Below are 55558 nucleotides of genomic sequence, written 5' to 3'. Positions count from 1 at the left end.
CCTCCCGCGACTTCGTCGCCGAGTTCGCCTTCATCACCGCGATGATCGGCGTGAACCTCTCCCGGATCGCGGAGGAGGTCATCATCTGGAACACGAAGGAGTTCTCCTTCGTGACCCTGCACGACGCGTTCTCCACGGGCTCGTCGATCATGCCCCAGAAGAAGAACCCCGACATCGCGGAGCTGGCCCGGGGCAAGTCCGGCCGCCTGATCGGCAACCTGACCGGCCTGATGGCCACCCTCAAGGCCCTCCCGCTCGCCTACAACCGCGACCTCCAGGAGGACAAGGAGCCGGTCTTCGACTCCTGCGACCAGCTGGAGGTCCTGCTCCCCGCTTTCACCGGCATGATGGCCACCCTCACCGTCCACCGCGAGCGCATGGAGGAACTGGCCCCGGCCGGCTTCTCCCTCGCCACCGACATCGCCGAGTGGCTGGTCAAGCAGGGCGTGCCCTTCCGCGTCGCCCACGAGGTGGCCGGCGAGTGCGTCAAGGCGGCGGAGGCCGAGGGCAAGGAACTCAACGAGCTGACGGACGAGCAGTTCGCGAAGATCTCCGCCCACCTGACCCCGGAGGTCCGGACGGTCCTCAACGTCCCGGGCGCCCTCGCCTCCCGCAACGGCAGGGGCGGCACGGCCCCGAGCGCGGTGGCGGTCCAGCTGACCGAGGTCAAGGCGGACGTGGCGGCACAGCACGCGTGGGCGACGGCCAGGACGGTTTAGCCCCGCACGGCGCAGTCGGAAGGGCCCGGACACACCGTCCGGGCCCTTCTCGCTGCGCCCGTCCGTCCCCCGACTGGCCGCCGGCCTCGCCGGGATCGGCGGGCCGTGCGCGGCGGGGCGGGCCAAGGGGGCGCCCCTGCTCAGCCGCCGCCGACGCCGGTCGAAGGCACATCCGCCTGCTCCTGTTCGAATTGACACCGGGCTACCGGGGCCTCGTACTGAACCAGGAGACGCTTTTGGTCATAAGTGTCTTTCTGGTGCACTCCACCACCCCCATCCCACCCCCACATGGAGCCGCCATGACGGCGCAGCCACAGCAAGCGACCATGCCGACGGTCCTGGTGTTCGAGGACGACCCCGGCGGAGACCCGCTGCACATCAACATGCCCGTACCGCATCCCGTCCCCCAGCTGGACACCCAGCCCTTTCCGACGGCCATCGCGGAGACCGCGCCCCAGCCGAACGGCGCCGGGCCCGGTACCGAGGCATTCCGCTACTGGGTGGCGGCAGACTCGCTGAGCCGGGCCGGCCAGACCTGGGGGCCGCTGGTCCCGACCGGGACGAAGTGGCATCCGCAGGTCGGACGCGCCCTCACGGCGCACCTCAACGCGGGGGACGACCTGAACGCCTTCTACGACCGCAAGGGCCTGTGGTTCTTCCGCAGCACGGTGGCGGGCGTCAACGTCGCCGCGTGCGAGAGCAACGAGGTCGTCCAGCACGAGACGGGGCACGCGGTCCTCGACGCCCTGCGCCCCCAGCTGTTCAACATGGCGAGCGCGGAGACGGCCGCCCTGCACGAGGCGTTCGGCGACATCAGCGCCCTGCTGGGCTCCCTCCAGCTGGAGTCGCTGCGGATCGCGGTACTCGCCGAGACGCAGAGCAACCTCGAACTGTCCTCGCGGATCTCCCGGATGGCCGAGCAACTGGGCTGGGCGATCCGGCAGGGCCACCCGACCGCGGTGGACCCGGACTGCCTGCGCAACCTGGCGAACAGCTTCTTCTACCGCGACCCGGTGCTGCTGTCGCCCAACGAGCCTGCGAGCAGGCTCTCCAGCGAGCCGCACTCGTTCTCCCGGGTGTTCAGCGGCGCGTTCCTGAAGATCGTCGCCGGGATCTTCCGGCAGCAGGACCTCCAGGACCAGGCCGGTCTGGGCAGGGCGGCCGAGATCGCGGGGCAGCTGCTGGTGGACGCCGTCGTGGCCGCACCGGTGGTGTCCGCCTACTACGCGCAGGTCGCGGGTCACATGATCGCCGCGGACCACCGCCGCAACGGCGGGATGTACGGCCAGTCCCTGCGCTCGGCATTCATCCGGCACGGCATCCTCTCCCTGGAGTCCGCCGCGTCCATCACCGAGCCGGAGGTGGCCCGCCGGGGCGCCGGAATCGCCGAGGCGACGCCGGGCGGTGGCGACGACGAGGGGCTGACGCCCGTCACGGTCCAGGGGACGACGTACGGCCTCACCCAGCCGCTCGCCCTCTCCGCCCCGGCGCAGGAGCGACGCTTCGGCATCGCGGGCTCCGACCCCGCCGGCGGCTCGGTGCGGCCCTCCGACCCCGACCGCGTCGCGACCTCGTACCTCGAGGACCTCTTCCGCCGCGGCCGCGTCCACGTGCCCGAAGAGCACCGCTCCGCCACGTCGTTCGCCGACGACAGCCCCTACCGGCTCAAGACGCACGAGATCGCGCGGAGCACGACCAGCGAGGGGCTGAGCCTGGTCCGGCGCTGCTTCGACTGAGCGGCCGGTCCGGGAGATCACCGGAAGAAGCGCAGGCGACGGACGGTGAGCCGTCCGTCGTCCTCGCGCTTGATCACGTGTGTCGTCCTGGACGTCGGCTCCTCGCCCTCGAAGACCGCCTCGCCGCGGGCCAACAGGTCGTCGGCGAACTTCTCGGCGCCCGCCAGTTCCTCCACCGGCCCCTGCACGGCCACCGTGAAACCGGCGCGTTCGAGCGCTTCGCCGCCCAGCGCGGTCACCATGGCGACCACGAGCCGCTGGGAGACCGCCTGCACGGGAACGGCCTCGGTCCCGTCCATGGCCGCGGTCAACGCGGGCGGTTCCTGGCCGTCCGGCAACCCGATCCGCGCCCGGAACACGGGACGGTCCTCCATCGCGGCCGGGGTGAACACCGGATGCGGCGCGGTACGCATCCCCGCCTCCCGGGCGAACGCCCGCTCCCGGGCGTCCTCACCCACGAAGACGCATGCGTCGGCCGGCGCTCCCCCCGCGCTCGCGACCGCCCGGTCGAAGATCCCGCGACTGTCCTTCGCGCCCCAGTGCACGAGGGCCTGGTCGGTGAAACGGCCGGGGAACGCCTCCGCCAGCGCGTCCGCCACCCGCGCCGCGGCGCCGTCGCCCGGCCCGGGGTTGGAGATGATGCCCTTGCGCACCTCGTCGAGGGCGTCGAGCACGGCGCCGACCCGCGGCAGGGGCCGCAGCCGCAGCGAGCCGTCGGGGTCCACGTGGGGATCCGCGAGGGTCTCCCCGATGTCGAAGAAGATCACAGACATGGGGAGTGCCTCCCCAGGGCGAACGCTTTCGAGTCGGGACCACGGGGGTGAAAGCTCCGCGGGCGTGACATGGGAGGACCGCTCCCGGCGCGGGCTGAACCGCGCGGGGCTGGGTAGATTGACTTTCCTGACGTGAGATCCCCTACGCCGATCGTGCCGGAGCCCCCATGCCGTTCAGCCGCCTGGCCACCGCGACCACGCCCACCGCGCACATCGGACTCGGCCTCGCCGCCGTCGGACGCCCCGGCTACATCAACCTCGGCCGCGAGGACGACTTCGGCGAGGACCGCAGTGTCGAAGCGCTCCGCGCCCGGACCCACGAACTCCTTGACGCCGCCTACGCCCAGGGCGTCCGCTACTTCGACGTGGCCCGCTCCTACGGCCGCAGCGAGGAGTTCCTGGCCGCCTGGCTGGCCGCCCGCCCCGAGGTCACCGACGTCGTCGTCGGCAGCAAGTGGGGCTACACCTACACGGCCGGCTGGTCGGCGGACGCCGAGACGCACGAGGTCAAGGACCACAGCCTGGGGACCTACGACCGCCAGCGCGCCGAGACCGCCGAGCTGCTCGGCGACCGGCTCGACCTCTACCAGATCCACTCGGTGACCCCGGACAGCCCCGCCCTCACCGACAAGGAACTGCACGCCCGCCTCGCCGAAGCGGCGGCCACCGGCCTCACCATCGGCTTCTCCACCAGCGGCCCCGCCCAGGCCGACGCGATCCGCGCCGCCCTCGCCGTGACGGCCGACGGCGAGCCCCTCTTCCGCACCGTCCAGTCGACGTACAACGCCCTGGAGACCTCGGCGGGCCCGGCCCTCGCCGAGGCGCACGACGCCGGACTCACGGTGATCGTGAAGGAGGGCATGGCCAACGGCCGGCTGGCCGCCCCGCACGCCCCCGACACCCTGCGGGCCGTGGCCGAGGAGACCGGCCTGGGCTGCGACGCCGTCGCCCTCGCGGTGGTACTCCGCCAGCCGTGGGCCGGGGTCGTCCTCTCCGGCGCGGCGACGGTCGGCCAGCTCGCCTCCAACCTGCACGCGGCCGTGGTCGACCTCGACGCGGACCAGCTGACCCGCCTCGCCACCCTGGCCGAGGAGCCGCGCGCCTACTGGGAGCGCCGCGGCAGCCTGCCCTGGCACTGACAGAACCTGCCCTGACCAGTCCCATGTGAGTCACACATGCCCCTCGTGAGACAAAGGTGTCTCACCTGGGTTACTCTTGTCTCATGGCCCTCGACCGCGACCACGTCCTGCGCAGCGCAGCCGCCCTGTTGACCCGCAAAGCCACCGCGACCATGGACGAGGTCGCCAAGGCCGCCGGGATCAGCCGGGCCACCCTGCACCGGCACTTCGCGGGGCGCGACGCGCTCGTCCGCGCGCTGGAGGCGCTCGGCATCGAGGAGTGCGAGGCGGCCCTGGACGCGGCCCGCCTGGACGAGGGCCCGGCGACCGACGCCGTACACCGTCTGGTCCGCGAGATCGAACCGGCCGCCGGCCTGCTCGCCTTCCTCTACACCGAGAACCAGCTGTTCGAGGGCGACGCGCAGAACCAGGGCTGGACGCGGATCGACGACCGCATCGCGGCCCTCTTCAGGCGCGGCCAGCGGACCGGCGAGTTCCGTATCGACCTCACGCCCGCCTGGCTCACCGAGGCGCTGTACGGCCTGCTGGCCTCCGCCGCCTGGGCGGTCTCCGAAGGCCGCGTCGCCCCCAAGGACTTCACCCACATGATCGTCGAGCTGTTGCTCGGCGGCGCACGACGGAGAGAGGAATCATGACCGGCACCGTGCAGCCGGCGCGCGTCGCGGAGACGGAGGAGAAGCGGCCGGGCCGCTGGCTCGCCCTCTCCGCCCTCGTGCTCGCCGTGCTGCTGGTGGCCGTGGACGCGACCGTCCTCGGCCTGGCGACCCCCTACATCAGCGAAGACCTCGACCCCTCCGGCACCCAGCTGCTCTGGATCGGTGACGTCTACTCGTTCGTCATCGCCGGACTGCTGGTCTCGATGGGCAGCCTCGGCGACCGCATCGGCCGCAAGCGGATCCTGCTCGTCGGCGCCACGGCGTTCGGCGCGATATCCGTCCTGAACGCGTACGCGACCACCCCCGGGCTGCTGATCGCGGCCCGCGCCCTGCTGGGCGTCGCGGGCGCGACCCTGATGCCGGCCACCCTCGCCCTGATCCGCAACCTCTTCCAGGACCCGCGCGAGCGCAGCCTCGCCGTCGGCATCTGGGGTGCGGCGGCCTCGGCGGGCACCGCCGTCGGCCCGATCGTGGGCGGCTTCCTGCTGGAACACTTCTGGTGGGGGTCGGTCTTCCTGATCAACCTGCCGGTGATGGTCGTCCTGGTCCTCGTCGGCCTCAGGACGCTCCCGGAATCCCGCAATCCGGCCCCGGGCCCCTGGGACCTGATCAGCGTCGTCCTGTCACTGGTCGGCATGATCGCCGTCGTGTACGCGGTGAAGGAGGCCGCGACCCACGGCCTCACCGGCGTGACCGCGGCCGCCGCCCTGCTCGGCGTCATGGCCCTCTACGGCTTCGTCCACCGCCAGCTCACCATGCCCAAGCCCCTGCTGGACATGCGGCTGTTCCGCAACCGCGGCTTCAGCGGCGCCGTCCTGGCCGACCTGCTGACCGTGCTCGGCATGTCCGGCCTCGTGTTCTTCCTCTCCCAGTACCTGCAACTGGTCCAGGGCAGGCACCCGTTCGAGGCGGGCCTCGCGGAACTCCCGGCCGCGGTCGGCGCGGTGGCGGCGGGCCTGGCGGCCGGCCGGGCGGCCCGCCGTCACTCGGTACGGGCGGTGGTCTCCGGCGGCCTGGCGGCCGTGGGCGTGGCCCTCGCGGCCCTGACCACCCTCTCGCAGTCCACCGGCTACCCGGTGCTCGGCGCCGCCCTCCTGGTGGTCGGCGTCGGCGCGGGCTTCTCCTTCACGGTCACGGCGGACGTCATCCTCTCCAGCGTCCCCAAGGACCAGGCCGGTGCCGCCTCGGCGGTCTCCGAGACGGCGTACGAACTGGGCGCGGCGCTGGGCATCGCCCTGCTCGGCTCGATCGTGATGGGCGTCTACCGCGGCTTCACGGCCCCGCCGGGCACCCCGGCCGCCGTCCACGAGTCGCTGGGCGCGGCGCTGGAGGCATCGAAGACCATGCCCGCACCCACGGCGACCGACATGCTGACAGCGGCCCGCGACTCCTTCACCCACGGCCTCCACCTGGCCTCGGGCGCAGGCGCCGCCGTCCTCCTGGCAACGGCGGTGGCGGCCTGGTTCCTGCTACGAAATCAACGGCTGGAGAGCGCCCCGTAAGGGGCGCGGGGAACTGCGCGAGAAACCACGACGCACCCGCGCCCAAAATGCCACCGAACCCCTCCCACCTCACTTCTTCTTGTAACCGAGCACCGTCATCATCCCGCTCTCCGAGTGGTACTGGTTGTGGCAGTGCAGCATCCACAACCCGGGGTTGTCGGCATCGAAGTCGAGCACCAGCTTGCGGTGCGGCAACACGATCGTCGTGTCCTTGCGCGCCCCCGCCGAGCTGATCCCGGTGACCGAGAACGTGTGCCCGTGCAGATGCATCGGGTGCCACATGTCGGTCGCGTTGACGAGCGTCAGCCGCACCCGCTCACCCGACCGCACCTCGTGCCGCTGCCGCACGTCGTACTGCGTGTGGTCGAACCCCCAGTCGTACCGCTGCATCGTGCCGGTGATCCTGATGAGCAGGTCGCGGTCGGGGACCCGGTCGTCCATGGCGACGGACTCGGCCGGCAGCAGGCGGCGAGCCGGCACGATCTCGCGGTCCAGCTCGTTCGGGCGGACATCCGGCGCCGGAAGGTTTCTCCCCTTGTCGGTGCGGAGGATCGCCATCGCCTTGCCCTTCTTGCCCTCGGCGAGTGCGACGAGCGGGAAGACGCCGTCCTTGGCGGTGACGAGGACGTCGTACCGCTCGGCCATGCCGATGAGCAGCGCGTCGGTCCGCTTGTGCTGCACGGGGTAGCCGTCGGTGTGGGTCACGGTCATCTCGTGGCCGCCGAGCGCGACCCGGAAGGCCGTCTCGGAGCCCGCGTTGATGATGCGGATCCGGACCCGGTCGCCGGGGCGGCAGCGGAAGACCGAGGGGTCGGTGCGCAGGCGGCCGTTGGCCAGGTAGTGCGGGTAGGCGACGTTGCCGCCCTCGCCGTGGAGCAGCTCGCTGTGGGAGTTGCGCAGGATCCGGTCGGGGCCCGTCGGCTTCTTCGACTTGCCCTTGGCCGAGGGTGTGGACGTGGGTCTGGACGGGGACGCGGAGGCGTGCGCCGACCCGTGGGGGCTCGGGCTCGTGTGGCCGGGGCCCATGCCCATCCCCATGTTCATCGCCATCGACCCGCCCGGCTTGAGCTGGTCGAGCACCTGCTCGGGGTTGGAGCCGTCGATGTCGTCGACCCAGTCGTCCAGGACGACGATCCACTCCTGGTCGTAGGCGAGCGGCTCCTTCGGGTCGTCGACGATGAACGGCGCGTACAGGGCCCGGTCGGGCTGCATGCCGACGTGCGAGTGGAGCAGATACGTGCCCGGGTGCGCGGCGACGAACCGGTAGACGAAGTCCGTGCCCGGCTGGATGGGCGGCTGGGTCAGGTCCGGGACACCGTCCATGTCGCAGCGCAGGCGCACCCCGTGGGCGTGCAGCGTGGTCTTGTCGGCCAGCTGGTTGGAGAGGGTCAGGCTGAGGACGTCACCGGCGGTGACGCGCACCAGCGGCCCCGGGACCGACTCGTTGTACGCCCAGCTGTGGACCGACCGCCCGCCCAGGTCCAGCATGCTCCTGGCGGCCGTGAACCTGATCATGCGGACGGGGCCGGACCCGCGCTTCCGCTCGGCCGCCAGCACCTCCGGGTCCGACGGATTGACGTACCCCTTGGGCCCCTGCGGGACGAACGCCGAAGTGCCGGCCGTGTGTTGCGGGCCGGAACGGGGTTCGGAGCCCGAGTCGGTACATGCCGCGAGGAGTCCCGCGCCGGCGGCAGCGAACGGAGCACGGAGCAGGGTACGCCGAGAAGGTTTCTGCATGTCTGAATAAGACATGCTGTGTGCTCATATGGCCGGTAAATGCAGACGAATGACCGAAGTGTCGGGGCAGATTCCACCGGCAGGCGGACGCCGGACGGGTGTCAGGCAGATGGCAGACAGAAGGGCACGGACCACCGGTCCGTGCCCTTGCGCCGAAAGAGTGTCAGCCCGCCTCCGCCGTCAGGCGGCCTTCGCCTTCGTGGCGTACATGTCCACGTACTCCTGCCCGGACAGCCGCATCACCTCGGCCATCACCGAGTCGGTCACGGCCCGCAGCACGTAGCGGTCCCGGTCCATCCCCTCGTACCGGGAGAACTCCATGGCCTCGCCGAACCGGACGGTGACCTTGCCGGGCCGCGGGATGCCCGCGCCGCCCGGCTGCAGCTTGTCCGTGCCGATCATCGCGAAGGGGACCACCGGCGCGCCGGTCATCAGCGTCAGCCGCGCGATGCCGGTACGGCCCCGGTAGAGCCGGCCGTCGGGGGAGCGGGTGCCCTCCGGGTAGATCCCGAAGATCCGGCCCTCGTCCAGGACCCGCTTGCCGGTCATCAGCGCGGCGACGCCGCCGCTCGCGCCGTCCCGGTCCACCGGGATCATGCCGACACCCGTGAAGAACCAAGCCATCAGCCGGCCCTTGAGGCCCTTCCCGGTGACGTACTCGTCCTTGCCGATGAAGAACACCTGCCGCTTGCTCACGAGCGGCAGGATCATCGAGTCGATGAACGTGAGGTGGTTGCCGGCGAGGATGACCGGCCCGTCCCCCGGGATGCGCTCCACGCCCTCGACCTGGGGGCGGAACATCAGGCGCATGATCGGTCCGAGCACTGCCTTGATGAGCGCGAAGCGGGACAACGGGTCCTCCGATGTCGAGGGGCGGTATGAGTCTGTGCAGGTGAGGACATTACTCGCGGCGCCGCCGGAAGCGCACATCGGGTGCGGCCGGTTCACCGAGGTCTTACGTAGTGTTGACGCTGGTTTACCTGCGGTGACGTCCCGGAGTCGGCTCGTAACGAGCCTGCGACGATGTGACGGATGTCGCCGACGCCCCGTCATGACTCGCCGTCCATCAGCCATACGGCGTCACCCGACCGTTGGGTCGGCGGTCTCCCTTCGGTCACATGTGCAGTCCTACGATCAGCCGGCATCGAAGGGCGAGGGTCAGGAGGGCGCTCATGAACACGGACGACTCGAACGAGCGGACGCAGGTGAACGGCACGACCGGACGGCGGGCCCTGCTCGGCGCCGCGGTGCTCGGCGCCGGTGGCGCGGTCCTCGGCCTGCCCGGCGCGGCCAGAGCGGCCGAGGCCAGGCAGGCCGCGCACGGCAACGGCGGCCTGAAGAGCCTGCCGAAGCCGACGATCATCGGCCACCGTGGCTCCAGCGGCTACCGCCCGGAGCACACCTTCGGCTCCTACAACCTCGCCCTCGACCTCGGGGCCGACGTCGTCGAGGCCGGCGACCTCGTCCCCACCAAGGACGGCCACCTGGTCTGCCGCCACGAGCCGGAGATCGGCGGCACCACGAACGTCGCCGACCACCCCGAGTTCGCCGACCGCAAGACCACCAAGACGCTGGACGGCGTCCCCACCACCGGCTGGTTCACCGAGGACTTCACGCTCGCCGAGCTGAAGACGCTGCGGGCGATCGAGCGCATCCCGGCCAACCGCCCGCACAACACGATCTACAACGGCCGCTGGGAGATCCCCACCTTCGAGGAAGTCCTCAAGTGGCAGGACGAGCAGAGCCGCAAGCGCGGCAAGCAGGTCTGGATCTATCCCGAGACCAAGCACCCCACCTACTTCCGCCGCCTCGGCCTCGGCCTCGAGGAGCGCGTCGCCAAGCTGCTGCGCAAGTACGGCAAGGACAAGCGGAACTCGCCGGTCATCCTGCAGTCCTTCGAGCCGACCAGCATCCAGCGACTGAACACGCTGGTCGACAACCCGCTCGTGGTCCTGCTCTCCGGCGCGACCACCCGGCCGTACGACTTCGTCGCGACGGGCGACCCGCGCACCGTCGCCGACCTGATCACGCCCAAGGGGCTGCGTGAGATCGCCGGCTACGCGCAGGGCATCGGCCCGACCCTGGACCTGATCATCCCGAAGGACGCGAACGGCAACTTCACCACGCCGAGCACGCTGGTCGCGGACGCGCACAAGGTCGGTCTGATCCTGCACCCGTACACGATGCGCAACGAGAACCCCTTCCTGCCGCCGGCCTACCGCATCGGCAGCGACGCGGACGCGTACGGCAACGTCTTCCCGGCCTTCCAGAAGTACTTCGAGACCGGCATCGACGGCGTCTTCACCGACAACGCCGACACCGCCCTGCTGGCCCGCGCCGACTTCGTCAACGGCTGAGCCCCCGCGCCCCGTTCGGGGTGTCTCCCGGCCGCCCCGGCAACCTGTGCCGGGGCGGCCGCGTCGTTCCGCATGTGACGAACGACCTGGTCGCCGCCCTGCGCCCGCTGCTCACCGCCGAGGCCGCCGCCGAGGCACAGGCCTGCGGCAGCGACCCCCGCGACCTGGAGCAGACGGTCTGGCTCCGCCTCCTGGAGCGGCTGGAGACCCACGGCCCACCCCGGGCCCCGGAGGACTGGCTGCGCCGGGCCGTGCGCGCCGAGTCCCGCCGCACCCGGCGCACCGCCCGCCGGGAACACCCCTACTCCACCGACCCCGCCGACCCCGGGGTCCCCACCCCCGAACAACGTGTCCTCACCACCGCCCGGCACCGCGCCCTGCGCGAGGCGGTCGCCCGCCTCCCCGGCCGCTGCCCCCGCCTCCTGCAGGCACTGCTCTCCCCGAAGGACCTGACATACCGGGAAATCGCGGGGGAGTTGGGTATCTCACAGGGCAGTCTCGGCCCGGAACGCTCCAGATGTCTGGGTTGTCTGCGCCGATTGTTGACGCCGGAGGTTGCGCCCCGCGAAGCGCGGGGATAGGAGTGAGAACGACAGGCGATCAGGTGAGCGGGAGGCGTGCGCACATGGGCATGAGCGTGACCATCTCGGTGGCGACCGAGCAGGATGCAGAGCAGATCTTCAGGCTCCAGTACCTGTGCTTCCAGAGTGAAGCGGCGCTGTACGGCAACTACCGCATCGACCCGCTCGTCCAGAGCCTCGACTCGGTCCGCCAGGAACTCGCCACCGACTGCGTCTTCGTCGCCCGCCTCGGCGAGGAGGTCGTCGGCTCGGTCCGCGGTTCGGTCACCGAGGACGGCGCCGCCGCCATCGGCAAGCTCTGCGTCCACCCCCGCCTCCAGGGCCACGGCATCGGCGCCCGCCTGCTCCGCGCGGCCGAGGAGGCCCTCGCCGAACAGCGCGGCGCCAAGAGGTTCCGCCTCTTCACCGGCCACCGCAGTGAGGGCAACCTCCGCCTGTACCGCCGGGTCGGCTACGAAACGGTAGGCACGTCAAAGGGCGCAGACGGCGTCCCGATGATCGTCCTGGAAAAGCCGGCGAGCACATACGCGACAACGGCGTGACTTTGCAGCCCCCTTGGCTGGAGCGCCCCCTTCTGGGGGCGCGGGCCTTCCTCAGACCCCTGCCTCCTGGGCGCCCTTCCGCAACCAGTACAACGCGGAAAGCGGCAACAGCACGGGAATGAACACGTACCCCATCCCGTAGTCCGACCACACGGTCGCATCCGGGAACGCGGAAGAGTCGACGAGTGTCCACGTACCCACGATCAACACCCCCGCGAGCTCGGCGGCGCAGCACACCTGCGCCACCCTGCGCGCAGTCTCGCCGCCCCGCACCAGCGTGTACGTGATGAACGCGTACACGACCCCGGCAACGGCGGACAACGAGTACGCGAGCGGCGCCCGGTCGAACTCGGTCGCGATCTGGTAAGCAGATCGCGACACCGCCCCGACGACCATCACACCGTAGAACCACACCAGCAGCGTCCCCGGCCCGCTGGTCAGCCGCTTCGGCCTCTCTTCCACGGCCGTCACCTCACCCTCCCCAGATGTCATAGAGCCGCACCTCCAGCACGGCCAGCACCACACCGCCCGCGGCGACCGTCACGGAACCCCACCGCGTCCGCTCGGCGAGCGACATGAACCCCGCGGCCGGCACGCACGCGAACGCGCCCAGCAGATAGGCGATGAAGATCGTCGTCCCCTGGTCCGGCTTCTCGCCCCGCGCCAGCAGGACGATCCCGGCGATCAGCTGGATCACCGCCAGCACCGTCACCACGGCCATCCCGATGAAGTGCCAGTCCTTCGTCGGCTGGTCCCGGTACGCCGCCCAGCCGCACCACGCGGCGAGCAGCAGCGCGGCGACTCCGGTCACCAGCAGCAGGGCATTGAGCATGCGGTGACCTTATTACGGCCGAATCGGCCCGATGCCGTCGCCCCTGTCGTACACCGTAGGGTCTAGACCATGACGATCCACGCACAAGCCCTGCTTTTCGACAACGACGGCACCCTGGTCTCCTCCCTCGAATCGGTCGAGCGCTGCTGGACCCGCTGGGCGGCGGAGTACGGCGTCACCGAGGAGTTCGCCCGAGTCGAGCTGCACGGACGGCCCGCCGCGGACATCGTCGCCGACCTGCTCCCGCCGGCCCTCGTACCGGAAGCCGTCGCCCGCGTCGAACAGCTGGAGGTGGAGGACGTCCCCAACGGCGGCGTCCACCTGCTCCCCGGCACCGCCGCCCTCCTCGACTCCCTGCCCGCCGACCGCTGGGCCGTCGTCACCTCCGCCACCCGCCGCCTGGCCGAGGCCCGCCTGGAAGCGGTCGGGATCCGGCCGAAGACGCTGGTCTGCGCCGACGACATCACCCGTGGCAAGCCCGATCCCGAGCCCTACCTCCTCGCCGCCCGGCACCTCGGTGTCGACCCGGCGCACTGCGTGGTCTTCGAGGACGCCCCCGCCGGACTCCAGGCGGGCCGCGCGGCCGGCATGACCACCGTGGCGTTGGCCACAACCCACCAGGCGCACGAGCTGACCGCGGACCTCGTGGTGAAGGACCTCTCGGCCCTGTCCGCGCTGGTCGCCGAGGACGGCGTCGAGATATCGCCCCGCGGCTGAAAGGTGTCCGCCGCTGTCCAGCATGCGGACGGCGGCGGCCTGTCAGGACCGTAGGTCTGGTTTACTGATCGCATGACCACGACGAGCGACCGCACTCCTGCGACCGAGGCGACCATGACGCCCGGTGCTCGTTGTATGTGTCGAATGTGCGCCTTCTAGAGGGCCCCCGCACCACCCCAGAGCCTCGCGCCCCGAAGCGAGCTGCCGTGGCCTGTCCGTACGCCCTGAGTCGTATGTGACCCGGCTGCCCCGCGCACGTTCTTCCTCCCGTACCAGGGCACACCCACGCCCGCGTACTCAACAGTGATGGAATCCCAGTGATCACCACATCGGGCCTGACCAAGGTCTATCGCACCCGCGGCCGAGAGGTCACCGCCCTCGACGGCGTCGACCTGCACGTCCGCGAGGGCGAGGTGTACGGCGTCATCGGCCAGTCCGGCGCCGGCAAGTCCTCGCTCATCCGCTGCGTCAACCTGCTGGAACGCCCCACCACCGGCACCGTGACGGTCGACGGGCAGGACCTCACCGCCCTCGCCGGACGCGGTCCCCGGGCCGGCCGGGAGCTGCGGCAGGCGCGCAGCCGGATCGGCATGGTCTTCCAGCACTTCAACCTGCTGTCCTCCCGGACCGTCCAGGACAACGTCGAGCTGCCGCTGGAAATCCTCGGAAAGTCGGGGAAGGAACGTTCCCGCAAGGCACTTGGGCTGCTCGACCTCGTCGGGCTCGCCGACAAGGCGAAGGCCTACCCGGCCCAGCTCTCCGGCGGCCAGAAGCAGCGCGTCGGCATCGCCCGCGCCCTGGCCGGCGACCCCAAGGTGCTGCTCTCCGACGAGGCCACCAGTGCGCTGGACCCGGAGACCACCCGCTCCATCCTCCAGCTGCTGCGCGACCTGAACCGGCAGCTCGGCCTGACCGTCCTGCTCATCACGCACGAGATGGACGTCGTGAAGACCATCTGCGACTCGGCCGCGCTGATGGAACGCGGCCGCATCGTCGAGCACGGGACCGTCAGCGAACTGCTCGCGACCCCCGGCTCCGAGCTGGCCGCCGCGCTCTTCCCGGTCGGCGGCGACGCATCCGCCGACGACCGCACCGTCCTGGACGTCACCTTCCACGGTGAGGCCGCCACCCAGCCGGTCATCTCCCAGCTCTCCCGCACCTACAACATCGACATATCGATCCTCGGCGCCGCCATCGACACCGTCGGCGGCCTCCAGATCGGCCGGATGCGCATCGAACTCCCCGGCCGCTACGAGGACAACGTGGTGCCCATCGGTTTCCTGCGCGAGCAGGGCCTGCGGATCGACGTACTGGGCCAGGAGCCCGCACTGGTGAAGGACGGTGCCAAGTGACCTGGTCCGAGATGCAGCCGCTGCTGTCCCAGGCGTGTTGGGACACGCTCTACATGGTCGGCTGGTCCACGCTGATCGCCGTCGTCGGCGGCCTCCCGCTCGGCGTCCTGCTCGTCCTCACCGACCGGGGCGGCCTGCTCCAGAACGTGCTGGCCAACAAGGTCATCGGGCAGATCGTGAACGTCGCCCGCTCGATGCCGTTCATCATCCTCATGGTCGCCCTGATGAACTTCACGCGCTGGATCACCGGGACGACCATCGGCCGCGAGGCCGCCATCGTGCCGCTCGCGATCGGCGCCATCCCCTTCTTCGCCCGCCTCGTCGAGACGGCTGTCCGCGAAGTGGACGGCGGGCTCGTGGAGGCCGTGCAGTCGATGGGCGGCAACACCTGGACCGTCGTACGGAAGGTCCTCGTACCCGAGTCGCTGCCCTCGCTCATCTCCTCCACCACGACCACGATCGTCGCGCTCATCGGCTACTCCGCCATGGCCGGCACGGTCGGCGCCGGCGGACTCGGCGACATCGCCATCCGCTACGGCTACCAGCGGTTCGAGACCGAGCTGATGTGGATCACGGTCGCCATCCTCGCCGTCGTCATCTCCGTCATCCAGTTCGCCGGCGACTACGCGGCCCGCTCGCTGCACCGCCGGGGCGGCCGGTCGGGCCCGGTGCCGAAGCTCCGGCTGCTCAAGGCGTCCACCGCGACGAGCAAGACCGTCTGAGCCCACCCCTGTTTTCCCCGCACCACCCTCCGCGGGGTCGCTCCACCCTTAAGGAAAGGCACTTTTCGTGCGTAACACCGCCAAGCTCACCACCGCCGTCCTCGCCGCCGGAGCCCTCACCTTCGGGCTCACCGCCTGCGGCTCGGACAAGGACTCCGCCTCCGGCTCCGCCGACTACAGCGGACCGCTGGTCGTCGCCGCGAGCCCGACCCCGCACGCCGAGATCCTCGACTACATCAAGGACAACCTGGCGAAGAAGGCCGGACTCGACCTGGAGGTCAAGGAGTTCACCGACTACATCACGCCGAACACGGCGACCGAGGACGGCTCGGTGGACGCCAACTACTTCCAGAACAAGCCGTACCTCGACGACTTCAACAAGAAGCGCGGCACCCACATCGTGCCCGTCGTCACGGTGCACCTGGAGCCGCTCGGCCTCTACTCCCACAAGGTCAAGAGCGTCGACGCGCTGAAGAGCGGTGCGACCGTCGCCGTCCCCAACGACTCCGTGAACGAGGCGCGCGCCCTCAAGCTGCTCGCCGCCAACGGGCTCATCACCCTCAAGGACGGCGCCGGCAGCGAGGCGACCCCGCAGGACATCGCCAAGAACCCGAAGAACCTCCAGTTCAAGGAGGTCGAGGCGGCCCAGACCGCGCGCTCCCTGGACGACGTGGACGCCGCGGTCATCAACGGCAACTACGCCATCTCGGCCGGCATCAAGCCCGCCAAGGACGCCCTCGTCCTGGAGTCCGCGAAGAACAGCCCGTACGGCAACTTCCTCGCGGTGAAGAAGGGCAACGAGAAGGACCCGCGGGTGAAGAAGCTCGCCAAGCTCCTCACCTCGCCCGAGGTGAAGAAGTTCATCGAGGACAAGTACCAGGGCTCGGTCATCCCGTCCTTCTGAGCCGTCGCGTCCTACTGACGGCACGTATACGGCGTATCGCCACGCACGGGGTCCACTCGGTCACCACGGGTGGACCCCGTCGTGCGGTTCAGTGGTTTCATGCTGCATGCTGGGCAGTTCGCAGGCCCTGACGGTTTGGCCCTGAAGGATTTCCGAAGGTTACGGAGCGGCGCATGACTAGCACCTTCCCCAACATCTCCATCAGCACGGAGCGGTTGGTGCTGCGTCCCCTCGACGAGGACGACGTGCCCGCGCTGGCCGAGATGATGAACGACGAGCAGGTGGCGGCCTGGACCAGCGTCCCGCAGCCGTACAGCGAGGACGCCGCCCGGCGCTGGATCACCGAGGGCGTCCCGGCCGAGCGGCTCGCCGGCCGGGGCTACGACCTCGCCGTCACCGAGTTCCTCACCCAGCGCCTGGTCGGCGTAGTCCGGCTCGCCAGGACCAACTGGCACATCCGGTCGACCGAGTTGTCGTACATCATCGCCCCCTGGGCCCGCGGCGAGGGCTATGCCTCCGAGGCCGCGCTCGCCACCGCCCAGTGGCTGCTCGGCGACCAGAAGTTCGAGCGCATCGAGCTGCGCACCGCCGCCGACAACACCGCCGCGCAGCAGGTGGCACAGAAGATCGGCTGTATCAGCGAGGGCGTGCTGCGCAACGCCTGCATAGTCCACGTCCGCACCGAGGACGGCACCTGGGCGGACGTGCGCAGCGACTACATCGTGTGGAGCCTGCTCCCGGAGGACCTGGAGGGCGCGGGTGAGGAACTCGCCGGAAGCGACGGCTTCACCTCCTGGAACTGACGGCGGCGGGACTCGCCCCGTCGCGCGCCGTACACCTCCACCAGGTACTCTCACGGAGCCCGCCCGCCGGGCCCGGACCCTGACGACCTGCGAAAACCCTGGAGACTGACGACGATGGCCGACCGGGTCACGGTGATCGGCTGGGACGGCTCGCCCCTGACCGCCGCGGGGCGCGGCGCACTCGGCGCCGCCACGCTCGTCGCGGGCGCGGCCCACCATCTCGCCCTCCCCGAGGTGCCGCCCGGGGCCGAACGCATCCGCCTGGGCAGCGTCGCACTCGCCGCCCGCCGCATCGCCGGCCACCGCGGCACCGCCGTTGTACTCGCCGACGGCGACCCCGGCTTCTTCGGCGTCGTACGGACCCTGCGCGCGCCCGAGTTCGGCCTGGAGGTCGAGGTCGTCCCCGCCGTCTCCTCGGTGGCCGCCGCCTTCGCCCGCGCCGGGATGCCCTGGGACGACGCACAGGTGGTCGTCGCCCACCGGCGCACCCTGCGACGCGCGGTGAACGTGTGCCGCGCCCACACCAAGGTCGCCGTCCTCACCTCACCCGGCGCCGGCCCCGCCGAACTCGGCCTGCTGATGGAAGGCGTGCACCGCACCTTCGTCATCTGCGAGGAACTCGGCACCGAACGCGAACAGGTCCACGTCGTCACCTCCGACAAGGCCGCCGACCACGCCTGGCGCGACCCCAACGTCGTCATCGTCATCGGCGGTACGACCGGGGCGGTGACGGTGCCCGAGGGCGGCGGCTGGATCGCCGGCCGCGATCCGGCGGCCGGCCCGCGCGGTTGGGTGCTGCCCGACGCGGAGTACGGCGACGGAGCCCCGCTCGGCGAAGGGGAAACGGATCTGCTGCGGGCCGCCCAACTCGCCCGGCTGGGACCCCGGGTCGGAGACCTCGTCTGGGACATCGGCTGCGGCAGTGGCGCGTTCGCCACCGAGGCCGCGCGCGCCGGCGCCGCCGTCATCGCCGTCGACCGGGACCTCGCGGCGTGTGTGCGCAGCGAGACGGCCGCCCGGAAGTTCGGCGTCCAGCTCCAGATCGTGCACGGCGGCGCGCCCCACGTACTGGAGAACCTGCCCGAACCCGATGTCGTCCGGGTCGGCGGCGGGGGAGCGGCCGTGGTGAACGCGGTCGCCGACCGCCGCCCGCAGCGCATCGTCACCCACGCCGCCACCCGCGACGCGGCCGAACTCGTAGGACGCGACCTGACCGAGCACGGATACCACGTCGAATGCGCCCTCCTGCAGTCCGTCGAACTCGACACCAGGGCCTGGACGGAGACCGAGCGGAACGTCGCGTTCCTGCTCAGCGGTGTTCTCCCCGAGCGCGCCCCGTGATCCTGTTGTCATACTGCGCGCGGTAGGCTGGCCGATCGCTGCACCGCACCGGTGGCCCGGAAATCTGTTCGTCAATGTCCGGAAAACACGCTCCTTTTGGGGCGGGTGTGGTACGGCAGAACCGGGGACGCGCAACGTGGCGCAGTCCACAGCGGGCTGTCGCGGATCACGCTGTCGCGACGGTCGAACGGCCGGGACAATGCCACTGAATGGCTTTGTCGCCTTTTCCGGCGGGTCGTTCGTGCCGCTGGGCACGCACGCTCGTTCTTGACTGTGGGGCGGTCGGTGCGCCGCCCCGGGCGAGCTGGTCGTAGAAGGCACTAACCGATGGGCGAGGGGTACGCATGACGGACACCGGCCAGGTCCCGGGCGAGGGACTGCCGGAGAGCGCAGGCATGGTGGAACAGCCGGGCGTTGCCGCGCACGGCGCGTACACCTACCTCTCCGAGTCGCCTGCCGAGGACGAAGAGGACCTGCTGCTCCCCGGCGCCCAGGGCGCCTGGGGCAACGAAGTGCCGCCGCCGGCCCCGGAGCCGGTCGTCGAGACCGTCCACGAGCCCGGCCCGCACGAGACGGGCGGCCGGGACAGCGGCTCGGTCGACCTCAGCGCGGTCCGGCTGCCCAGCTCGGTACCGGCGTCCCCGATCCTCTCCGTGCCGCACGACCCGGCGGCCGCCCCGGCCCCGCGCCGCCCGCTGCACCTCGGCCCGCCGATCCCCGACGCCTCCACCAGCCCGGTCCGCTCCCTCGCCGACCGCGGCCCGGCCGGCGCACCGGTACGGCAGCCGGGCGTGCCGGCGGCCGGTCCCGAGTACCTCGACGTCCAGCCGCTGCACGAGGCGGTACCGCAGTCTGCCGCGCCCTGGGGTGCGCCGCAGGCCGTCCCGCAGACGGCCCCGCAGGCCGCCCCGCAGGCCGCTCCGGTGGCACAGGTGGCCGCACAGGCCCCGGCTGCCGAAACGGTTACTCCGATCGTCACGGCTGCGGAGACGGCTGCTGTCGCGGCTCCCGCCGCGCCTGCCGCGCCCGTTGCTCCGGAACGTGAGCCGCAGCCCCGGCCGCAGCCCGTGGCCGCCCACGAACCCGGCACTCCCGACCCGGCGGGCGCCGCGCAGGCGGCCGTCGCCCGCCTCGCCACGGCGGCCGTGGCCGCGGGCATCGCGGGCGAGCCGCAGGTACCGGAGGCCGGCGTCGGCGCGCAGCCCGAGAACGCCTACGGTCCCCAGGGCGCCGTCCAGCCGGTCGACGGGGGCGTTCCGGCGCCTGCGGCCGGGCCGGTGGCGCCGCAGGCCGGGCAGGCGCCGGACGTTGCTCAGGTGACGCAGGTTCCGCAGTTCCCGGACGCTCCGGGGATCGCCGAGGCTCCGCAGCCTCCGCAGGGGCCGGAAGCGGCGCCGCCGCAGCCGGCTCCGGCGGACGTGGTGGGTCCGGAGACCGCGCAGGCTCCCGGCGCCGACGCGACAGCGGACGGCGGTACCCCGCCGGAGCCGGAGGAGGCCGGTCATCGGCTCGCGGAGCCGGAGACGGTCGCCGAGGCCGTGGTGGCCGCGCCGGAGCAGCAGGTCGTGGCGCCGGTCGGAGTGGAACGGACCCCGGAGCCCGTGCTGCCCGAGCCCGGCGGCCCGGCGCCGGCAGCCGTCGTGTCCGAAGCAGTCGTGCCCGAAGCGGACGTATCCGAAGCGGACGTACCGGAAGCTGTCGTGGCGCCAGTTGTCGCGCCGGATGGTGCCGTGGCGGAGGCCGTCGCGCCGGAGGCGGTTGTGCCGGAAGCCGTTGTGCCCGGGGCCCTTCCGGCTTCGGAGGCCGTCGTGGCCGAGCCCGTCCAGCCGGTGCCCGCCGTGCCGGTGCAGACCGAGGAGGCTGCCGCCGAGGAATCCGCCCCGGCAGCCCCCGCACCCGTCGCCGCCACCGAGGTCCCCCAGCCGGCGGAGCCCGTCACCGCGGCCGTCCCGGAGGCCGAGCAGGTCCCCCCGCCCGCCGCGGCCGACGTACCCGCGGCGGCTGTCGCAGCGCCGCCGGCCGAGGCCCCCGAGGCGCACCCCGCCGAGCCTGTCCAGCCGGTCGACGTCCCCCTCGCCGGCCCGCAGATCCAGGGCTCGGCGCCCGCCACCGAGGACGCCCCGGCGGTCGCCGTCCCGACGGAACCGGCCCCGGACCACCCGCTGGGCGAGTTCGTCGCCGTCGACGGCCAGGTGCCGACCACCCCGCACCTCGCCCCCACCCCGCCCCACCCGCTGATCCTCCCCGCCCAGGACCAGGGCGGACCGTCCGTGCCCGAACAGGCCGCGACGGTCCCCGCGCCCCGCGAGGCCGAACCCGCTCCGCTGCCGGAGCACCCCGATGTCGTACAGCAAGCGGAGGACCTGGACACCAGGGCCGCCGACCAGGAAGAGAGCACGGCCCCCGTGGCAGAAGCACGTCAGTCCACCGGCCCGGCCGCACCCGCCTACGACGACGCCGAACGCGAGGCCGTCCTCAAGGTCATGCGCGAGCGCCGTGACATCCGCAACGGCTTCCGCAGCGACCCCATCCCGCACGAGGTGCTGCTGCGTGTCCTGGAGGCCGCGCACACCGCGCCCTCCGTCGGCCACTCCCAGCCCTGGGACTTCGTCGTCATCCGCTCGGCCGACACCCGCCGCTCGATGCACGAACTGGCCATGCGCCAGCGCGACGCCTACGCCAAGTCCCTCCCCAAGGGCCGCGCGAAGCAGTTCAAGGAACTGAAGATCGAGGCCATCCTCGACACCCCGGTGAACATCGTCGTCACCGCCGACCCGACGCGCGGCGGCCGCCACACCCTCGGCCGGCACACCCAGCCGCAGATGGCGCCCTACTCCGCCGCCCTCGCCGTCGAGAACCTCTGGCTCGCCGCGCGCGCCGAGGGCCTCGGCGTCGGCTGGGTGAGCTTCTTCGACGAGCGCGAGATGGTCCGCGCCCTCGGGCTGCCCGAGCACCTCGAAGTCATCGCCTACCTGTGCGTGGGGTACGTCGACGAGTTCCCGGACGAGCCCGAGCTGATGCAGGCCGGCTGGTCCAGGCGCCGCCCGCTGTCGTGGGTCGTGCACGAGGAGACGTACGGCCGCCGCGCGCTGCCCGGCGAGGACCCCCACGACCTGCTCGCCGAGACCGTCGCCAGCGTCCGCCCGCTGGACGCCAAGGCGCTCGGCGAGGCCTGGGAGCGGCAGAAGCGGATGACCAAGCCGGCCGGTGCGCTCGGCATGCTGGAGATCATCTCCGCGCAGCTCTCCGGCCTGTCCCGGCAGTGCCCGCCGCCGATCCCGGAGCCCGCGGCCGTCGCGATCTTCGCGGGCGACCACGGGGTGCACGCCCAGGGCGTCACCCCCTGGCCGCAGGAGGTCACCGCCCAGATGGTGGCCAACTTCCTCGGCGGGGGAGCGGTCTGCAACGCGTTCGCGAGCCAGGTGGGCGCCGAGGTCTGCGTGGTCGACGTAGGCGTCGCGGCGGAGCTGCCCGCCACGCCGGGTCTCCTCCCGCGCAAGGTCCGCGCGGGCACCTCCGACATGACGACCGGCCCCGCGATGACCCGCGACGAGGCCAAGCAGGCCATCGAGGTGGGCATCGAGACGGCCCGCGACCTGGTGGCGGCCGGCAACAAGGCGCTCCTCACCGGTGAGATGGGCATCGCGAACACCACCGCGTCCGCGGCCCTGATCTCCGTCTTCACGGGTGCCGACCCCGCCGAGGTCACCGGCCGCGGCACCGGCATCAACGACGAGACCCTCGCCCGCAAGACCGAGGTGGTCCGCCGGGCCCTGGAACTCCACCAGCCGGACCCGGCCGACCCGATCGGTGTCCTGGCCGCGATCGGCGGCTTCGAACACGCGGCGATGGTGGGCCTGTTGCTGGGCGGCGCGTCCCTGCGCACGCCGGTGATCCTCGACGGCGTCAGCGCGGGCGCCGCCGCCCTCGTGGCCCGCGCCATCGCCCCCGAGGTCCTGGCCGCCTGCATCGCCGGCCACCGCAGCGCGGAACCGGGCCACGTGGCAGCCCTGAACAAACTGGGCCTGCGCCCCCTGGTCGACCTCGACCTCCGCCTCGGCGAGGGCACGGGCGCCCTGCTAGCCCTTCCGCTGGTCCAGAGCACGGCGAGGGCCATGCACGAGGTGGCGACCTTCGACTCGGCGGGCGTCACGGAGAAGTAGGGACCGACGTTCCCACGACGACCGGCGGTGGTCGGTCGCCTGCCGCCGGTGGTTGGCTGCCTGCCGCTGGTCGGGTCGTCGGTGGCCGGTTGCCTGCTGTCGGTCGTTGGTGGTCCGCTGGCGGTGGTTGGTTGCCTGCCGCTGGTCCGGTCGCCGGTGGTCGGTTGCCTGCCGTCTGCCGTCTGCCGTCTGCCGTTTGCCGTCTGCCGCCGGTGGTCGGTTGTCTGCTGCCGGTCGGGTCGTCGGTGGTCGGTTGCCTGCTGTCGTCGTGTGCCGTTTACCGCGCGCCATTGGCCGGTCGCCGGTCGCCGGTCGTCGGTGGTTGGGCGCCTGCCTTCGGCCGCTCACGGTTGGGAGCTGGGAACTGTGAGCTGGTCGCCCGTTGCTGCGCGGCGGGTGCGTCGGTTTCCGCTGGCTGCTGGCTGCTGGCTGCTGGCTGCTGGCTGCTGGCTGCTGGCTGCTGGCTGCTGGCTGCTGGCTGCTGGCTGCTGGGGCTGCTGGCGCTGCTGGCTGTCGGACGCGGGGCGGCAGCGCCGGTCTCCTTGGCGGCCGGCCGGTGGTTGTGGGCAGTCGTTCCGCTGGGGCGGAACGGGTGGGCACAACCACCCGCACCCCCGCACCCGGCACGCACTGCCCAGCCACCGGACACCCGACCCGCCCGAACCCCGCCCCGCTTAAAATGCCCACGTCAGGGCACCGGACACCGCCGCCACCCAAGGGAGCCGCCCCCTCATGGCCGAACACCCCGCCTACCCCGTAGGCCTCCGCCTCTCCGGCCGCCGTGTGGTCGTCCTCGGCGGCGGCCAGGTAGCCCAGCGCCGCCTCCCCGCCCTCATCGCGGCCGGCGCCGACATCACCCTCGTCTCCCCGGAAGCCACGCCCTCCGTCGAAGCGATGGCCGACGCCGGCGAGCTCACCTGGGTCAGGCGCCCCTACCGGGACGGCGACCTCGGCGAAGCCTGGTACGCCTTGATCGCCACCAGCGACACCGCCGCCAACAGCGCCGCCTCCGCCGAAGCGGAGCGCCACCGCGTCTGGTGCGTGCGCTCCGACGACGCCGACCAGGCCACCGCCTGGACCCCGGCGACCGGCCACAGCGAAGGCGTCACGGTCGCCGTCCTCACCACCGACGCGCGCGGCCGCGACCCCCGCCACACCGCCGCCATCAGGGACGCGGTCGTCGAGGGCCTGCGCGACGGCACCCTCGTCGCCCCCCACCACCGCACCCGCACCCCCGGCGTCGCCCTGGTCGGCGGCGGCCCCGGCGACCCCGACCTGATCACGGTCCGCGGCCGCCGCCTGCTGGCCGCCGCCGACGTCGTCATCGCCGACCGCCTCGGCCCCCGCGTCCTCCTCGCCGAACTCCCGCCGCATGTCGAGGTGATCGACGCGGCGAAGATCCCGTACGGCCGCTACATGGCCCAGGAGGCCATCAACAACGCCCTGATCGAACACGCCAAGCAGGGCAAGTCGGTCGTACGGCTGAAGGGCGGCGACCCCTACGTCTTCGGCCGCGGGATGGAGGAGGTCCAGGCGCTCGCCGAGGCCGGGATCCCCTGCACGGTCGTCCCCGGCATCTCCAGCTCGATCTCCGTACCGTCCGCCGCGGGCATCCCGGTCACCCACCGGGGAGTCGCACACGAGTTCACGGTGGTCAGCGGGCACGTCGCCCCGGACGACGAGCGCTCGCTGGCGGACTGGCCGTCCCTCGCGAAGCTGACCGGAACCCTCGTCGTCCTCATGGGCGTCGACAAGATCGGGAAGATCGCCGAGACCCTGGTCGCGCACGGGAAGTCCCCGGAAACCCCGGTCGCCCTGGTCCAGGAAGGCACGACGGCCGCTCAACGCCGGGTCGACGCGACCCTCGCCACGGTGGCGGAGGTCGTTCGCGCGGAGGAAGTGAAACCCCCTGCGGTCATCGTGATCGGCGAGGTCGTGAACGTAGGCCCGCGGACGGCGCCCTGAAGGGCGCCGACGTAACCCCGGGTAACACAACCCGCTCCAGACCATTGGCACCCCACCCAGGACAAGGCAGTATCACCCTGTGGCCGATCTCATCACCGTTGAGGATCCCGACGACCCGCGCCTCCGTGACTACACAGGCCTGACCGACGTCGAGTTGCGCCGCAAGCGCGAACCGGCCGAGGGCCTGTTCATCGCCGAGGGCGAGAAGGTCATCCGCAGGGCGAAGGACGCGGGCTACGAGATGCGTTCCATGCTGCTGTCCGCCAAGTGGGTCGACGTCATGCGCGACGTCATAGACGAACTCCCGGCCCCCGTCTACGCGGTCAGCCCGGAGCTCGCCGAGAAGGTCACCGGCTACCACGTGCACCGCGGCGCCCTCGCCTCCATGCAGCGCAAACCGCTGCCGACCGCGACCGAACTGCTGCGCACCACCCGCCGGGTCGTCGTCATGGAGTCGGTCAACGACCACACCAACATCGGCGCGATCTTCCGCTCGGCGGCCGCCCTCGGCATGGACGCGGTGCTGCTGTCCCCGGACTGCGCCGACCCGCTCTACCGGCGCAGCGTGAAGGTCTCGATGGGCGCCGTCTTCTCGGTGCCGTACGCCCGTCTCGACACCTGGCCCAAGGGGCTGGACTCGGTCCGCGAGGCCGGGTTCACGCTGCTCGCCCTCACCCCGGACGAGAAGGCCCGCAGCCTGGACGAGACCGCCCCGCACCGGATGGACAGGGTCGCCCTGATGCTCGGCGCGGAGGGCGACGGCCTCTCCACCCAGGCGCTGGTCGCCGCCGACGAATGGGTGCGCATCCCGATGTCCCACGGCGTCGACTCCCTCAACGTGGGCGCCGCGGCCGCCGTCGCCTTCTACGCGGTGACCGCCGGCCGCCCCGAGGCGTAGCCCCGTTGCCCCGCCATTTCCGGAGGCCGGCTACTCCCTGAGGGCCACGGCCTTCGCCGGTACGGCACCGGTACCGGGCACGCCCATTCCGTGTGCGGGCCCGGAGCAGCCCTGGGCCAGCGCGATCCCCAGCGCCACCAGCAGGGTCACCACGACGAACACGAACAGCCGCTGGCGCAGCAGCCGGGGATTGGCCGGCCGCCGTCCGGTACCGGTGAGACGCGGCGCCGGACGCCCGTTGCCACCGCGCGACGCGGGCCGGTTCCCGGTCCCGGTCCCGTTCCCGGGCCGGGTGCCGTTGCCGCGCGGGGCGGGCGTGGGGCGCGCGCCGTTCGGCCGCGACGGCACCCCGCCGGCCGGGCGCGAACCGCTGCCGCCGCGCGAGGGAGCGTTGCCCCGCACCGGCGCGCCCGGCCCACCGTGCGAGGACTGCGGCCGGCGCTGGGTGCGCTGCGGATCCGGGTAGGTCGAGTAGGTGTCGGTGAGCCGCCCGGTGGGCCGGTCCGCCTCCGCGGCACGCTGCGCCGGTGGCCGTACGTCGGCCAGCCCCTGCGCCTCGCGCGCGGCGATCTCCTTCAGCCGGAGCGACAGCTGGAGCGTGCTCGGCCGCTCCTCCGGGTCCTTGGCCAGGCAGGCCCGCACCAGCGGAGCGAGCGCGTCCGGTACGCCGTGCAGCTGCGGCTCCTCGTGGACGACCCGGTAGAGCATCACCTCGGAACTGCCGTGTCCGAAGGGCGAGTCGCCGGTCGAGGCGTAGGCGAGGGTCGCGCCGAGCGAGAAGACGTCGGTGGCGGGGGTGACGGCGGCCCCGCGCACCTGCTCGGGCGCGAGGAACCCGGGGGAGCCCACCGCCGTACCGACGTGGGTGAGGGTGGAGGCCCCGGTGGCCCAGGCGATGCCGAAGTCGATGATCCGCGGCCCCTTCGGGGACAGCAGGATGTTCGACGGCTTGAGATCCCGGTGCACGACCCCGGCCTCGTGCACGGCGACCAGGCCCTCGGAGAGCGCCGCGCCGACCGCCGCCGCGTCCGCCGCGCCCAGCGGGCCGTCGTCGGCGACCTTGTCGTGCAGCGAAGGGCCGGGCACGTACTGGGTGGCGAACCACGGCCGCTCGGCCTCCAGGTCCGCCGCGACCAGCCGCGCGGTGCAGCCGCCCCTGATCCGCCGGGCCGCCGAGACCTCACGGGCGAAGCGGGACCGGAACTCCTGGTCCTCCGCCAGATCGGGCCGGATCACCTTCAGCGCGACCCGCTGTCCCTTCTTGTCGGAGCCGAGGTAGACCACGCCCATCCCGCCGGCGCCGAGCCTTCTGTGAAGCCTGAACGAGCCGACGACGCGCGGGTCCTCGCGCCTCAGGCGCATCATCGCCATGTTCATCCCCGCTGCCCGGTCCGTCTGACGTGGCACAGCTTACGTTTACCGGGCCGCCCGTGCGCAGAGGCCGCGCCCTCTCGGCCCGATGGATTGTCAGTGCCGGGTGCGAGACTTGAGGAGTGGTCAGGAAGGCGCCGTTATCGGCTCCTTTGAGCACCCGTCTGCTCCAACAAGCCGTCACAGAAGGGGGATTGATGCTGTGAAGGGTGACCGCGTGGAGATAGTCGTGGACGCCGGCGACACGACCCGTACGTACGAGGTGGTGGCGAGCAGGGCGGGCCGCCGGGTGGAGACAGCGGTACGACGGGGGGTGGTGGAAGTGAGCGAAGTCACGCGAAACGGAGCCGTCGTCCGGACCGCCCGCTTCATGGCGACCCGGGTCCTGGCCCTCGTGGAGCAGCCGGTGCCCCGCGAGGACAGCTCGGAAAAACCAGGAAGGACCGGGCACCCCCTCCGGGAAGACCCTGAGGGGTAGGACGAGACGTAGGCCCCGTCTCCACCCAGGGGAGTAGACCGCAGGTCACGGCTCATCCTCTCGGAGGCCCGCGATTCGGTACGAGGGCATGACGTCCGCGAGGTGGCACGCGCCTAGATTTGAGGTCAAGCGGCGGGTGCAGCACTCGTCCCCCGAGGTCAGACACCCGCCGCTGCCAACGACAACTGAGCTCGGTCAGGAGAGGGACCATGGCCCTTACGGCACAGCGGACACACACCACCCGCCCCCGCCGCCAGGGCCGTCGCCACCCACTGGTGGCGACGCTGATGGCCCTTCCCCTGGCGGTCCTGCTCCTCGTCGTCTTCGACGGCTGGGAGACAGTGGCCACACAGGCGTCGTCCGTGGGAGTGATGCTGGGGCGCTGAGCGGCGACCCCAGGCCCGGAAGAGCGGTCCGGGCGGGGACATCCACCCATGAAACCCCGTGGGGACGGGGGTGCGGCGGACGGCAAAATGCCGGCGCAGCTGGGGAGCTGCGCCGGCATTGCTTTTTCCCGGGGCTTACGGCCGTTGTCCGGCCGAGGGCCGGTGGGGGCTGATCGCGCAGTTCCCCGCGCCCCTACAGGGCGCTCCCCAGCCGTGTCTCACATGGCTGCGGGCAGTCGTGCCGCTGGGGCGGCACGGGTGGGCGCTGGGGGTCCCCCGGCCGAAGGCTGGGGGAGGCACCCTGCCAGCGCCGGTAAGCGTCCCCCACCTCAGCCCGGACGCGCGGCCGGCCCCCCGGCCCACCGCACCCACGTACCCTCACCGCAGCGCAGCCGCACCTCCCGGGGGATCTCATGACCGCAGACGTACTGCCCCAGCTGACCGCCGAGGTCACAGCCGCCGCCCACCCGGACGCAACCCCCTGCCACTGCGGCGCGGCCACCACCACCCTCGCCCACCGCCCCGACACCACGGTCCTCCGCCACGCGGCGACCGTCGCCAAGGCCCACGCCCCCGGCACCGACCCCACCGTCCTCACCCTCCGCCTGGCCATAGCCACCGGCCTCCCCGACGTCTTCCTGCCGCCCCTCGCCCCGGCCCCCGCCGCCTTCGTCGACGACCGTCCCGTCACCCTGTGGCCGTACGGCGTACCCCTGGACCCCGACGCCCCGGAGGCCGCCCCCTGGGAAGCCGCCGCCACCCTGCTCGCCCTGCTCCACCGCACCCCGCCCACCCCCACCGCGCCCCCGATGGCCGGCCCCGCCAAGGCGGCCCACGCGATAGCCCGGCTCAGCGAAGCCCTCGCCGCCACGGGCGCCCACCCCGCCGCCCCGCCCGTCCTCCGTGCCTGGTCCGCCCTGCCCGCCTGGGCCCGCGCCGAGGCACCCGCGCCGGGCCGCCCCCGCACCCTCTGCCACGGCGATCTGCACCTCGGCCAGCTGGTCCGGTATCCGGCGCCGGACGGCTCGTGGCGCCTCATCGACGTGGACGATCTCGGTGTGGGCGACCCCGCCTGGGACCTCGCCCGCCCCGCGTCCTGGTACGCCTGCGGCCTCCTCCCGCCCGACGAGTGGACCCGCTTCCTCGGCGCCTACCGCGCGGCCGGCGGTCCGGCCGTACCGCAGGACGGCGACCCCTGGGCCGCCCTGGACGTCCCGGCCCGTGCCCTCACCGTCCAGACCGGCGCGCGCTACCTCGCGAAGGCGATCGCGGCGGAACGCCCCCTGGACGAGGTGGAGCGGTCCCTGATCGACGCTTGCGCCCGAATGGCACCGGAATGACCCTTTGTCCGGCCCGGTTGCCGCACGATTTCCCGAAGTAGGCTGCAACCGGCCAGGGTCGGACGGAGTCTGTCCTGGAAGAACGTGAAGCAGTTTTTACCGGCGAGGAGTTGAGCCGACCATGCAGTGTCCGAAGTGCCATGCGCCGATGCACACCTACAACCGCAACGGCGTCCAGATCGAGCAGTGCAGCGGTTGCCGGGGCATCTTTCTCGACTACGGCGAGCTGGAGGCGCTGACCCAGCTGGAGGCGCAGTGGTCCAAGCCCGTGCCGCCGCCGGCTCCGCAGGCGTACCCGGCCCCGCCCGCGCCGGCCTGGGGCGCCCCGCACGGCGGTGGCCACCACGGCGGCGGTCACGGCGGTCACTACGGCGGCCACGGTCAGCACGGCCACAAGAGCTGGGCGCACATGCTCTTCTCCAGCTGAGCGCACGAAGAAGCCCCGGCCGTACGAGACGGCCGGGGCTCTTTGCTGTGTGGACGATACTGGGATTGAACCAGTGACCTCTTCCGTGTCAGGGAAGCGCTCTCCCGCTGAGCTAATCGTCCTCGGGACCATGATCCGGGGATCACGGGCACTGCGTGCGCGATACTGGGATTGAACCAGTGACCTCTTCCGTGTCAGGGAAGCGCTCTCCCGCTGAGCTAATCGCGCGGGGTGGATCCACGGCCTTCCGGCCAAGATCCAGTGGACGATACTGGGATTGAACCAGTGACCTCTTCCGTGTCAGGGAAGCGCTCTCCCGCTGAGCTAATCGTCCTTGGAGGTGGAGACGGGATTTGAACCCGTGTAGACGGCTTTGCAGGCCGTTGCCTCGCCTCTCGGCCACTCCACCAGGAGTGTAGGGGATCGGGAAGACCCCTAGTTCCTTCGAGCGGACGACGAGGCTCGAACTCGCGACCTCAACCTTGGCAAGGTTGCGCTCTACCAACTGAGCTACGTCCGCCTGTCGTTTCGGTCCGCTCTCGCGTCCCGGCGACGTGTTGAACTCTAGCGGATTCCCGGGCCAGCACAAAAACGCGTTTGCGCAGCGTGCTGCGCCGGTACCGGCGGATGAGGTGGTCAGGGCACCCTCGACGACATGCCCGGGTCACCCCGAGGACACCCGCCATAGACTCGACGACGTGCTCCATCGTCCTCCTCATCACCCTCCTCTCGCCCGGTTCGGCGACCGCGTCGCCACCGACCTCCTCGACGTGACCAGCGATCCCGCGGCCCTCGACTCCTCCGGTTTCTGGGCCGTCTGCGCGGATTTCGAGGGCCGGCTGACCTGCGCCCGCTTCGGCGACGTACGGGAGGAGCCGGTGCCCGCGCCGGTGCCGGGACGGTGGCGGGGGCCGGCGGCCGGTGGCTGGACGTCGTCCCTCGACCGCGCCGCGTACACGGCGGCGGTGCGGCGGATCCGCACGCAGATCGCGGCCGGCGAGGTCTACCAGGCCAACCTCTGCCGCGTGCTGTCCGCGCCGGTCGCCCCGGACGCCGACGTGGACGCCCTGACCGCGCTGCTGGCCCGCGGCAACCCGGCGCCGTATGCCGGAACGATTCGCCTCCCGGCGCACGGGGTGGAGATAGCCACCGCCTCGCCCGAGCTGTTCCTGCGCCGGACGGGACGGACGGTCGAGAGCGGGCCCATCAAGGGCACCGGCCGCACCGAGGCGGACCTCCTGGAGAAGGACTACGCCGAGAACGTGATGATCGTGGACCTGGTCCGCAACGACATCGGGCGGGTCTGCGCCACCGGCACCGTGACCGTCCCCGACCTGTGCGCCGTGGAGAAGCACCCGGGGCTGGTCCATCTCGTCTCCACGGTCCGGGGCGAGCTGCGCGCCGACGCCGGCTGGCCAAACCTGCTCGCCGCGGCCTTCCCGCCCGGCTCGGTCACCGGCGCGCCGAAGTCGAGCGCCCTGCGGATCATCGAGGCACTGGAGACCGCGCCTCGCGGTCCGTACTGCGGCGGCATCGGCTGGGTGGACGCGGACCGCGGCGTCGGCGAGCTGGCCGTGGGCATCCGTACCTTCTGGATCGACCGGTCCGGCGACGGTGACGCACTCCGGTTCGGCACCGGCGCCGGGATCACCTGGGGTTCCGACCCGGAGGGCGAATGGCGGGAGACCGAGCTGAAGGCCGCCCGGCTGCTCGCGGTAGCGTCGGGTACGTACGACGTGAACGAAGGGGGTCCCGGGTGCTGAGCCGGCCCGGCGGACGACCTTCGGACCCCGGCCGGTCCGCCGCATCCGGTGCATCTCGTGCATCCGACGCATCGGGCGCTGACTTGTAGAGGTAGAGAGCTGTGAAGATCTGGCTGGACGGCGGGTTGCGGGATGTCGAGTCCGCGCGTGTCTCCGTCTTCGACCACGGGCTGACCGTGGGGGACGGCATCTTCGAGACGGTGAAGGCGACCGGGGGACGGCCCTTCGCGCTCACCCGCCACCTCGACCGGCTGACCCGTTCGGCCCGGGGCCTCGGTCTGCCCGACCCCGACCACGACGAGGTCCGCCGGGCCTGCGAGGCGGTCCTGGCGGCCAACCCGATGCCGCTGGGCCGGCTGCGCATCACCTACACCGGCGGCCACGGCCCCCTCGGCTCGGACCGCGGCGACCGCGGCCCCACCCTCGTGGTCGCCCTCGGCGAGACCGGCCGCCGCGCCGACTCCACCGCCGTGATCACGGTCCCCTGGACCCGCAACGAGCGCGGCGCGCTCACCGGCCTGAAGACCACCTCGTACGCCGAGAACGTCGTCGCCCTGGCCCGCGCCCACCAATACGACGCCTCCGAGGCCCTGTTCCCCAACACGGTCGGGCAGCTCTGCGAGGGCACCGGCTCCAACGTCTTCGTCGTCCTCGACGGCGAGATCCACACCCCGCCGGTCGCCTCCGGCTGCCTGGCCGGCATCACCCGCGCCCTGACCGTCGAGTGGACCGGCGCCCGCGAGACCGACCTGCCGCTGGACGTCCTGGAGCGGGCCGACGAGATCTTCCTCACCTCCACCCTGCGCGACGTCCAGGCCGTGCACCGCGTCGACGACCGCGAACTCCCCGGTGCCCCCGGCCCGGTGACCGCCAAGGCGATGCGCATCTTCGACGAGCGGTCGGGCGACGACCTGGATCCCTGAAGCCCTCCCGGGGGTTTCTGGCGGCCCGTGGCTTTATCGGGCTGACGTCACCGTCCCGGGCGGGTAGAACACGGCTGATGACCACGACCCTGCGGCCGACCGAGCCGCTCCAGCACGGCGCCGACGGGGCGCCGTCCCGCCACTTCCGGGTGTGCGTGAACGGCAGGCCCGTCGGCACCCTCCACCTCGGCACCTCGCCGAATCTCGGTGCCCGCGTGGCCCGGATCGTCGACCTGCGTATCGAGGAGCCCGACCGCCGCCGGGGCCGGGGCACCGTGGCCGCGCTCGCCGCGGAGGAGGTGGCGCGGGGCTGGGGCTGCCGGCAGATCGAGGTGAGCCTCCCGGCCGCCGCGGAGCCGGCGCTGCGGCTCGTCACCGCGCTCGGCTACGTCCTGCGCAACCTCAGGATGGAGAAGCGCCTCGGCGACACCCCGCCCGCCCTGCCGGCCGGCAGCCTCGGCCGTGCCATGACCGAGGCCGAGTTCGAGGAGTGGCTCGCGTACGAGTCCGAGGCGCACGCACGTATGTGGATCGAGCGGGGCACGCCCGAAACCGAGGCGCACGAGAAGGCACGGCGCGACCACGCGCGGCTGCTGCCCCGGGGGCGGGCCACCGAGGACATGCGGTTCAGCATCCTCGAACACGAAGGGACACGCGTCGGCACCCTGTGGTTGGCCTTCCGGCAGGACCGGGTCTGGGTGTACGACGTCGAGGCCGACGCCGCCCACCGCGGCCGGGGACACGGCCGCACCCTCATGCTGCTGGCGGAGAGCCAGGCGATCGCCGCCGGCAGACCCGTCCTCGGCCTCAACGTGTTCGCCGGCAACACCCCGGCCGAACGGCTCTACGAGTCGATGGGGTACGAAACGGTCTCCCGCATCTTCTGCAAGAACCTGATCTGAGGCCCGGTCACTCCTGCTCGGCCAGCAACCGGTCGGCGATCTCCGCCACGCGCTCGCGCAGGCCCTCCTGGCTCTTGCCGCCGTCGAGGCGTTCGCCGCCGATGACATAGGTCGGGGTGCCGGTCACGCCGATGGCCTTGCCCTCGGCCTGGTCGGCGTCCACGATCAGGATGTGCCGGCCGTCCACCAGCGCGGTGTCGAACTCCTCGGCGTCCAGGCCCAGTTCACCGGCCACCTCGACCAGGAACGGCTCGCCCCCGCGATCCAGCTCCTCGACCCGGCCGAGGACCGCTTCGACGTACTCCCAGCCCTTGCCCTGCTCCAGGGCCTCCTCGGCGGCCTGCGCGGCGGCGAAGGCGTGCTTGTGCTTCTCCAGCGGGAAGTGCCGCAGCCGCAGCTCCAGCCGGTCGCCGTACCGGGCACGCAGGGCGCGGAGGTCGTCCAGGGCGCTGCGGCAGTCGGGACACTGGAGTTCACACCAGACGTCGAGGACCGGGGCGTCGGCGCGCGCGGGGGAGTCGTTCATACCGACCAGTCTTCCAGGCCGTGCTCCGTCCACCCAATCGAGACGGCGGGGGTGGCCGGCGACGGGGGCGGAGGACTGCGGGACGGGCGTAGCAGGGGTGGTCGTGGCTCGTCCCTGGGGTGGAGGCGACCCGGAGGGGACCCCGAGGTGCCCCTGATTGTCGGGCCTGGACATGGATTGCACGGGCCGGGCGGTGCACGATGGAAGGGGCGGAGCAGCGCACGCACTCCGCCCGCCCGACCCAGCCCGCAGGAGGACCGGATGATCGCCGAGACAGTCTGTTCCGCCGTGTCCGCGGCAGGCCTGGGCATCGCCGTGGTCACCGCCTACCGCAAGCGGTACCTGGCGGCGGCCCGCACCGCCGCCTACTCCCTCGTCCCCATCGGCCTGGTGATGACCGGCGTGGTCGGCTGGCTCGCCGACACCGCCTTCAGCCCCACCGCCTGGGCGGGCTTCGGCGTGCTCGGCGCGGCCTGGGCCCTGTTCGCCACCACCCGCGCCGTGGAGCGCCGGCGCGGCGGCACCCGGGGCACCCGCGCCGAGCGCAAGGCGGCCTCCCGGGACGCAGAGCGCGACGCCGTCGCCCCTGCCGCCTCGGCACCGTCCCTGAGCCCGGCCACCCGCCCGGCGGCCAGGCCTGCGGCGGCGCCCCGCAGCACCGGCTCGGGTGACGACTTCAGCGACATCGAGGCCATCCTCAAGAAGCACGGGATATGACACACCCCGGTCGCCGCCGCGCCGCGGCGACCGGGGCGCAGTTCAGCCGTGTTGCGGGCGCATGCATATGACAATCGCATGAGGCATTGAAACGACACAGTGCGTACGCGGCGCGCGCGGAAGTGCTCAGAGGACGAGCGGAAGCGAAACGGACATCGCGGAATTCGGCGAACTCCCGCCCATTCCGGGCGTGTTGATCGCGCGGCGGGTGCCCGCTGGGACATCATCGCCGCGAGATGCTGGACACGAAACAGAGCGAGGCCGCGCCGCCGAAGGACGAGCCCCGCGGGTGCCTCTTCGCCCTTTCCCAGCCACCGCTGATGATCTTCCTAGCGGTGATCGGGTGTCTGCTCCTCATGGCTGCGCTGCACGACCTGCTGTGGCTGTGAGCCGTACCCGCCCGTCCCGGCGCCACCCGCCGGGACCGGCGTCGGCATCGACGCACCTGGCCGCGACCGATCCACGGCCGCCGATCCAAGGTCCTCGGATCTCGCTCTCCGGACCACGCTCTCCGGACCACGCTCTCCGGGCCTCGGTCTTCCGGAGCCCGCCCGTCGGCCCCCTGCTGCAGGCGCCCCGGCGTCGGGGGGATCAGCCCGCCGCCTCCTTGCGGCGTGCCCGGTACGCGGCGACATGCAGGCGGTTTCCGCAGGTCCGGCTGTCGCAGTAGCGGCGCGAACGGTTGCGGGAGAGGTCCACGAAGGCGCGCCGGCAGTCCGGAGCCTCGCAGCGCCGCAGCCGCTCCTGCTCCCCGGCGACGACGAAGAACGCGAGCGCCATCCCGCAGTCGGCGGCGAGGTGGTCGGCCACCGAGGCGCCGGGCGCGAAGTAGTGCACATGCCAGTCGTAGCCGTCGTGGTCCGTGAGCCGGGGCGTGGTGCCCGCGGCCGCGACCAGCTCGTTGATCATCCCGGCAGCGGCCCGGGCGTCCGGAGCGGCGAAGATGCCCGCGAACCTGCCACGGATCTTGCGCACCGCCGACAGATCGAACTCCGACAGCATGCCCACATCGCTGATGTCGTGGTTTCGTACGAAATCCTGGAGGGCCGCGACATCGGGCAGTCCGTCCGCCGCCGCGTCGTCCTCCGGCACGGTGTTCACCAGATCCACCACGGCGTCGAGAGAACACCGGGTGTCGTGGGTGATCAGCACGTTTCGCTCCCTGGCCTGAGGGTCGGGCGGGCGCCCGCCGATGGTGGCCGATGGTAGCGACATACGGCGGCCCCGCACCGTGCCCGGTCCCACTCGTGACTGTCCGGTACAACGCGCACCGCCCCCCGGCGGTTCCACGGGCACGCGGACACACCGGCGCCGCCCCGTGACCCAACACGGTGGCGGCGCCGGTGCTGCCGTATGCGGTTGTCTAGGCCCGAGCCGTCTCCCCGAGTGGACGGCGCCGGGCGGCTTGTAGGGGGCGTGCCCTCAGCTCTCTGCCAGGATGTGCGAGAGCTCCTGATCGAGATCGAAGTGGCGGTGTTCCGTGCCCGGGGGCACGGCGGCGTCCGTTCGCTTCAGGAAGGACTCCAGAGCCCGCGCCGGGGCTTCCAGCAGGGCCTCCCCTTCCGGAGAGCTCAGGGCGATGCACACGACGCCCTGACCGTGACTGCGGGACGGCCAGACGCGGACGTCGCCGGTGCCGGTGGGGCGGTGCAGCCCCTCGGCGAGGAGGTCGCGGGCGAACACCCACTCGACGGTCTCCTCGGCTCCGGTGTGGAAGGTGGCGTGCACGGCGTAGGGGTCGGCCGTGTCGTACCGCAGGCCTGCGGGGACAGGCAGGGAGGACTCGCTCGACACAACGAGGCGCAGGTGCAGCTCGCAGCTGACCGTGGTGTTCATAAGCGCCAGGGCCTTTCGCTCAGTGTGCGCTCGGGGATTCGCACGTCGGCGAAATCGACATGCCACCTACGGTGCCGTTGTAAACCCCTCTGAGTGTTTTGCGTGTGTTTACGTAACTCTTCCGGCCGAGAGTCCGGACGTGATCTACGACCATTCCGGTGACCGGAATCGCTCAGGTAGGGTTTGGTCGTATGAATACGGGGAGTAACGAAACGGGCGAGGCTCCCGTGGCCTCGGACGCGAGTGTGGTGGACGGGACGGCGGTGGACCGGGGACGCGACGAGCGGGGGCTCGGATCGCGGGCGCCCGAGTTCGTCAGGGCGCGCCGCGTGCTGCACCTGAGCTGGCAGGTCGGGGTCTTCGCGATCGGCCTGGCGGTGGTGGCCGTGGGCATCGTCCTGCTGCCGCTGCCCGGACCCGGCTGGGTGATCATCTTCGCCGGCATGGCGATCTGGGCCACCGAGTTCGTCTGGGCCCAGCTGGTGCTGCGCTGGACCAAGCGCAAGGTCACGGAGGCGGCCCACAAGGCCCTCGACCCCAAGGTGCGCCGCCGCAACATCACGCTCACGACGATCGGCCTGGTGGTCGTCGCCGCCGGGGCGGGGGTCTACCTGTCCAGGTTCGGGATCGTGATGCCCTGGAGGATCGAGGAGTGATCCGGCCGTCGGCCACAGGCCCCGGCGACTGGTCGGGGGCACCCCCTGACATGGGGTAATGTTCTTCCTGCGCCCGGGCGATTAGCTCAGTGGGAGAGCGCTTCGTTCACACCGAAGAGGTCACTGGTTCGAACCCAGTATCGCCCACCCGGAACCACGGCCCACCTGCGAGAGAGCAGGTGGGCCGCGGTCGTTCCGGGGCCCGGGGCGGCGCTGCGGCGGCGAGGGCCGTGTAGGGGCGGGCGGCGCGCGAAGGGGGGCAATGCCCCCGCCGGGCGGCGAGCGGCCTGCGGTCGTCGCCTTTCAGGCACGGTTCCAGCGGGCTGGGCACCGACGTGGCTCGTCGGCGCAGCACCGGAGCCTTGGGGGCCCGGGCCACGCATGCAGACGAACAGTCGCTGCGTCTGCGGACGAACACTCGCAGCGTCGGCCTAGACCTCCGACCACTACCCGCCTCAGCCCACCCCCACCCCCAACCCCTCCGCCGGCCCTCGCCAACCCGGAGGCGCCCCCCGGAGGCGCCCGTCGGAGCCACCCGCCCGCCTCCCGCCGCCCCTCCCTCCCACTCACCGAAGCCAACCCGTAACCGCCGCCTCCCGTGGGCCACTTCACGTTCGACCCCCCGACCGTGCGCCCCTCACCTGCGACGTTCCCCGCCTTCCGCCCGCCGCGGTCTCGCCGCCCCGGCGCGCCCCGTCGGCCCCGCCCGTAAGAAATTCCTGTGCGAATCATTGACGCCTCACCAGCCCCTCCGTAACTTGTGCCAGCAAGCGCTTACTTGAAACGATTCATGCAGGCGTCGGCGACGCTGCGGGGAGGGGCCCGACTATGGGAACCAGCAGGAATGTGGAGAGGCGCACCATCCTGAAGGCGGCCGGGGCCTCGGCAGCCGCGCTCGGGCTGGCCGCGACGGCCGGGTGTGGCGGCGGCAGTGGGTCGGGAGACGGAACGGTGACGATCCGTTACTCGTGGTGGGGTGCCGAGGAACGCGCACAGAAGATCAACAAGACCATCGCGCTCTTCGAGAAGAAGTACCCGAAGATCAAGGTCAAGACCGACTTCCAGACGTATGCATCGTTCTGGGAGAAGTTCCAGACCCAGGCGGCGGGCGGAAATCCCCCGGACGTTTTCCAAAATGCCGTCACCTTTCTCCGGAAGTACGACAAGCGAGGAATTCTCCTCGACCTCAAGTCACAGGTTCAGGCAGGAAATCTGAGCCTGGATCACTTCCGGGCCGGGGTGACCAAGGTCGGCGAGGTCGACGGAAAGCAGCTCGGAATCCCCGTCGGCTCCAACACTATGGCGCTGGTCATCGACAAGAAGGTCTTCGGGAAGGCCGGGGTCGAGCCGCACGCGGGCTGGACGTGGGACGACTACTTCAAGGCCCTGAAGACCATCCACGACAGGACGAAGGTCCCCGGGGACACCGGCTACTTCGCGATCATGTACCTGTACGACCTCTACCTCCGCCAGAACGGCAAGGCCTTCTACACCGCGGACGGACTCGGCTTCGACAAGGCCGACCTGACGGAGTGGTGGACCGACGGCTACAACCGCGTCAAGGCGGGCATCGTCACCGACCCGAAGGTCGTGGCGCAGGACCAGCCCAAGTCCTCCCTCTCCGCCGGCCACGGCGCCTCGGAGTTCACCTGGGACAACTTCACCGTCCGCTACTCCTCCGAGGGCAGCAGCACCTACGGCCTCGCCCCGATCCCGACCATGGACGGCAAGCACACCGGCCAGTACCTCGCCTCCCTGATGCTGAGCGCCTCCTCCCGCACGGCCCACCCGAAGGAGGTCGCGCAGTTCATCGACTTCATGGTCCACGACCCCGAGGTCGGCAAGATCATGGGCTACGACCGCGGCATCCTGGCGAGCACCGAGCAATACGCGGCGTTCAAGCCCACCGACGAGGTGAACAAGGAGATCGCGCAGTACGAGGACGACACCGCCAAGGCCGGCGTCCTCGGCACCATCACCCCGCACCCCTCCGGTGCCGACACCATCGAGGCCGCCTTCCTGCGCATCGGCGGCGACCTCGGACAGGGCAAGACGAAGGTCGCGGACGCGGTGAAGCAGTTCTTCACCGAGTCCGAGGCGGCCTTCCAGGCCTGACGGGGCGTGCCGTGACGCTCGTCAAGGACTCGCTGCCCACCGCCCGCAAGACGCGTTCGGCCGCCTCCGCCACCGCGGGGCGGCCGGCCCGCCGGCGCGAGAACCTCGCCGGCTACCTGTTCATGTCGCCGTGGATCGCGGGCTTCCTGCTGCTGACCGCCGGCCCCATGGTCGCCTCGCTCTATTTCGCGTTCACCGACTACAACCTCTTCAACACCCCGAAGTGGGTCGGGTTCGACAACTTCACCAAGATGTTCGACGACCCCCGCTGGCAGAAGTCGGTGGAGGTGACGGCGAAGTACGTCGTCATCGGCACCCCGCTGAAGCTGCTGCTGGCCCTCGGGGTGGCGCTGCTCCTCGCGCAGAGCCGACGGGGCCAGGCCTTCTACCGGGCCGCCTTCTACGCCCCCTCGCTCATCGGCGCGAGCGTCTCGATCGGCTTCGTCTGGCGCTCGCTCTTCTCCGACGGTGCGGTCGTGGACCGTACCCAGTCCTTCTTCGGCTGGCACGTCGGCGGCTGGGTCGGCAACGCCGACTGGGTGCTGTACTGCCTGGTCGCACTGACCGTCTGGCAGTTCGGCGCGCCCATGGTGATCTTCCTGGCGGGTCTGAAGCAGGTACCGAAGGAACTGTACGAGGCCGCGGAGATGGACGGCGCGGGACCCTTCCGGAAGTTCTGGAACATCACGCTGCCGATGATCTCCCCGGTGCTGTTCTTCAACGTGCTCCTGGAGACCATCCACTCCTTCCAGATCTTCGCCTCGGCGTATGTCGTCTCCAACACGGCCTGCGGCCCCGCCGACGCCACGCTCGTCTACACCTGTTACCTGTACCAGCAGGGCTTCAAGAACGCCCAGATGGGCTTCGCCTCCGCGATGGCCTGGATGCTGCTGCTGGCGGTGGCGCTGGTGACGGCCGTCCTCTTCTGGTCCCAGAAGAAGTGGGTGTACTACGAGGAGGGTGCCCGATGAGCACGATCTCCACCAAGGTCACGGACACGGTGGGCCGCAAGCGCGCCGGATCCCTCGCCTGGCATCTCGGCGCCCTGCTGATCCTCGCGGTCATCCTCTACCCGGTGGTCTGGGTGATCGGAGCGTCCTTCAAACCCAGCAAGGACGTCATCAACAGCCTCCAGCTGTTCCCGGCCCACCCGATCCTGTCCAACTTCAAGGGCCTCGCCGACGGCATAGCGGACATCAGCATCTGGACCTTCTTCCAGAACTCCCTCTTCTACGCCGTCGGCGCCGTCGTCGGCGTCCTGATCTCCTGCTCACTCACCGCGTACGCCTTCGCCCGCATCCGCTTCGCAGGCCGCAACCTGCTCTTCTCCCTGATGATCGGCACCCTGCTGCTGCCGTACCATGTGCTGCTGATCCCGCAGTACGTGATGTTCCAGAAGCTGGGCTGGATCAACAGCTACACCCCGCTGCTGATCGGCAAGTACCTCGCCACCGAGGCCTTCTTCGTCTTCCTGATGGTGCAGTTCATGCGGAACCTGCCCCGGGAACTCGACGAGGCCGCCCGGCTCGACGGCTGCGGGCACTTCCGGATCTACTGGTCGATCGTGCTGCCGCTGTGCCGGCCCGCCCTCATCACCAGTGCGATCTTCACCTTCATCAACGCCTGGAACGACTTCATGGGCCCGTTGATCTATCTCAACGAGCCGGGCAAGTACACGGTCTCCCTGGGCCTGATGATGTTCCGCGACTCCGACGGCGTGGCCGCCAACTACGGCGGGATGATCGCCATGTCCCTCGTCGCGCTGCTGCCCGTGCTGCTGTTCTTCCTCGCCTTCCAGCGCTATCTGATCGACGGAATGGCGACCTCCGGACTGAAGGGCTGATGACGTCGTGGCCGACGTGCGCGCAAGGCCGTCCGTCTTCGCGGAGAGGTTCGGCGTCTTCGCCGAATGTCTGCTCACCGGGGTCTGGATCGCCGTCGCCTCCCTGGGGATCGTCACCTATCCGGCCGCCTTCGCCGCCGGCGCCCGGCACCTGCGCCGCCGTACCGCTCAGGTGAAGGGTGGCTGGCGGGAGTTCGTGAGCGACTTCCGGGCCGCCCTGCCCGGTGGCCGGCTCGTCGGGCTCGCCGGCTGGGCTGCGGTCGCCGCCGCCTGGGTGGACGTCCAGGCCGTGCGCGCCGGGCTGCCCGGCGGGCCGCTCGTCGGGGCCGTGGGGCTGTTCGCGGTGATCGGCCTCGCGGTCGCGGGGCTGCGCGCGGCGGCGGTCTGGGCCCCCGGTGACCGCTGGCGCACCCTGCTCGCGGCGGCCGGCCGCCGGACCGTCCGGGACCCCGGCGGATCCTTCCTGCTCGTCGCGGGAGCGGTCCTCGTGGTCTGTTCCGCCCTGCTCATCGCGCCGCTGGCGGTCCCCGTGCTGGGCGCCGTCGCCGCGGCGGCCGTCGCCGTGGAGGAGCGCCACCGGCGCCGCTGACCGGCGGTGTCCCATGCCAAGGGCGGCGCCACCGGCGCCGTACCTCCATCTGTCATGCCCCTGACCACCTTGCACTCGCACGGAAAGGAAAGGCGGAAACATGTCTCCCATCCCCCGCAGGTCCCTCCTCAAGGCGGCCGCCGTCGCCGGCGCCGCCGCCCAGTTCAGCTGGGCGCTGGGTGCGAAGGACGCGCAGGCCGCGCCCGAAGCCGAGACCGCCGCCGCGGACCCGGTGACCCTGGACTGGCTGGAGGACGGCGGCCTCGGCGCCGCGCCCGGTTCGACCGTGGGCGTGCCCTGGCCGTTGGGCGCGTTCCAGGAGGACCAGGCCTTCGCGCTGACCGACGAGGACGGCAAGGACGTGCCCGTCCAGTCCTGGCCGATCGCCTACTGGCCCGACGGCTCCCTCAAGTGGACCGCCCACGCGGTGAGTTCCGGCAACGGCAGGCTCACCCTCGCGGCGGGCGAACCGGCCGCCCCCGCCCGGCAGATCACCGTCGACCAGCACGGTGGCACGATCGACGTGTCGACCGGAGTGATCGCCGTGAAGATCGGCAAGAACGGCTCGACGATCGTCAAGTCCGTCACCCGGGGGTCGACGGAGATCGCCAGGAACGGACGGCTCGTCCTCATCCGCCAGCCCGAGATCGAGGACGAGGACCAGAGCACGGTCAAGACCGAGCGCTTCGACGGGGCGATCGACTCCGTCACGGTCGAACAGGAGGGCCCGGTCCGGGCCGTGGTCCGCGTCGACGGCAAGCACCGCAAGGGAAGCCGCAGTTGGCTGCCGTTCTCGATCCGTCTCTACTTCTACGCGGGCGCGGACTCCTTCCGGATGGTCCACACGATCACCTACGACGGCACCCAGGAGCCGGGCAAGGCGAGCGGTGACTTCATCCGCGGGCTCGGGGTCCGCTTCAGCGTGCCGATGCGCGACGAGGCGTACGACCGGCACATCCGGATCGGAGGTGAGGGAATAGGCCTGCTGCGGGAAGCCGTCCAGGGCATCACCGGCCTGCGCCGCGACCCGGGCGCGGCCGTGCAGGCGGCCCAGTACGCGGGGGAGAAGCTGCCCGACCCGGCCACCTGGGACCAGCGCGTCACCACCCGCCTCCAGTACATCCCGCACTGGGGCGACTACACCCTCGCCCAGCTCTCCGCGGACGGCTTCACGCTCCGCAAGCGCACCAAGAAGGGGTACGGCTGGATCGCGGCCGGCGGCGGCAGACGGGCCTCCGGTTTCGGATACGTGGGCGGGGCGAGCGGCGGATTCTCCTTCGGTCTCCGGGACTTCTGGGAGAAGTTCCCGGCCCAGCTCGACATCCGCGACGCCCACACCGACGAAGCCGAGGTCACCCTCTGGCTCTGGTCGCCCGAGGCCCAGCCGATGGACCTGCGCTTCTACCACGACGGCATGGGCCAGGACACCTACGCCGAACAACTCGAAGGCCTCAACATCACCTACGAGGACTACGAGCCGGAGTTCGGCACCCCCTACGGCATCGCCCGCACCTCGGAGCTGTTGTTCTGGGCCAACGAGACGACACCGACACCCCAGGCGCTGGCCGACCAGGTCGACGCGGTCCGGGTGCTCCCGCAACTCACGGCCCCGCCCAAGCAGTTGATCAAGGCCAAGGTCTTCGGTCCCGGCCTGTTCTCCGAGCCCGACCGCTCCACCGCCGCCAAGGCGAAGATCGAGGACCACCTCGACTTCCTCTTCGCCTACTACAAGGACCAGGTGGAGCAACGCCGTTGGTACGGCTTCTGGGACTACGGCGACTTCATGCACACCTACGACACCGTGCGCCACCAGTGGCGGTACGACGTCGGCGGCTACGCCTGGGACAACTCCGAGCTCTCGCCCGACCTGTGGCTCTGGTACGCCTACCTGAGAAGCGGCCGCTCGGACATCTTCCGGTTCGCCGAGGCGCTCACCCGGCACACCGGCGAGGTGGACGTCTACCACATCGGTCAGTGGGCCGGGCTCGGCACCCGGCACGGCATCCAGCACTACGCGGACAGCGCCAAGCAGCAGCGCATCTCCAACACCACCTACCGGCGCTTCTACTACTTCCTCACCGCCGACGAACGCGTCGGCGACCTCATGGCCGCCAACGTCGACTCCGACGAGACCTTCCTCGTCCTGGACCCGCAGCGCAAGGTCCGCACCGACCCCTACACCCCCGACCGGCACGCCCTCTCCATCGGCTTCGGCACCGACTGGAGCGGCCTGGTCTCGGCCTGGCTGACCGAGTGGGAGCGCAAGGGCCCCAAGTGGGAGAAGGCCAAGGCCCGCGTCCTGTCGACCATGGAGGGCATCGCCGCCCAGCCCAACGGCTTCGTCCAGGGCAGCGGCCTCTACGACCTCGACACCGGCAGGTTCGCGACCGCCACCACCCCGGTGGTCTCCGTCTCCCACCTCTCGGCCGTCTTCGGCCTCAACGAACTCTGCGCCGAACTCATCTACCTGATCGACATGCCGAAGTTCAACGAGGCGTACTTCGACTACTGCCGCTACTTCAACGCCACCAAGACGGAACAGGCGGCACGCTACGGCTCCAACTTCGGCACCCTGCTGCTGTTCCAGGGCCACTCGCGCCTCGACGCGTACGCCGCCGTACAGACCGGCGACGCGACGCTCGCCCAGCGCGCGTGGACGAAGTTCTACAGCTCGGACGGCTACACCGAGTCCTCGCCGTGGAGGACCGAGCCGCTCCCCGGCCCGGTCACGCTCGTCGCGGGCAGCGAGGCGAGCTGGGTGTCCTCCAACGACACCGCGCTGTACGGGCTCGCCGCGATCGAGAACCTGGCCCTGCTCGGCGACAAGATGCCCTCGTAGCGGGGGTGGGGGAGCGCCGTCGCACGGGCGGCGGCGCTCGTACCGGTGAGTGTGGTCCAGGTCACTTCGTACGGGCATGAGTACGCGTACTCAGTTCCACGGTCTGCGACAGACTGCGGGCATGGACTGGAACCACTACCGCTTCCGCAGCCTGTGGCCCCTCCCGGTACCGCTCGCCACCGCGTACGAGGCGCTGCGGGAGGTGGAGGAGTACCCGCGGTGGTGGCCCCAGGTGCGTTCGGTGAACCGGCTGGACGACTCCGTCGCCGTCCTCACCATCCGGTCGTTCCTCCCGTACGACCTCACGTTCACCGCACGCGAGGCGCGGCGCGAGCCCGAGGCCGGCGTGCTGGAGATCTCGATGACCGGCGACATCGAGGGCTGGGCGCGCTGGACGATCACGGCCGACGGCACCGGCACCCTCGCCCGCTACGACCAGGTCGTCGACGTCCACAAGCCGCTGCTGCGGCGACTCGCCCTGCTGGGGCGGCCGTTCTTCCGGCTCAACCACCGGCTGATGATGAGCGCCGGACGGCGCGGACTGCTCAGGCACCTCCAAGCGGTTTGAACGACACCCGCCGGTACCTGTATCGTTCACTGCGTTCCCGGGCGATTAGCTCAGTGGGAGAGCGCTTCGTTCACACCGAAGAGGTCACTGGTTCGAACCCAGTATCGCCCACCACCGGGAAGGCCGGTCCGCTATTGCGGACCGGCCTTTTTGCTGCTCGGGATCCGGCCGAACGGTGGACTCGGCGGCCGGCGCCCGCCTGCCCCTCGGCCGGCCGCGGCGAGCGTGCCTAGGCTGGCACCGCCACGGAAGGGCGGTGCCATGGATGCTGAGTCCCGGACCAGGGCCGCGATCGAGGAGCACTGGCGGGCATCGGAACGCGGGGACGTCGAAGCCGAGCACGCCGTCTACGCCGCGGACGCGATCCTCGACTACCCGCAGTCCGGTGAGCGTTTCCGCGGGCGCGACACCATCGCGGCGCAACGCGGCGGGCACCCGGCCGACCGGCACTTCACCGTCCGGCGGATCACCGGCCACGCGCAGCTGTGGGTCAGCGAGTGCGTCATCACCTACGACGGAGTGCCGTCGTACTCGGTGAGCATCATGGAATTCGCCGACGGGCAGGTGGTGCACGAGACCCAGTACTTCGGGGGTTCCTTCGGCACACCGGCATGGCGGGCGGCGCTCGCGGAGCCGATGCCGGGACGGACCATCACGAGCTCCTGACGGTCAGCCGACCGGTTCGCAGCCGGTGGCGTCGGCGGTGTCGGCGCTGCCGAAGCGCGCCCGGTAGGCCCCCGGCGTGATGTCCAGGTTGCGTGCGAAGGCCCGGCGCAGCGACTCCGGCGAGCCGAAGCCGGTGCGCCGGGCCACCGTGGCCATGAGGTGGCCACGCACCCGGTACGCGTGGACGAGGGCCGCGACCCGGACGGCCCCGACCGCCGCCTCGGCACCGGCGCGGCCCTCCGGAACGGCCCGGGGGACCGGTACGGCCGGAGACGGCGGGGCTGCGAAGAAGTCCCGCCACGTCTCGTCGACCGGGTCCGGGTCGTGCAGGTAGCGCTGCCGCTGTTCGTCCACGACCCATTGGTCGAGTCCGAAGTCCAGCCCGTGCACCGCCGCTGGAGCGGTTTCTGACGGCGGCGTCATGGCGTGGAACGCCTTCTTCCCTGTGTGCAGTCGTCGGATCCCGGCGCGACCCGGCGACCGTCCGACCGCGTCGGGCTGTCGACGCCAGAAGGCGGGAGCGCCGAGACGGACGGCCCCTCGGGCCACATGTGCCTCACATCGGGACATCGGCGGCGTGTGTGGAAGGAGACCGTGTCCTGATCCGAGGGCCTGCTGTCCGCCCGGCGCGCGATCGGCGTCGTGCGGGATCCGGTTGTGACTGTCCGGTCGCGCGTCCGCGGCCGGAGCACCGACCTCTGGGGAACGAAGATGATCGACCGTGATCCGTCGGACACCACCCGGCAGCCTCCGCCCGTCCTGCGGACCCTGGGGCTCCTGCACGGCGAGCTGCGGGCCCGGCACGGCCTGTCGCTCCACGACTACCTCGTCCTCGGCGCCCTCGCAGAAGCAGAAGCAGAAGCAGAAGCCGAAGCCGAAGCCGAGGGCCGGTCCGGGGAGGGGCCCGTGCCCGTGCCCGTGGCCCGGCTGACGGCACTCCTCAGGGAATCGGGCAACCGGATGTCCTTCGTCCTGAAGGGACTGCAGGCGGCCGGCCTGATCGAACGCGACCGCCGGGCCGGCGACCGCAGGACGGTCGAGGTCACCCTCACCGACGCGGGACGCGCCGGTTTCACGGACGCGGAAAGCACGGCGCAGGCGCTGCTGCGCCGGCACCTGGTGGCGTCGGGGCGGGGCACCGGCACCGGCGCCCCGCCCGTCACGCCGCCGTCGGCAGGTCCGGCCGCAGCGGCCAGTACGTGTTCACCGTCTCCGGTGTGCCGCTGCGGGTGAACCACGCCTGCAGGCCCCGCGCCTGCGCCGCGTGCCAGGTCGTCTGCAGGGTGTGCAGCTCGGCCGGGGTCAGGCGCTCCAGGCGGGCCGCGAAACGGCGGCCCAGCGCCCGTACGAGCTCCAGGGACGCGAGCGCGTCCGCGCCCGCGTCGTGCGCGCCTTCGAGGGTGACCTCGTAGTGCGCGCACAGGTCGGTCAGGGTCCGGCGGCCCTTGCGGTAGCGGTCCAGATGCTTGTCCAGGACCCGGGGGTCGAGGACGAGCAGGGGGCTCGCCTCGAACCAGCGGTCCAGTGCGGACGCCCGGTGCCGGCGCAACTCCCGGTCCAGAAGCGTCAGATCGAACGGCGCGTTCATCACCACCAGCGGGCGGTGCATCGCCGCGTGCTCGGCCAGTTCCTCGGCTATCTCGTGCATCACCGGCGCCGGCCAACGGCCGTTGCGCTGCAGGTGTTCGTCCGTCAGCCCGTGCACCGCCGTCGCCGCCTCCGGCACCGGCACACCCGGGTTGACCAGCCAGCGGGTCACCCGGGGCCGGGTGCCCGGGGCGTCCTGGACGACGACGGCGGCCGACACGATCCGGTCGGTCTCGACGTCAACGCCCGTGGTCTCCGTGTCGAAGGCGGCCAGGGGCCCCTCGTACCAGCACGTCATGCCCATACAACTCCTCGTTCACCCACGGCAGGTGACGTTCCGTCTTCTGCCCGTTTGGTGATACCCGGGCCGTTTGCGACGTACGCCGGAAGGACACAACAGGAGTGCGGGTCTTTGCAGTTCAGCGGCCCGCCACGGGGAAACTCTTTGGCTGGGAAGGCTGTTGGTCATGGCGATAGCGCAGCCCGAACGGGGCGGGCTGCTGCCCGAACGTACGGGCCCCCATCGCGGCACACTCGCGACCACCGCCTGCATGGAGACACTGCAGGTGGGCTATCTGCATGCCGTCGCGGCGGCGGCCGGCTGCTCGCTGTCGCAGCCCTTCCCGGACAACGGCATCGACTGGCACGTCAGTCACGGCTCGCCGGGGCACACCGTCGACGACGAGGTGACGATAAAGGTGCAGCTCAAGTGCACCTACCAGATCGCGCCCAACCCGCCGGGACGTTTCTTCTCCTTCACGCTGGACAACGACCACCTGCGCAAGCTCGCCCGCACACCGGTGTCGGTGCACAAGATCCTGGTGGTGATGCTGGTACCGCGCTCCCAGGACGACTGGCTGCGCGCCAGCCACGACCGGCTCGATCTGCGCCACTGCTGCTACTGGGTCAACCTGGCAGGGCACCCGATCACCGGCCGGCACCGGACCACCGTGCGGGTTCCGACCTCGCGCATCTTCGACGACCGGGCGCTCTGCGAGATCATGACGCGGGTCGGGACGGGAGGCAGACCATGAGGCACCGTCCGTACGAGGAGCAGCTGCGGGAGGTCCGGCCGCATCCCGACGATCTCCACGGGACCCACTGGAGCCGTCCCCCCGAGCCCGCCGAGGTCGACCCGGCCGTGCTCGGCGCCCTGCTGCGCCGGCACGGCTGGCAGCGGCGCGGGGGAGCGCCGGGGCGCTACGGCCGCTGGACCCCACCCGGGCCGGGCAGCACCGGCACCAGCCTGCTCGTACCCGAGAGCCGTGCCTTCCCGGACAGCGACGACCTGCTCGGGGAGGCACTGACGGCTCTGGTGCGCAGCGGCACGCCGGCCGCCCGCGAGGTGCTGGTCGGGCTCGCCGTGCCCAGCGACGAGATCCGCTGGTGGCGGGACGTGCCCAGCGGGCCGGCGGACGCCGCGTCCTGGACGGTCGAGGAGCAGCTGCGCACCGCCGCCCGGCAGACCCTGCTGGCCGGCGCGCTCGCCACCCGCGCGCGTGCCGGTTACTACGGCGCCCGGCACAAGCGTGCGGCCGCCGCCATGCTGGAGTCCGTCCTCGTCGGCTCGGCGGACGGCGGACGCGGCCTGGCCGCCTTCGTGCCCGTCGGCACCGGACGGCCCCTCGCCGTACGCCTCCACCAGGCCCTGTACGCCGCCCGCGAGGCCATCGACTACCAGCGGGCCACCGGCGGCATGGACGCCTTCGACGGAGCCGTCGAGGCGGGCGTGAGCCGGGAGCTGACCGACGCCCTCGTCACGCTCGTACGCGGCACGGAGGGCGCCCGCGTCTCCGTGGAGTGGGCGCCGGGCGCCGGCGTCCCCGACGACTGCGCGGCCACCCCCGAGCCCATCGAGTTCTCGCCCGGCGACCTGCCCGTGCTGCGCGAGGCGGGCGCCCGCTATCTGCGCGACGAACCCTCGGTCGCGGTCCGGGTCACCGGCACCGTCGTCCGCATGCGCCGCTCCGAGCCGCGTGGCGAGGGCGCGGTACGGCTCCGGGTGATCGCCGGGGCCGAGGTGCCGTACGTGCGGGTCACCCTCGACGAGGAGGACTACCGGATCGCCGGGCAGGCGCACCTGGTCGGGCTCCCGGTGCGGGTGCACGGGCGGCTGGAGAGCCGGGGCGGCTTCCGGCGGCTGTCCGGCGCCTTCGGGGTCGTGCCGGTCCAGGTGGACGAGGCCGAGCGGGACCGGCTGATGAAGTCGCTCCAGGAGAACCTCGACTTCTTCGAGGAGGCGTGCACCGGAGACGACTGCGACTGAGCGGGGACTGTCGGTAACCGTTTCGCGGACGGAGGGTCGGGGTCGGTACGATCCCCTATTGCGCGCGCTCCTGGTATGGCGCCGCATCCACCTTCAGTCAGGAGAGACCGGTGTCAGACGTCCGTGTGATCATCCAACGCGATTCCGAGCGGGAAGAGCGCGTGGTGACGACGGGCACTACGGCCGCCGAGCTCTTCGCCGGCGAGCGCTCGATCATCGCCGCCCGGGTGGCCGGTGAGCTCAAGGACCTCGCGTACGAGGTGAAGGACGGCGAGACCGTCGAGGGCGTCGAGATCTCCTCCGAGGACGGCCTCAACATCCTGCGCCACTCCACCGCGCACGTCATGGCCCAGGCCGTGCAGGAGCTGTTCCCCGAGGCCAAGCTGGGCATCGGCCCGCCCGTCAAGGACGGTTTCTACTACGACTTCGACGTCGAGAAGCCGTTCCACCCCGATGACCTCAAGGCCATCGAGAAGAAGATGCAGGAGATCCAGAAGCGGGGGCAGAAGTTCTCCCGCCGCGTGGTGACCGACGAGGCGGCCCGCGAGGAGCTGGCGGACGAGCCGTACAAGCTGGAGCTGATCGGCCTCAAGGGCTCCGCGTCCAGCGACGACGGCGCGGACGTCGAGGTCGGCGCCGGTGAGCTGACGATCTACGACAACCTGGACGCCAAGACCGGCGAGCTGTGCTGGAAGGACCTCTGCCGCGGTCCCCACCTGCCCTCCACCCGCCTGATCCCGGCGTTCAAGCTGATGCGCAACGCGGCCGCCTACTGGCGCGGCAGCGAGAAGAACCCGATGCTCCAGCGCATCTACGGCACCGCCTGGCCGTCCAAGGACGAGCTGAAGGAGTACCTGGACTTCCTCGCCGAGGCCGAGAAGCGCGACCACCGCAAGCTGGGCAGCGAGCTGGACCTGTTCTCCATCCCGGAGCAGATCGGCTCCGGCCTCGCCGTCTTCCACCCCAAGGGCGGCGTCGTCCGCCGGGTGATGGAGGACTACTCGCGCCGCCGGCACGAGGAGGAGGGCTACGAGTTCGTCTACACCCCGCACGCCACGAAGGGGAAGCTCTTCGAGACCTCCGGGCACCTGGACTGGTACGCCGACGGCATGTACCCGCCCATGCAGCTCGACGAGGGCGTGGACTACTACCTCAAGCCCATGAACTGCCCGATGCACAACCTGATCTTCGACGCGCGCGGCCGTTCCTACCGTGAACTGCCCCTGCGCCTCTTCGAGTTCGGGACCGTGTACCGGTACGAGAAGTCGGGTGTCGTGCACGGCCTGACCCGGGCCCGTGGCTTCACCCAGGACGACGCGCACATCTACTGCACCAAGGAGCAGATGGCGGAGGAGCTCGACAAGACGCTCACCTTCGTCCTGAACCTGCTGCGCGACTACGGCCTCACCGACTTCTACCTGGAGCTGTCCACCAAGGACCCGGAGAAGTTCGTCGGCTCCGACGAGGTCTGGGAGGAGGCGACCGAAACGCTCCGCGCGGTCGCCGAGAAGCAGGGCCTCCCGCTCGTCCCCGACCCGGGCGGCGCCGCCTTCTACGGCCCGAAGATCTCCGTGCAGACCAAGGACGCCATCGGCCGCACCTGGCAGATGTCGACCGTCCAGCTCGACTTCAACCTGCCCGAGCGCTTCGACCTGGAGTACACCGCCGCCGACGGCTCCAAGCAGCGCCCGGTGATGATCCACCGCGCCCTGTTCGGCTCCATCGAGCGGTTCTTCGCGGTGCTCCTGGAGCACTACGCGGGCGCCTTCCCGGCATGGCTGGCGCCGGTCCAGGCGGTGGGCATCCCGATCGGCGACGGGCACGTCGAGTACCTGCAGAAGTTCGCCGCCGAGGCGAAGAAGCAGGGGCTGCGGGTCGAGGTGGACGCGTCCTCGGACCGCATGCAGAAGAAAATCCGCAACGCCCAGAAGCAGAAGGTGCCCTTCATGGTCATCGCGGGCGACGAGGACATGGCGGCCGGCTCGGTCTCCTTCCGCTACCGCGACGGCTCCCAGGAGAACGGCATCCCGTTCGACGAGGCCATCGCCAAGATCGTGAAGGTGGTCGCGGAGCGGACCCAGGTCTGATCCGCCTCCGTCAGGGGCCCCCGGAGATCAGTTCTCCGGGGGCCTTCTCTCGTCCTCGCTCAGCGAGAACCGCTGCAGCATCCAGGAAGAGAAGGACCCCGTGACGGTGCCCAGCAGCGCCAGACCGCAGGCCATCAGCCCCGCCGCGATGAACCGGCCCAGGGTGGTCACCGGGACGTAGTCGCCGTAACCGACCGTGGAGAGGGTCGAGCAGGTCCACCAGAGGGAGTCGCCGAAGGTGCGGATGTTCGCGTTCGGGGCCGAGCGTTCGGCCTGGTAGACGGCGAGGGCACCGGAGAAGCCCAGCAGTGAGATCGACAGCGCCGAGTAGGCTGCCACGCGCGCGTGCAACGCGAGCCGGGGCTCCCCGTGCCGGCGCTGCATCGACTCGTACGTCCGTACGACCCGCACCGGCCGTAGCAGCGGCAGCACCAGGACGACCGTGTCCAGCCAGTGCCGCCGTACGAACCGCGGTCCCTCGCCGCTGAGCCGCCAGCGCACCGCGTAGTCGACGGCGAACATCGCCCAGGCCGTGTACATCAGCGCGAGGAAGACGGCGTGCGCGGCCTCCGGCAGGTTCGGCTCCAGCACGTGCACCGCGTACGAGCCGAGGAAGACCAGCGACGCGATACCGAGCGTCAGGTCGGTCCCGCGGTCCCAGCGGTTCAGCCGGCTGTCGTCGTCCATCCGCCCAGCTTCGCCGCCGGGGCCTTTCCCGCGGCCCCGGCGACACGCCGCGAACGGGCGAAGCCATATGCTGCGTAGCATGACGAGTGAGCCGGAGCAGCAGATCGGAGTGGGGACGCAGGACGCGTTCCAGCGCCTGTGGACGCCCCACCGGATGGCCTACATCCAGGGCGAGAACAAGCCGACCGGTCCGGGGGCCGACGACGGCTGTCCCTTCTGCTCGATCCCGGCCAAGTCCGACGAGGACGGGCTGATCGTCCGGCGCGGTGAGCACGTCTACGCGGTGCTCAACCTCTACCCGTACAACGGCGGCCACCTGATGACCGTCCCCTACCGCCATGTCGCCGACTACACGGACCTGACCGGACCGGAGACGGTCGAACTGGCCGAGCTGACCAAGCAGGCGATGACCGCGCTGCGCACGGCGTCCGGCGCCCACGGCTTCAACATCGGTATGAACCAGGGCACGGTGGCGGGCGCCGGCATCGCGGCCCACCTGCACCAGCACATCGTCCCGCGCTGGGGCGGCGACACGAACTTCATGCCGGTGGTGGGCCACACGCGGGTGCTGCCGCAGCTGCTGGCGGACACCCGGAAGATGCTGGCCGAGGCCTGGCCGACGGTGTAGACCGTGTGGCTCCCCTCCCCACGGCACGGCACGGCACGGCACGGCACGGGGAGGGGCCGGTCGGCCTGCCCTCACGCGTCGTAGGTGTCGGCCTTCTTCGGTGACGCCTCCTGGACCGACCCGCTGAGCGCTCCCGCCCGTGCGTTGAACTTGTCCATGTTGACGTCGTGATCCTTGAGCACGGTGAACGCGGCCCGGTGCACCGCCCGGAGCACCGGCGTGGCCGCGCGCAGCGCGTCGTCGGCCATGAAGCGGTGCTTCCAGGGCTGGTCGGCCCAGGCGTGCCGGAGGCCGAACGGCTCGGGCAGGCCTATGGAACCGCCGAGCCACTTCAGCAGCGGCGGATACCAGCTGATCGCCGCCCGAGCGGCGAGCCGTACCACCTCGTCCGGGGTGACCAGGGGCAGTTTGACGGTCCGGGTCTCCCAGAACCGGACGGTCTTGGCGACCGTCTTGGTGGGGGCCTCGGGCTTGCCGCTGAACAGGCCGTTGACCGGACCGAGGGCGTGTCCGGTGACCTCGATCCGCAGGGTCTCCTTCAGCACGGTCACGGTCGCCATCATCGTGATGATCAGGCCGCCGTCCCACAGGTGCGGCCACTGCACGCCCAGGTAGTGCCGTTCGCCCTTGTCGAAGTGGTTGTTGTTGCAGATCCGCTCCACGTCGGCGGGGCCCACCTGGTAGTCGGTTCCCTCGGGCCTGGACACCGCCGAGGCGCCCTCTCCGACATGGGTGACGATCCAGTGCTTGACCTGCGGTGCCGGGAACCCGCCGGTCTTCAGGTGCTGCCGGTGCAGCACGCTCAGCTCCTTCTCGATCTCCCGGACGACCGTCCAGGCGCGGAACTCGTGGATGCCCTTGACCGGATCGAGCGGGACCAGCTCCTCGGCGAGGTGCCAGGAGCCCCAGCGGGTGCCCATGCCGAGTATGCCCTTGGGGCCGGCGTAGAAGACCGAGTTGGACTGCTGCTCGGCGCTGAGCTGGGCCAGGGACTGGCGCAGCTGCTCCGCGGCGGCATGGTCGGGGCTGGTCGGCACGGCCTCGGGGACCTTGGCGCCGACGCTGCCGCCGGAGAGCAGGCCGTCCCAGGCCTCGCGCAGGTCCCTCGCGGTGCGCTCGCACAACCGCTTGGCCAGGTACCAGCCGACGACGGGGAGCACGATGCAGCCGCGCGCGTACCAGCCCCAGAAGCCGGTGAGGGGCATCCGGATCAGGAAGACGACCGCGAGGACGCCGACGGCGGCCAGCAGGGCGCTGCCGAACCCGGAGACCCGCTTGTTGTCGGCCTTCAGCATGGTGGCCCGGAGCTGGAAGACGCCCAGCCAGACCAGCAGTCCGGGCAGGAAGAGCAGGCCGAACAGGAACATGACGGCGGTGAGCCGCGTGTCGCGTTCCCGGCGGATGCGGTTGGCCGCGAGGCAGTGCTCGACGACCATCTGGGGTTCGCTGCCGAAGGACTGGATGAGGGGTTTGCGTCCGACGCCCAGCATGCGGTCGATGACCGCCTGGGAGTACGCCTCACCGAAGTTGGGCCGGAATATCCTGGCCCACTTGCGGCCCTCCTTGACCTCGGACTTGTGCCACTCGTTGTCGGCCTTCTTGATCTCCTCCATCGGCGTGTCCCGGTAGGCCGCCGAGGCCAGGGCATAGGTCGGTGCCTGCGCCTCACCGCCCGGCCTGGGCACCTGTGGCCCGAAGAAGTCCTCGAAGCTCATTCCCGCCCCCACTTGCCGCCGTCCCGCTTCTGCGGCCTTCCCGACTTCCGTACTCCGCACACCTGTTGATCAAGTACTCAGAGTATCCCCAGCCACCGACAAGCGTCGGCGGACGGCCGAAGCCGCCCGCCGAACGCTCCCGTTGACACCAATCAGGAGGCTTCTTTGGCCTGTTCGCGAATCTTCTCGGCGATCTGCGGCGGCATCGGCTCGTGCCGGGCGTAGGAGCGGCTGAAACGCGCCGTGCCGTGCGACAGGGAGCGCAGGTCGACCGCGTAGCGGCCGATCTCGAACTCCGGTACCTCGGCCTTGACGAGAGTGCGCCCGCCGCTGGTCTGCTCGGTGCCGAGCACCCGGCCGCGCCGCCCGGACAGGTCGCTCATCACCGCGCCCACGTAGTCGTCGCCGACCAGCACGGACACCTCGGCCACCGGCTCAAGCAGATGGATCTTCGCGTCCGCCGCGGCCTCCCGCAGTGCCAGCGCGCCGGCCGTCTGGAAGGCGGCGTCGGAGGAGTCCACCGAGTGCGCCTTGCCGTCGAGCAGGGTGACCCGCACGTCGACCAGCTCGTAGCCGGCGGCGACCCCCTTGACGGCCTGGGCCCTGATGCCCTTCTCGACCGACGGGATGAACTGCCGGGGCACCGCGCCGCCGACCACCTTGTCGACGAACTCGATGCCGGAGCCGCCCGGCAGGGGTTCCACCTCGATCTCGCAGATCGCGAACTGCCCGTGCCCGCCGGACTGCTTGACGTGCCGGCCGCGCCCGGCGGACTTCCCGGCGAACGTCTCCCGGAGGGACACCTTGTGCGGTACGACGTCGACCTGGACGCCGTACCGGCTGCGCAGCCGCTCCAGGGCGACGTCCGCGTGCGCCTCGCCGAGGCACCAGAGCACCACCTGGTGGGTGTCCTGGTTCTGTTCGAGCCGCATGGTCGGGTCCTCGGCGACCAGGCGGGCGAGGCCTTGCGAGAGCTTGTCCTCGTCCGCCTTGCTGTGTGCCTGGATGGCGAGCGGCAGCAGCGGGTCGGGCATCTCCCACGGCTCCATGAGCAGCGGGTCGTCCTTGCCGGAGAGGGTGTCCCCGGTCTCCGCGCGGCCGAGCTTCGCCACGCACGCCAGGTCGCCGGCGATGACGTGGGTGACGGGCCGCTGCTGTTTGCCGAACGGCGTGGACAGGGCGCCGATCTTCTCGTCGACGTCGT

Annotated in this window: 53 protein-coding genes and 7 tRNA genes (2 of these 60 only partly in view); 41 read left to right on the top strand and 19 right to left on the bottom strand. The window is 71.3% G+C overall.

All coding sequences use genetic code 11. From position 1 onward, the window contains the following. On the top strand, positions 1-719 hold the 3' portion of the coding sequence (argH, locus tag ACFY6U_RS45760) for an argininosuccinate lyase (RefSeq protein WP_390048132.1). Its footprint begins 712 nt before the window's first position; the window shows 719 of its 1431 coding nt (coding positions 713-1431); its start codon lies beyond the left edge, outside the window; its stop codon occupies positions 717-719. Positions 720-1018: 299 nt separating this feature from the next. Beyond that, the gene (locus ACFY6U_RS45755; protein ID WP_390048130.1) at positions 1019-2455 is read left to right on the top strand and encodes a hypothetical protein; all 1437 of its coding nucleotides are present in this window, start codon (positions 1019-1021) and stop codon (positions 2453-2455) included. A 17-nt stretch (positions 2456-2472) separates the two neighbouring features. Here the strand turns inward: ACFY6U_RS45755 and ACFY6U_RS45750 are convergent, their stop codons facing one another. Further along, the gene (locus ACFY6U_RS45750; RefSeq protein WP_390048128.1) at positions 2473-3228 is read right to left on the bottom strand and encodes an HAD family hydrolase; all 756 of its coding nucleotides are present in this window, start codon (positions 3226-3228) and stop codon (positions 2473-2475) included. Positions 3229-3395: 167 nt separating this feature from the next. Between ACFY6U_RS45750 and ACFY6U_RS45745 the strand changes: the two genes are divergently transcribed. The 3 genes from ACFY6U_RS45745 (at position 3396) to ACFY6U_RS45735 (ending at position 6525) form a co-directional block, all read left to right on the top strand. Beyond that, a complete protein-coding gene (locus ACFY6U_RS45745; protein WP_390048126.1) occupies positions 3396-4367 on the top strand; it encodes an aldo/keto reductase in 972 nt (323 codons plus the stop codon). 83 nt (positions 4368-4450) lie between these two features. Then, a complete protein-coding gene (locus tag ACFY6U_RS45740; protein WP_351498887.1) occupies positions 4451-5002 on the top strand; it encodes a helix-turn-helix domain-containing protein in 552 nt (183 codons plus the stop codon). Continuing rightward, complete coding sequence (locus ACFY6U_RS45735; RefSeq protein ID WP_390048124.1) at positions 4999-6525, top strand: MFS transporter; 1527 nt, start codon at positions 4999-5001, stop codon at positions 6523-6525. The genes ACFY6U_RS45740 and ACFY6U_RS45735 overlap by 4 nt, the downstream gene beginning before the upstream one ends. Positions 6526-6594: 69 nt before the next feature. Here ACFY6U_RS45735 and ACFY6U_RS45730 read toward each other — a convergent pair whose 3' ends face one another. Together ACFY6U_RS45730 and ACFY6U_RS45725 are read right to left on the bottom strand one after the other, a co-directional pair. Next, positions 6595-8262 carry a multicopper oxidase family protein gene (locus ACFY6U_RS45730; RefSeq protein ID WP_390048122.1) on the bottom strand — a complete coding sequence of 556 codons (1668 nt, stop codon included), beginning with the start codon at positions 8260-8262 and terminating at the stop codon, positions 6595-6597. Positions 8263-8442: 180 nt separating this feature from the next. After that, positions 8443-9114, bottom strand: a complete 672-nt coding sequence (locus tag ACFY6U_RS45725) for a lysophospholipid acyltransferase family protein (protein WP_390048121.1) — start codon at positions 9112-9114, stop codon at positions 8443-8445. 320 nt (positions 9115-9434) lie between these two features. Here ACFY6U_RS45725 and ACFY6U_RS45720 point away from each other — a divergent pair, with 320 nt between their 5' ends. From ACFY6U_RS45720 to ACFY6U_RS45710, 3 genes are all read left to right on the top strand, one after another. Beyond that, complete coding sequence (locus ACFY6U_RS45720; protein WP_390048119.1) at positions 9435-10619, top strand: glycerophosphodiester phosphodiesterase; 1185 nt, start codon at positions 9435-9437, stop codon at positions 10617-10619. A gap of 74 nt (positions 10620-10693) precedes the next feature. Further along, positions 10694-11200 carry an RNA polymerase sigma factor gene (locus ACFY6U_RS45715; protein ID WP_390048117.1) on the top strand — a complete coding sequence of 169 codons (507 nt, stop codon included), beginning with the start codon at positions 10694-10696 and terminating at the stop codon, positions 11198-11200. Positions 11201-11244: 44 nt separating this feature from the next. Continuing rightward, positions 11245-11742 carry a GNAT family N-acetyltransferase gene (locus ACFY6U_RS45710; protein WP_351498915.1) on the top strand — a complete coding sequence of 166 codons (498 nt, stop codon included), beginning with the start codon at positions 11245-11247 and terminating at the stop codon, positions 11740-11742. 51 nt (positions 11743-11793) lie between these two features. Here ACFY6U_RS45710 and ACFY6U_RS45705 read toward each other — a convergent pair whose 3' ends face one another. Both ACFY6U_RS45705 and ACFY6U_RS45700 read right to left on the bottom strand, forming a co-directional pair. Beyond that, positions 11794-12234 (bottom strand): hypothetical protein, encoded by a 441-nt coding sequence (locus tag ACFY6U_RS45705; RefSeq protein ID WP_390048116.1) that lies wholly within the window; start codon positions 12232-12234, stop codon positions 11794-11796. Then, entirely contained in the window at positions 12215-12574 is a 360-nt protein-coding gene (locus ACFY6U_RS45700) for a hypothetical protein (RefSeq protein ID WP_390048114.1), read from the bottom strand. Before ACFY6U_RS45700 ends, ACFY6U_RS45705 begins: the two co-directional genes overlap by 20 nt. Before the next feature lie 69 nt (positions 12575-12643). Between ACFY6U_RS45700 and ACFY6U_RS45695 the strand changes: the two genes are divergently transcribed. The 9 genes from ACFY6U_RS45695 to ACFY6U_RS45655 all read left to right on the top strand — a co-directional run bounded on the left by ACFY6U_RS45695 (position 12644) and on the right by ACFY6U_RS45655 (position 25439). Further along, a complete protein-coding gene (locus ACFY6U_RS45695; protein WP_390048113.1) occupies positions 12644-13291 on the top strand; it encodes an HAD family hydrolase in 648 nt (215 codons plus the stop codon). A gap of 317 nt (positions 13292-13608) precedes the next feature. Then, on the top strand, positions 13609-14643 hold the full coding sequence (locus ACFY6U_RS45690; RefSeq protein WP_390048111.1) for a methionine ABC transporter ATP-binding protein: 1035 nt from the start codon (positions 13609-13611) through the stop codon (positions 14641-14643). Next, the gene (locus ACFY6U_RS45685; RefSeq protein ID WP_390048109.1) at positions 14640-15365 is read left to right on the top strand and encodes a methionine ABC transporter permease; all 726 of its coding nucleotides are present in this window, start codon (positions 14640-14642) and stop codon (positions 15363-15365) included. Before ACFY6U_RS45690 ends, ACFY6U_RS45685 begins: the two co-directional genes overlap by 4 nt. Before the next feature lie 67 nt (positions 15366-15432). Further along, the gene (locus ACFY6U_RS45680; RefSeq protein WP_390048107.1) at positions 15433-16269 is read left to right on the top strand and encodes a MetQ/NlpA family ABC transporter substrate-binding protein; all 837 of its coding nucleotides are present in this window, start codon (positions 15433-15435) and stop codon (positions 16267-16269) included. A gap of 173 nt (positions 16270-16442) precedes the next feature. Beyond that, positions 16443-17072 (top strand): GNAT family N-acetyltransferase, encoded by a 630-nt coding sequence (locus tag ACFY6U_RS45675; RefSeq protein WP_390048105.1) that lies wholly within the window; start codon positions 16443-16445, stop codon positions 17070-17072. Between the two features lie 114 nt (positions 17073-17186). After that, the gene (gene cbiE, locus ACFY6U_RS45670) at positions 17187-18413 is read left to right on the top strand and encodes a precorrin-6y C5,15-methyltransferase (decarboxylating) subunit CbiE (RefSeq protein ID WP_351498913.1); all 1227 of its coding nucleotides are present in this window, start codon (positions 17187-17189) and stop codon (positions 18411-18413) included. A 344-nt stretch (positions 18414-18757) separates the two neighbouring features. Further along, positions 18758-22576 carry a nicotinate-nucleotide--dimethylbenzimidazole phosphoribosyltransferase gene (cobT, locus tag ACFY6U_RS45665; protein ID WP_390048103.1) on the top strand — a complete coding sequence of 1273 codons (3819 nt, stop codon included), beginning with the start codon at positions 18758-18760 and terminating at the stop codon, positions 22574-22576. Between the two features lie 732 nt (positions 22577-23308). Next, positions 23309-24541 (top strand): uroporphyrinogen-III C-methyltransferase, encoded by a 1233-nt coding sequence (gene cobA / locus ACFY6U_RS45660; protein WP_390048101.1) that lies wholly within the window; start codon positions 23309-23311, stop codon positions 24539-24541. Between the two features lie 79 nt (positions 24542-24620). Beyond that, on the top strand, positions 24621-25439 hold the full coding sequence (locus ACFY6U_RS45655; RefSeq protein ID WP_390048099.1) for a TrmH family RNA methyltransferase: 819 nt from the start codon (positions 24621-24623) through the stop codon (positions 25437-25439). A gap of 30 nt (positions 25440-25469) precedes the next feature. Here the strand turns inward: ACFY6U_RS45655 and ACFY6U_RS45650 are convergent, their stop codons facing one another. After that, entirely contained in the window at positions 25470-26816 is a 1347-nt protein-coding gene (locus ACFY6U_RS45650; RefSeq protein ID WP_390048147.1) for a protein kinase, read from the bottom strand. Between the two features lie 196 nt (positions 26817-27012). Between ACFY6U_RS45650 and ACFY6U_RS45645 the strand changes: the two genes are divergently transcribed. The 4 genes from ACFY6U_RS45645 to ACFY6U_RS45630 all read left to right on the top strand — a co-directional run bounded on the left by ACFY6U_RS45645 (position 27013) and on the right by ACFY6U_RS45630 (position 29441). Continuing rightward, complete coding sequence (locus ACFY6U_RS45645; protein ID WP_294001445.1) at positions 27013-27288, top strand: hypothetical protein; 276 nt, start codon at positions 27013-27015, stop codon at positions 27286-27288. 209 nt (positions 27289-27497) lie between these two features. Further along, positions 27498-27674 carry a hypothetical protein gene (locus tag ACFY6U_RS45640; protein ID WP_123978469.1) on the top strand — a complete coding sequence of 59 codons (177 nt, stop codon included), beginning with the start codon at positions 27498-27500 and terminating at the stop codon, positions 27672-27674. A 413-nt stretch (positions 27675-28087) separates the two neighbouring features. Continuing rightward, the gene (locus ACFY6U_RS45635) at positions 28088-29014 is read left to right on the top strand and encodes a phosphotransferase family protein (RefSeq protein ID WP_390048097.1); all 927 of its coding nucleotides are present in this window, start codon (positions 28088-28090) and stop codon (positions 29012-29014) included. 121 nt (positions 29015-29135) lie between these two features. Further along, on the top strand, positions 29136-29441 hold the full coding sequence (locus ACFY6U_RS45630; protein WP_390048096.1) for a zf-TFIIB domain-containing protein: 306 nt from the start codon (positions 29136-29138) through the stop codon (positions 29439-29441). Positions 29442-29491: 50 nt separating this feature from the next. Here ACFY6U_RS45630 and ACFY6U_RS45625 read toward each other — a convergent pair. The 5 genes from ACFY6U_RS45625 to ACFY6U_RS45605 all read right to left on the bottom strand — a co-directional run bounded on the left by ACFY6U_RS45625 (position 29492) and on the right by ACFY6U_RS45605 (position 29961). Further along, positions 29492-29563 (bottom strand) — tRNA-Val (locus ACFY6U_RS45625). A 34-nt stretch (positions 29564-29597) separates the two neighbouring features. Further along, positions 29598-29669: transfer RNA gene (locus ACFY6U_RS45620), tRNA-Val, on the bottom strand. A 34-nt stretch (positions 29670-29703) separates the two neighbouring features. After that, positions 29704-29775 (bottom strand) — tRNA-Val (locus ACFY6U_RS45615). A 1-nt stretch (position 29776) separates the two neighbouring features. Continuing rightward, positions 29777-29850: transfer RNA gene (locus tag ACFY6U_RS45610), tRNA-Cys, on the bottom strand. A gap of 38 nt (positions 29851-29888) precedes the next feature. Next, positions 29889-29961, bottom strand: a tRNA-Gly gene (locus tag ACFY6U_RS45605). 178 nt (positions 29962-30139) lie between these two features. Between ACFY6U_RS45605 and ACFY6U_RS45600 the strand changes: the two genes are divergently transcribed. The 3 genes from ACFY6U_RS45600 (at position 30140) to ACFY6U_RS45590 (ending at position 33029) form a co-directional block, all read left to right on the top strand. Next, entirely contained in the window at positions 30140-31204 is a 1065-nt protein-coding gene (locus ACFY6U_RS45600; RefSeq protein ID WP_390048094.1) for a chorismate-binding protein, read from the top strand. Between the two features lie 101 nt (positions 31205-31305). After that, positions 31306-32127 carry an aminotransferase class IV gene (locus ACFY6U_RS45595; RefSeq protein WP_390048093.1) on the top strand — a complete coding sequence of 274 codons (822 nt, stop codon included), beginning with the start codon at positions 31306-31308 and terminating at the stop codon, positions 32125-32127. 77 nt (positions 32128-32204) lie between these two features. After that, the gene (locus ACFY6U_RS45590; RefSeq protein ID WP_390048092.1) at positions 32205-33029 is read left to right on the top strand and encodes a GNAT family N-acetyltransferase; all 825 of its coding nucleotides are present in this window, start codon (positions 32205-32207) and stop codon (positions 33027-33029) included. Between the two features lie 7 nt (positions 33030-33036). On the opposite strand, the gene ACFY6U_RS45585 is transcribed toward ACFY6U_RS45590, so the two are convergent. Next, positions 33037-33555: a DsbA family protein gene (locus ACFY6U_RS45585; protein WP_390048090.1), complete on the bottom strand. Its 519-nt coding sequence runs from the start codon at positions 33553-33555 to the stop codon at positions 33037-33039. A gap of 261 nt (positions 33556-33816) precedes the next feature. Between ACFY6U_RS45585 and ACFY6U_RS45580 the strand changes: the two genes are divergently transcribed. After that, positions 33817-34272, top strand: coding sequence for a hypothetical protein (locus ACFY6U_RS45580; protein ID WP_390048088.1), 456 nt, complete (start codon positions 33817-33819; stop codon positions 34270-34272). Positions 34273-34508: 236 nt separating this feature from the next. Next, positions 34509-34661 (top strand): hypothetical protein, encoded by a 153-nt coding sequence (locus ACFY6U_RS45575; protein ID WP_167450005.1) that lies wholly within the window; start codon positions 34509-34511, stop codon positions 34659-34661. Between the two features lie 202 nt (positions 34662-34863). Here the strand turns inward: ACFY6U_RS45575 and ACFY6U_RS45570 are convergent, their stop codons facing one another. Both ACFY6U_RS45570 and ACFY6U_RS45565 read right to left on the bottom strand, forming a co-directional pair. Next, entirely contained in the window at positions 34864-35424 is a 561-nt protein-coding gene (locus ACFY6U_RS45570) for a CGNR zinc finger domain-containing protein (protein ID WP_351487642.1), read from the bottom strand. 270 nt (positions 35425-35694) lie between these two features. After that, positions 35695-36108: an SsgA family sporulation/cell division regulator gene (locus tag ACFY6U_RS45565; RefSeq protein ID WP_004002642.1), complete on the bottom strand. Its 414-nt coding sequence runs from the start codon at positions 36106-36108 to the stop codon at positions 35695-35697. A 191-nt stretch (positions 36109-36299) separates the two neighbouring features. Between ACFY6U_RS45565 and ACFY6U_RS45560 the strand changes: the two genes are divergently transcribed. From ACFY6U_RS45560 to ACFY6U_RS45515, 10 genes are all read left to right on the top strand, one after another. After that, on the top strand, positions 36300-36764 hold the full coding sequence (locus ACFY6U_RS45560; protein WP_390048085.1) for a TIGR02611 family protein: 465 nt from the start codon (positions 36300-36302) through the stop codon (positions 36762-36764). A 75-nt stretch (positions 36765-36839) separates the two neighbouring features. Next, a tRNA-Val gene (locus tag ACFY6U_RS45555) sits at positions 36840-36911 on the top strand. A gap of 681 nt (positions 36912-37592) precedes the next feature. Continuing rightward, on the top strand, positions 37593-38879 hold the full coding sequence (locus tag ACFY6U_RS45550) for an extracellular solute-binding protein (protein ID WP_390048083.1): 1287 nt from the start codon (positions 37593-37595) through the stop codon (positions 38877-38879). Positions 38880-38890: 11 nt separating this feature from the next. Beyond that, a complete protein-coding gene (locus ACFY6U_RS45545; protein ID WP_390048081.1) occupies positions 38891-39850 on the top strand; it encodes a carbohydrate ABC transporter permease in 960 nt (319 codons plus the stop codon). Beyond that, positions 39847-40722 (top strand): carbohydrate ABC transporter permease, encoded by an 876-nt coding sequence (locus ACFY6U_RS45540; RefSeq protein WP_390048079.1) that lies wholly within the window; start codon positions 39847-39849, stop codon positions 40720-40722. Before ACFY6U_RS45545 ends, ACFY6U_RS45540 begins: the two co-directional genes overlap by 4 nt. Before the next feature lie 16 nt (positions 40723-40738). Further along, positions 40739-41311 (top strand): hypothetical protein, encoded by a 573-nt coding sequence (locus tag ACFY6U_RS45535; protein ID WP_351487843.1) that lies wholly within the window; start codon positions 40739-40741, stop codon positions 41309-41311. 100 nt (positions 41312-41411) lie between these two features. Then, on the top strand, positions 41412-44150 hold the full coding sequence (locus ACFY6U_RS45530; protein WP_390048077.1) for a Tat pathway signal sequence domain protein: 2739 nt from the start codon (positions 41412-41414) through the stop codon (positions 44148-44150). 121 nt (positions 44151-44271) lie between these two features. Next, entirely contained in the window at positions 44272-44718 is a 447-nt protein-coding gene (locus tag ACFY6U_RS45525; RefSeq protein WP_390048075.1) for an SRPBCC family protein, read from the top strand. Positions 44719-44757: 39 nt separating this feature from the next. Next, a tRNA-Val gene (locus ACFY6U_RS45520) sits at positions 44758-44832 on the top strand. A gap of 147 nt (positions 44833-44979) precedes the next feature. Continuing rightward, entirely contained in the window at positions 44980-45384 is a 405-nt protein-coding gene (locus tag ACFY6U_RS45515; RefSeq protein WP_390048073.1) for a nuclear transport factor 2 family protein, read from the top strand. A 3-nt stretch (positions 45385-45387) separates the two neighbouring features. Here the strand turns inward: ACFY6U_RS45515 and ACFY6U_RS45510 are convergent, their stop codons facing one another. Next, the gene (locus tag ACFY6U_RS45510; protein ID WP_390048071.1) at positions 45388-45807 is read right to left on the bottom strand and encodes a hypothetical protein; all 420 of its coding nucleotides are present in this window, start codon (positions 45805-45807) and stop codon (positions 45388-45390) included. Positions 45808-46095: 288 nt separating this feature from the next. On the opposite strand from ACFY6U_RS45510, the gene ACFY6U_RS45505 reads away from it, so the two are divergent. Then, complete coding sequence (locus tag ACFY6U_RS45505; protein ID WP_390048069.1) at positions 46096-46617, top strand: MarR family winged helix-turn-helix transcriptional regulator; 522 nt, start codon at positions 46096-46098, stop codon at positions 46615-46617. On the opposite strand, the gene ACFY6U_RS45500 is transcribed toward ACFY6U_RS45505, so the two are convergent. Then, positions 46544-47269: a 3'-5' exonuclease gene (locus ACFY6U_RS45500; protein WP_351487675.1), complete on the bottom strand. Its 726-nt coding sequence runs from the start codon at positions 47267-47269 to the stop codon at positions 46544-46546. The genes ACFY6U_RS45505 and ACFY6U_RS45500 overlap by 74 nt on opposite strands. Before the next feature lie 169 nt (positions 47270-47438). Between ACFY6U_RS45500 and ACFY6U_RS45495 the strand changes: the two genes are divergently transcribed. The 3 genes from ACFY6U_RS45495 to thrS all read left to right on the top strand — a co-directional run bounded on the left by ACFY6U_RS45495 (position 47439) and on the right by thrS (position 51324). Continuing rightward, positions 47439-48005: a DUF4365 domain-containing protein gene (locus ACFY6U_RS45495; protein ID WP_093505297.1), complete on the top strand. Its 567-nt coding sequence runs from the start codon at positions 47439-47441 to the stop codon at positions 48003-48005. Further along, entirely contained in the window at positions 48002-49237 is a 1236-nt protein-coding gene (locus ACFY6U_RS45490; protein ID WP_390048066.1) for a hypothetical protein, read from the top strand. The genes ACFY6U_RS45495 and ACFY6U_RS45490 overlap by 4 nt, the downstream gene beginning before the upstream one ends. A 110-nt stretch (positions 49238-49347) precedes the next feature. Beyond that, a complete protein-coding gene (thrS, locus tag ACFY6U_RS45485) occupies positions 49348-51324 on the top strand; it encodes a threonine--tRNA ligase (protein WP_351487680.1) in 1977 nt (658 codons plus the stop codon). A gap of 27 nt (positions 51325-51351) precedes the next feature. Here the strand turns inward: thrS and ACFY6U_RS45480 are convergent, their stop codons facing one another. After that, on the bottom strand, positions 51352-52011 hold the full coding sequence (locus ACFY6U_RS45480; RefSeq protein WP_390048064.1) for a potassium channel family protein: 660 nt from the start codon (positions 52009-52011) through the stop codon (positions 51352-51354). 67 nt (positions 52012-52078) lie between these two features. On the opposite strand from ACFY6U_RS45480, the gene ACFY6U_RS45475 reads away from it, so the two are divergent. Beyond that, the gene (locus ACFY6U_RS45475; RefSeq protein ID WP_390048062.1) at positions 52079-52639 is read left to right on the top strand and encodes an HIT family protein; all 561 of its coding nucleotides are present in this window, start codon (positions 52079-52081) and stop codon (positions 52637-52639) included. A 71-nt stretch (positions 52640-52710) separates the two neighbouring features. Here ACFY6U_RS45475 and ACFY6U_RS45470 read toward each other — a convergent pair whose 3' ends face one another. After that, positions 52711-54354 (bottom strand): hypothetical protein, encoded by a 1644-nt coding sequence (locus ACFY6U_RS45470; protein ID WP_390048060.1) that lies wholly within the window; start codon positions 54352-54354, stop codon positions 52711-52713. Between the two features lie 152 nt (positions 54355-54506). After that, on the bottom strand, positions 54507-55558 hold the end of the coding sequence (locus ACFY6U_RS45465; RefSeq protein ID WP_390048058.1) for an elongation factor G-like protein EF-G2. Its footprint extends 1147 nt past the window's final position; 1052 of the gene's 2199 nt are visible here — the last part of the coding sequence; its start codon lies beyond the right edge, outside the window; the stop codon is at positions 54507-54509.

Source organism: Streptomyces sp. NPDC013157, from assembly GCF_042899865.1.
GTDB lineage: Bacteria > Actinomycetota > Actinomycetes > Streptomycetales > Streptomycetaceae > Streptomyces.
Note: the sequence above shows the minus strand (reverse complement) of the source record. Positions and strands in the feature narration are given on the sequence as shown.

What these genes read in the sequence shown, in the direction of transcription:
- ACFY6U_RS45755 (WP_390048130.1), top strand. Translation starts at nt 1,019, where the DNA reads ATGACGGCGCAGCCACAGCAAGCGACCATGCCGACGGTCCTGGTGTTC.
- ACFY6U_RS45750 (WP_390048128.1), bottom strand. Translation starts at nt 3,228, where the DNA reads ATGTCTGTGATCTTCTTCGACATCGGGGAGACCCTCGCGGATCCCCAC.
- ACFY6U_RS45745 (WP_390048126.1), top strand. Translation starts at nt 3,396, where the DNA reads ATGCCGTTCAGCCGCCTGGCCACCGCGACCACGCCCACCGCGCACATC.
- ACFY6U_RS45740 (WP_351498887.1), top strand. Translation starts at nt 4,451, where the DNA reads ATGGCCCTCGACCGCGACCACGTCCTGCGCAGCGCAGCCGCCCTGTTG.
- ACFY6U_RS45735 (WP_390048124.1), top strand. Translation starts at nt 4,999, where the DNA reads ATGACCGGCACCGTGCAGCCGGCGCGCGTCGCGGAGACGGAGGAGAAG.
- ACFY6U_RS45730 (WP_390048122.1), bottom strand. Translation starts at nt 8,262, where the DNA reads ATGCAGAAACCTTCTCGGCGTACCCTGCTCCGTGCTCCGTTCGCTGCC.
- ACFY6U_RS45720 (WP_390048119.1), top strand. Translation starts at nt 9,435, where the DNA reads ATGAACACGGACGACTCGAACGAGCGGACGCAGGTGAACGGCACGACC.
- ACFY6U_RS45710 (WP_351498915.1), top strand. Translation starts at nt 11,245, where the DNA reads ATGGGCATGAGCGTGACCATCTCGGTGGCGACCGAGCAGGATGCAGAG.
- ACFY6U_RS45705 (WP_390048116.1), bottom strand. Translation starts at nt 12,234, where the DNA reads ATGACATCTGGGGAGGGTGAGGTGACGGCCGTGGAAGAGAGGCCGAAG.
- ACFY6U_RS45700 (WP_390048114.1), bottom strand. Translation starts at nt 12,574, where the DNA reads ATGCTCAATGCCCTGCTGCTGGTGACCGGAGTCGCCGCGCTGCTGCTC.
- ACFY6U_RS45695 (WP_390048113.1), top strand. Translation starts at nt 12,644, where the DNA reads ATGACGATCCACGCACAAGCCCTGCTTTTCGACAACGACGGCACCCTG.
- ACFY6U_RS45675 (WP_390048105.1), top strand. Translation starts at nt 16,443, where the DNA reads ATGACTAGCACCTTCCCCAACATCTCCATCAGCACGGAGCGGTTGGTG.
- cbiE (WP_351498913.1), top strand. Translation starts at nt 17,187, where the DNA reads ATGGCCGACCGGGTCACGGTGATCGGCTGGGACGGCTCGCCCCTGACC.
- cobT (WP_390048103.1), top strand. Translation starts at nt 18,758, where the DNA reads ATGACGGACACCGGCCAGGTCCCGGGCGAGGGACTGCCGGAGAGCGCA.
- cobA (WP_390048101.1), top strand. Translation starts at nt 23,309, where the DNA reads ATGGCCGAACACCCCGCCTACCCCGTAGGCCTCCGCCTCTCCGGCCGC.
- ACFY6U_RS45650 (WP_390048147.1), bottom strand. Translation starts at nt 26,816, where the DNA reads ATGAACATGGCGATGATGCGCCTGAGGCGCGAGGACCCGCGCGTCGTC.
- ACFY6U_RS45640 (WP_123978469.1), top strand. Translation starts at nt 27,498, where the DNA reads ATGGCCCTTACGGCACAGCGGACACACACCACCCGCCCCCGCCGCCAG.
- ACFY6U_RS45635 (WP_390048097.1), top strand. Translation starts at nt 28,088, where the DNA reads ATGACCGCAGACGTACTGCCCCAGCTGACCGCCGAGGTCACAGCCGCC.
- ACFY6U_RS45630 (WP_390048096.1), top strand. Translation starts at nt 29,136, where the DNA reads ATGCAGTGTCCGAAGTGCCATGCGCCGATGCACACCTACAACCGCAAC.
- ACFY6U_RS45590 (WP_390048092.1), top strand. Translation starts at nt 32,205, where the DNA reads ATGACCACGACCCTGCGGCCGACCGAGCCGCTCCAGCACGGCGCCGAC.
- ACFY6U_RS45585 (WP_390048090.1), bottom strand. Translation starts at nt 33,555, where the DNA reads ATGAACGACTCCCCCGCGCGCGCCGACGCCCCGGTCCTCGACGTCTGG.
- ACFY6U_RS45580 (WP_390048088.1), top strand. Translation starts at nt 33,817, where the DNA reads ATGATCGCCGAGACAGTCTGTTCCGCCGTGTCCGCGGCAGGCCTGGGC.
- ACFY6U_RS45575 (WP_167450005.1), top strand. Translation starts at nt 34,509, where the DNA reads ATGCTGGACACGAAACAGAGCGAGGCCGCGCCGCCGAAGGACGAGCCC.
- ACFY6U_RS45565 (WP_004002642.1), bottom strand. Translation starts at nt 36,108, where the DNA reads ATGAACACCACGGTCAGCTGCGAGCTGCACCTGCGCCTCGTTGTGTCG.
- ACFY6U_RS45560 (WP_390048085.1), top strand. Translation starts at nt 36,300, where the DNA reads ATGAATACGGGGAGTAACGAAACGGGCGAGGCTCCCGTGGCCTCGGAC.
- ACFY6U_RS45550 (WP_390048083.1), top strand. Translation starts at nt 37,593, where the DNA reads ATGGGAACCAGCAGGAATGTGGAGAGGCGCACCATCCTGAAGGCGGCC.
- ACFY6U_RS45540 (WP_390048079.1), top strand. Translation starts at nt 39,847, where the DNA reads ATGAGCACGATCTCCACCAAGGTCACGGACACGGTGGGCCGCAAGCGC.
- ACFY6U_RS45530 (WP_390048077.1), top strand. Translation starts at nt 41,412, where the DNA reads ATGTCTCCCATCCCCCGCAGGTCCCTCCTCAAGGCGGCCGCCGTCGCC.
- ACFY6U_RS45525 (WP_390048075.1), top strand. Translation starts at nt 44,272, where the DNA reads ATGGACTGGAACCACTACCGCTTCCGCAGCCTGTGGCCCCTCCCGGTA.
- ACFY6U_RS45515 (WP_390048073.1), top strand. Translation starts at nt 44,980, where the DNA reads ATGGATGCTGAGTCCCGGACCAGGGCCGCGATCGAGGAGCACTGGCGG.
- ACFY6U_RS45510 (WP_390048071.1), bottom strand. Translation starts at nt 45,807, where the DNA reads ATGACGCCGCCGTCAGAAACCGCTCCAGCGGCGGTGCACGGGCTGGAC.
- ACFY6U_RS45505 (WP_390048069.1), top strand. Translation starts at nt 46,096, where the DNA reads ATGATCGACCGTGATCCGTCGGACACCACCCGGCAGCCTCCGCCCGTC.
- ACFY6U_RS45500 (WP_351487675.1), bottom strand. Translation starts at nt 47,269, where the DNA reads ATGACGTGCTGGTACGAGGGGCCCCTGGCCGCCTTCGACACGGAGACC.
- ACFY6U_RS45495 (WP_093505297.1), top strand. Translation starts at nt 47,439, where the DNA reads ATGGCGATAGCGCAGCCCGAACGGGGCGGGCTGCTGCCCGAACGTACG.
- ACFY6U_RS45490 (WP_390048066.1), top strand. Translation starts at nt 48,002, where the DNA reads ATGAGGCACCGTCCGTACGAGGAGCAGCTGCGGGAGGTCCGGCCGCAT.
- ACFY6U_RS45480 (WP_390048064.1), bottom strand. Translation starts at nt 52,011, where the DNA reads ATGGACGACGACAGCCGGCTGAACCGCTGGGACCGCGGGACCGACCTG.
- ACFY6U_RS45475 (WP_390048062.1), top strand. Translation starts at nt 52,079, where the DNA reads ATGCTGCGTAGCATGACGAGTGAGCCGGAGCAGCAGATCGGAGTGGGG.
- ACFY6U_RS45470 (WP_390048060.1), bottom strand. Translation starts at nt 54,354, where the DNA reads ATGAGCTTCGAGGACTTCTTCGGGCCACAGGTGCCCAGGCCGGGCGGT.